Below are 56,981 nucleotides of genomic sequence, written 5' to 3' on the forward strand. Positions count from 1 at the left end.
CACCGGCACCGATTTTCAGTTTGAAGATCCGGTGGCGGCGCAGGTCGAGCATTTTTTCCGCTTCGGCAATGTCCTTGTCGGTATCGCCACTGGCCAAGGTCCAGGCCACCGGCAGCGCGTCGCGAACACGGCCGCCGAGCAATTCGCTGACCGGCAGGCCAAGGCGTTTGCCCTGGGCGTCGAGCAAGGCGGTTTCGATACCTGATTTGGCGAAAGTGTTGCCACGAATGCTGCGTTCCAGGCGCAACATCGCGGCATTCACGTTGGCGCTGTCCTGGCCCAGCAGCAGCGGCGCGAAGTGGCGGTCGATGTTGGTCTTGATGCTGTCAGGGCTTTCGTTGCCGTACGCCAGGCCACCGATGGTGGTGGATTCGCCGATGCCTTCGATGCCGTCGGCGCAGCGCACACGAATGATCACCAGGGTCTGGTTCTGCATGGTGTGCATCGCCAGTTTGTGCGGGCGGATGGTCGGCAGATCGACGATGATCGTCTCGATCGATTCAATGGCTGTTGCAAGCATGGCGATACCCGTCAGGTTCTTAAAGTTCTGGAACCGATTCTGGTACGGCTTTTTTCGCGACGCCAATATAGAATTGGTCTGACTTGATACCTTAAAGGTATGCAACCGATTAGCGTCTGGAGGCCTCATGGAACTGCGTCACCTGCGTTACTTTCAGGTGTTGGCTCAAACCCTCAATTTCACCCGCGCCGCCGAACTGCTGCACATTGCCCAGCCGCCGCTGAGCCGGCAGATCCAGCAGTTGGAGGACGAGCTTGGGGTGTTGTTGCTGGAACGCGGGCGACCATTGAAGCTGACCGACGCCGGGCGGTTTTTCCATGAACACTCCACCGCCCTGCTCGAACAACTGAACAAGGTCTGCGACAACACGCGGCGGATCGGTCTGGGTGAAAAGACCTGGCTGGGTATCGGTTTTGCGCCGTCGACACTCTACGGCGTGCTGCCGGAACTGATTCGCCGCTTGCGCAGTGGCGAGCCGCTGGAGCTTGAACTGGGGCTCTCGGAAATGACCACGCTGCAACAGGTGCAGGCGCTCAAGGCCGGGCGCATTGATATCGGCTTCGGCCGAATCCGCATCGACGACCCGGCGATCATCCAGACCGTCCTCACCGAAGACCGGCTGGTCGCCGCCCTGCCCGCTGGCCATCCGTTGTTGGCCGGGCCGATCAGCCTTCGTCAACTGGCGAAGGAACCTTTCGTGCTGTACCCCGGCAACCCGCGCCCCAGCTACGCCGACCATGTGATCGCACTGTTCGAATCCTATGGCGTGAGCATCCATGTGGCGCAATGGACCAACGAGTTGCAAACCGCCATCGGTTTGGTGGGAGCAGGCATCGGCGTCACGTTGGTGCCGGCTTCGGTGCAATTGCTGCACCGCGACGACATTGGCTTCACCCCGCTGCTGGAAGACAACGCCACCTCACCAATCATCCTCAGCCGGCGGGTGGGCGATGTGTCGCCGGGGTTGAATCACTGCTTGCGAATGATTGACGAACTGCAACCACAGACCTGAATTGCAACGCGAACTGTAGCAGCTGGCGAAGCCTGCGTTCGGCTGCGAAGCAGTCGTGAAATCAGGCACTGCGGTGACTCAGGAAGACCGCGTTAACCGGGTTTACGACTGCTGCGCAGCCGAACGCAGCCTTCGGCAGCTGCTACATGGGTCTTCGTGTCGGGCAAGCTACTGTGGGTTCAGTGGGCATTCTTGTCCCAGAACCAGTTCCAGATGCCCGGCAATTCAACCGCTTCGGAGCTGTCCTTGACGGTGCGTGCCATGGCCGCGCGTTGCAGCTCGGCGGTGTCATCGTAAAACGGCTTTTGTGCGGTTTTCACGCCCGTTGCCTGAGCGCTGTCGAGGAGGATTTGCAGGTATTCCCGGGTATGCCGGGCGGTGTAGCGATTGAGGTCGTGGAAGGTCACCACCACCGGAATCACCCCGTCCACCACCGGCAGTTCGCCCAGGGCGATGCGTTCGCGCACTTCGGACATTGTGCGCAGGAAGTGCGCCCGGCGCCGGGGGCTGGCGTTGAAGCCCCAGATCTTGCCGTCATTGGCGCTCAGGTCGGTGAGCAGCACATGCAGGCCATGTTGCTGGTACGCGGCGAAGGTCCGTTTGTCGTAGTTCCAGAATGGCGGGCGCAGCAGCGTCGTTGGCACGCCGGTGATTGCGGCAATGTCAGCGCTGCCTTTGCTCAATGCCTGTTCCAGCTCTTCCGGGCTCAGGGAGCGGTGATTGGTGTGCGAGTGGGTGGCCGTGTGGAAAGCCAGGATCTGCCCTTCCGCGTGTTCACGGCGCATGACCTCGCGACCGATGTCGCTGTCGCCGGCCCGTGGCGCACCGGTCTGCACGAAGAACACCGCTTTGATGTTCGGTTGCACCGGGTTAGTGGCCAGGCTGTCGAGCACCGTCATCGTCGGGTTCCAGAAACTTGACGCACTGGGACCGTCGTCGAAAGTCAGCAGGAAACGGATCGGTGGCTGCGCGCGCAGACGCTGTTCGGTTTGCGGCGTCATGTCGATGGGAGCAGCGATGCAGCCCACCAGCCCGACGGCAATGGCGACTAAAGATAGAATCTTGAACAGCTGTTTCATGGTGTGCCTTGGGCCAGACTGTTGCGCGCGCACAGATGTGCGGGCGCAGGTTGGATCAGGGTACACAGTGTTTGGTTCCAGCGCTGCCCGCGTTAGGGTTACTCGGTAAAGGACTGCCGGAATGAGCGGTCGATAATCGGCGCAGTGGCCAATTCAGCCCTACACCGACAGTCAACAGACTGTTTTCCCGCGCACATGATCCGCTGCAACCGGTCTGGGATTTTCTCAGTTCCCCGAGACCAGTTTGAGTCCGATGACCCCGGCCAGAATGACCAGCAGGCAGATGATTCTCAGCGGTGTGGTCGCATCGCCCAGCAACGCCATGCCCACAATGGCAGTGCCTGCCGCGCCGATTCCGGTCCAGACCGCGTAGGCCGTTCCGACCGGTAACGTACGAAGCGAAAGTGAAAGCAGAAAGACACTCGACAACCCGGTGGCGGCCGCCAACAGCCCGGGGGTCAAGCGGGTGAAACCTTCAGAGCCCTTCATGAAGAAGGCGAAGGCGATTTCGAGAATGCCAGCGATGCCAAGCAGTGCCCATGCCATAGGTAAAAGTCCTGTTTGATTGGCTCAACGAAACGAGCGCCCGCCAATAGTCAGGCGCTCGTTGAAGGGGTAAGAATCAGGCTTTTTCAGCGGCCGCAGGTTTCGAGCGGAACGTCACGCCGAGGCGATTGAAGGCGTTCATCAAGCTGATCCCGTAGGTGAGGTCCGCGAGTTCCTTGTCGCTGAATTCAGCAGCGGCGGCCGCGTAATCGGCATCGGGAACACCGGTTTCGCCGACGCGGGTGACGGTTTCCGCCCAGGACAGCGCTACGCGTTCGCGGTGAGTGAAGACGTTGCCGGCGTCGTGCCATACCGGCACCAACACCAGCTTATCGACTGCCACACCGAGTTTGAGCAAGTCACGAGAATGCATGTCGATGCAAAAGGCGCAGCCATTGATCTGCGAAACCCGCAGGTACACCAGATCGATCAGTTCTGCGGACAAACCGCAATTCTGCAGATAGACGTACACACCGCCGAAAGCTTTGTAACCTTCCGGTGCAGCGCTGGCGTAGTTAAGACGATTGCTCATGGTGAATCCTTATGTTTGCTGTTTGGAGGACGCTATGGTGCGACTGCTTGGCCTATGTTAGAAGGTCCATGATCTATCTTGAGTTCTAGGCCATGACTAAACCCGTCAGCAGCTTTTCGCCCCTCGATCCCTCCTCCACTGAACCGATCTACCGGCAAATCTACTGGCGGTTTCGCGGTGCGATTACCGACGGAGTGCTCACCCCAGGCGACCGTATTCCAGCGGCACGAGCGCTGGCCAAGGAACTCGGGTTGGCGCGAGGAACCATCGATACCGCGTATTCACTGCTGACCGCCGAGGGCTACATCCAGTCGCGTGGCCAGGCCGGCACGGTCGTGGCGCCGGGGATCAACGCCAGGGCTCCCGCAACGCCCAGCAAACACACCTTCAACCCGGCGAAAAATGCTTCCGTCAGGAACAAGGCACCGGTCCTGCCCTTTCAAATGGCCTTGCCCGCGCTGGACGCCTTTCCGAGAAAGATCTGGGCGCAAATCGGCGCGCGTTGCGTGCGTGCCACGCGGATCCCGGACATGGCCAATCCATCGGTCTATGGCCTGGAATCGTTGCGCACTGCGATCGCCACCTATCTACAGGTCGCACGCGGTATCACCTGTTCACCCGCTCAGGTGTTCATCACCTCGGGATACCGCAACACCCTGGCGCTGATCGCTCACGCCCTGCTCAAACCCGGTGACCGCGTACTCGTCGAAGACCCGGGATACCCGCCCACCCGCGAATTGCTCGAACATCTACAGATTCAGGTGGCCCCCGTTGCCGTGGACCAGGACGGCATGCAAGTTGCGCAAGGTGTGAACAGCGCGCCGAACGCCCGCGCCGCCGTCGTCACGCCGGCCCATCAAAGCCCGCTGAGCGTGTCTCTTTCATTGCCGCGACGCCTGGAACTGCTGGAGTGGGCGAGCCGCGAGCAAGCGTGGATTGTCGAAGACGACTACGACGGCGAGTACCGCTACATCAGCCGTCCGCTGCCCGCGCTCAAGAGCCTGGATCGCGACGGGCGAGTGCTCTACGCCGGCACCTTCAGCAAGGTGCTGTTTCCCGGCATCCGCCTCGCTTACCTGGTGGTGCCCGAGGCGCAGGTCGAGCGCTTCGAACACGTCAGCCAGACTTTTTTGGGCGGTTGCCCGGAACTCACCCAGGCCATCGTCGCCACGTTTCTGACCGAGGGCCATTTCGCTCGCCATATCCAGCGCATGCGCAAACTCTACGGCGAACGCCGGGAGGCAACCGCAAGAGGGCTGAAGAAAGCCTTGGGCGAGCACATCCGCATTGATGCGCAGCCCGGCGGCATGCACCTGATTTTGCGACTGACGGATCAGCAGTCCGACCGCGCACTGGTAGAACGCCTGCGTGAAGCCGGCATTTATGCAGAAGCCCTGTCTGGCTGGAGCATCGGTGCCGAGACGCACTCCGCGCTGATGCTCGGATTCGCCAACATCGACTCGCAAGACACCGCCGAACAACTGGGAAAACGCATCCTGGCGCTGATGTAAAACCGATCATGGCCCATTACAACACCCATTTCTTGGACCTTTTTCACTGATCCAAGAGACCGCATCATGCAGATCCTGTTTACCCAAGCGCTACAAAGGATCCGTCATGAGCAGTGCAATCATGAACACCCACGTACTGCGTCACGCCGAAACCGAGGCTGAAGTGCGGGCGTGTTTTTCGGTCATGGAGCCACTTCGGCCACACCTGCACGACGAGGCGGATTTCACCGCCAGAGTCAGTCGGATGCGTGCAGAAAACTACCACCTGCTGGCGGTTTGGCACGGCCCGAACGCCGTTGCACTGGCGGGCTACCGGTTCCAGGAAAATTTGCTGTATGGGCGTTTTCTCTACGTCGATGACCTGGTTGTCAGCCCGGCGCATCGTCGCGAGCAATGGGGCGCACGCTTGCTCGAAGAGCTGCAGACCATCGCGCGTACCTCGGACTGTCGGCAACTGGTGCTGGACACCGCGTTGTCGAACGCTCACGCGCAGCGCTTCTATTTCCGTCACGGATTACTGACGAGTGCCATGCGTTTCTACAAAGTTCTGGAGGCGAACCCGACATGAAAATCCTGCGCGTGATTTGCAGCCCACGAGGCTCATCCTCCGAGAGTTATCGGCTCTCGCAAACCATCATCAACCACTTGATCATCAGCCATCGCGGCAGCGATTTCATCATTGCCGAGCGCGGTGTTGGCGGACTTGCGCATGTCGACGCCGACTATGCGGCGGCGGTCAGCAAGCGCCGGGACTCATCCAGCGCGGTCGTCACCACTGGCGCCTTGCTTCAGTCCGAGCGATTGATTCGAGAGCTTGAGAGCGCGGATTACGTGGTGATTGCCACCCCGATGCATAACATGACGATCCCTTCAGCGTTGAAAGCCTGGCTCGATCATGTGATTCAAGCAGACCGAACGTTCCGGATTACCCCGCAAGGCAAAATCGCTTTGCTGCGCGATCGTCCGGTTTTCGTCGCGGTGTCCTCGGGTGGGACGTTCTCCACCGACAACGCGTCGCAACCCGACTTCCTGAGGCCCTACTTGAAGGCGGCGCTGGCGACGATCGGATTGTTGAACGTGAAGTTCTTCTCGGTTGAAGGCACCGCGCAAAAACCAGACGCCTTGAGCGCCACGCGAGAAAGGACGGAACGAGAAACGGCGTTGTACTTTTCGAAGCCGTTGCAGGCGACCGTTTAAAACATTCAATCCTCAGCACAATCGACCGGGAAAATCCGATGCCCACGCCCCTTCCACTGCGCAGTATTGCTGTGTTCTCCGGCTCCAACTATGGCTTCAACCCCGCGTATGTCGAAGGCGCCAAGGCGCTGGGCCGGGAAATTGCCAAGCGTGGCTTGCGGCTGGTCTACGGCGGCACCGACAAAGGCTTGATGGGCGTGATGGCCGATACCGTGCTCGCCGAGGGCGGTGAAGTCGTCGGCATCATTACCCGTCTGTTGTTCGACCTCGGGCATCTTCATCCGGGACTGACCCGGCATGAAGTGACGCAAGACATGCGCAGCCGAAAGACCCGCATGAGCGACTGCGCCGATGCGTTCATTGCCCTGCCTGGCGGCCTGGGAACCTTTGAAGAGTTGTTTGAAGTGGCGACATTGACGCAACTGGGCGAACACCACAAAGCCGTCGCCTGCCTGAACATCGGTGAGTTCTTCAACCCGGTTCGCAGCCTGCTCAACCATGCGGTGACGGAAGGCTTCATGAAAACCGAGCACAGCGAGATGCTGATTTTCAACACCGACCCGTGTGCGCTGATCGATGCACTGGAACAGTGGCAGGCGCCGACCGTCACAAAATGGATCGGCCCCGCGGGGGCGTGAACACGTTTTCGGGCCTTGGCGATGCTGCTCCCAAAAATTGTCGCCAGGGCCCTTTTTTATTGCTGAGCTTCATCCACCGGCACCTGCAACCCCACTTTGACGTTGCTCATCGACACCAGCGTCTTGAAGCGCTTGACGTTGTTGTTCTCGAAAAACAACTCACGCGTCAGCTCGGTGTACTGCTCCATGTTGCGCACCGCCAGCACCAACACAAAGTCCCACTCCCCGGCCACGTAGTAACACTGCTGCACCTGCGGGCAGTTGGCGAAGCTGCGCTTCATCGCATCAAGCAAATCCAGACGCTCACTCTCCACTTCCACCTGGGCGACGATGGTCAGCGGATAGCCAAGCTTTTCCTGATCCACCAGCGCCACCGTGCCTTTGATAAAACCCTCACGGGTGAGGCGTTTGAGGCGGCGATTGACCGCGGCAGAAGACAGATTGACCCGTTCGCCCAGCTCGCTTTGGGACAGGCCGGCATCTTGCTGGACGTGCGCGATCAGTTGCAGGTCGAAGGCATCGAGGCTCATGTGAAGGGGCTCGCAATAAAATTGATCTGAACCGCGATATTAAGTAATGAACGTACGGTTTGTGCACCTAATTCAATAAAAAAGCGGGGTTACGTGAGATAAAATTTCACTACGACACCCGAACCCTGGAACCGACGATGCTGATTGCCAACCCCAACGCCAGCCGTACCGCCTATCCCGAAAACCTCAAGGCGATCCTGAACATTCAGGCAGCCGTTGAAAGCCGCGCCTGGCTGGCGCACTGGAACGCGCTCAACCCGTCTGGCACACCGCTGTTCAACCTGCCTGACCTGGCCGCGAACCTGGGGGTCGCCGAACTATTGGTCAAAGATGAGTCGAGCCGTTCGGAATTGGGCAGTTTCAAAGCCCTGGGTGCACCGATCGCACTGGTGCGGCTAATCCTGCGGCGGTTCCCCGAACAACGCTTCGAACCTCAGGGCCTGCTGACGGGGGAGTATCGCGATGCCCTCGCCGACTTCACGGTGATCAGCGCCACCGACGGCAACCATGGCCGTGCGCTCGCTGCGGCGGCGCACAGCATCGGTTGCCCCTGTGTGATCGTGCTGCATGCCAACGTCAGCCGCGAACGGGAACAGGCTATCGCCGCCTATGGCGCGCAGATTGTGCGGGTGCCCGGCAACTACGACGAATCGGTGGAAGAAGCCGCCGCGCTGGCCATCAAGCATCACTGGCAGGTGGTGTCTGATACTTCCTACGAGGGCTACGAAGAGATTCCCCGGGACGTGATGCAAGGCTACGGCACCCTTGCCGCGGAAATCATTGAGCAGCTGGATGGCCGGACCTTCACCCACGTGTTCCTGCAAGGTGGCGTCGGTGGCCTGGCGGCGGGCCTCGCCAGTTATTTCTGGGAGCTGTATGGGCCAGCACGGCCAGCAATGATCGTCGTCGAACCGCAGCAAGCCGATTGCCTGCTGCAAAGCGCCCTCAGCGGCCACGCGGCAAAAACCCAAGGTTCGGTGGACTCGGTGATGGCGGGACTGGCCTGCGGTGAAACCTCGCCACTGGCGTGGAAATTCCTGCACGGCAGCATCGATCACTTCATGACGATTGAGGATCAGGACGCGGTCAACGCCATGCGCGTATTGGCGGCGGGCAGTGAGCGGGACATTCCGCTGATTGCCGGTGAATCGGCGGTGGCCGGGCTCGCAGGATTGATCCAGTTGCTCAAGTCGCCACACCACGCCGCTGAAGTCGGTATCGATGAACACGCTCGGGTTTTGTTGATCAGCACCGAAGGCGCCACCGCCCCTGCGGTGTACAGCGAACTGGTCGGTGAGAGCGCTCAATCCGTGCTGCAACGCCAGCAACGCTGGTCATTCCAGCAGCGAAACCAGACGCGGCTCAATTGAGCTTTCAAGCACCTCAAGCAGCGCCAGCGTCACCGGTAGCTTGAAGCGCCGCCGCCCGGCGCTGCCGGGATTGAGGTAGAGCTGATCACCACGCCATTCAATGCGCGGCTTGTGCGAATGGCCGGTGATCACCAGTTTTATGTCGGCATCGAGCACTTCCGGGACATCGGCGATGTCATGCACCAGCAGAGTCTGCCATCCGTTGAGATCGAACCGTAGAAGGTCGGCGAGAGGTTCTGCCCAAGGGGCGCCGAGGTCGTTGTTCCCGCGTACTACGTGCAGCGGGGCGATAGATTGCAGTTGATCGAGAATGTCGAGGCTGCCGATGTCTCCCGCATGAATGATCCGTTCACACCCCTGCAGAGCCGCACAGGCTTCGGCGCGAAGCAAACCATGGGTATCGGAAATCACGCCAATTTTCATGCAAGGCTCCCGTTCAGGCTATTGATTCGCAACACAGTGTAATGTCCGAGCGGACATTTCCAATACCTCCTTCAGCCATGCACTCAATACTGGTTTTATGGGTCGGGAAGCGACTCAACGGCGGTGGTTCCAGTGCGCTTTTGCATTTGAATGCGACAGATCCTGCTTCAGGGACTCCCACATCAGGCACTCGCAGTGTTAGTTTTGGAATGTTTTCTGATTAAACGATCAGATATTTCTCACAAACCGCCTGCAAAGGAATGCCCCCGACAATGGTTTTTTCACTCAAGCACCTGGCTGCGAGCTCACTGATGCTCGCCAGTCTGTCGTCGTTCACCACCGCTGCACACGCCAACATCACCCCGCAACAGAGCGCGATTATCCTCAAGACGGTCAATGATGCATCGGTCACGGATTTCAGGCAGTTCCTGGGACGCCTGACCAAGAGCGACGTCGCCAAAACCGATGACCTCGGCCCGGCGATCAGTGCCTTCCTCGACAACAAGACGCTTTCCCCTGAGCAACAAAACGAAATCCATCGCCTGCTTGGCCTCTATGCACGGGTGAAATACGGCAGCGCGGCCACCGAAACCTTGCGTGAGCTGGTGGCCATCCCGACCATGCGCGTGGAGGGCGTTGCCCAGCACGAGAATCCTGAATTCATCAAGATCGCCGACAAGATCAAGGGCCTTGCCGAGGCTTTCAACCTGAACTTTCGCAACATCGACAACCGTGTCTATGAAATCTCCCTCGAAGGCACTGGCGATGAAGTCGTGGGCATTCACGCCCATGCCGATGTGGTGCCTGTGACGCCGGAGAACTGGGTGCTGAAGGATGGCACCCGGCTCGATCCGTTCAAGGTCACGCTGGTCGGCGACCGCATGTATGGCCGGGGCACCGAGGATGACAAGAATGGCATCGTGGTAGCGCTCTACGCGATGAAGGTCATTAAAGAAGAGAAGCTGCCGCTGGCCAGAAACTTCAAGCTGCTGGTAGACACCACCGAGGAAACCACGGGCGACGCCATCCCCTACTACTTCGAACGCAACCCGACCCCCAACTACAACCTGGCGCTGGATGGCGGCTACCCGGTGGTGATCGCCGAAAAAGGCTACGGCACGGTCATGGCCAGCTTTGCCAAGCGCAAGGCCGAAGGCAAAGGCGCGCAAATCACCTCGATGACCGGCGGTTTGGCCACTAACCAGATTCCGTCGACATCGGTCGCCACACTGGTGACAGACAAACCCGCCGAACTGGCCGCCAGTCTGCAAAAGGCCGGTGCCGAGTACGCCAAGCGCAATGGCGGCAACTTCGAGATCACCGCCAAGGTCGCCGGCAAGGACGTCAAACTGACGGTCACCGGCGTTTCCGCCCACTCCTCCGAACCCGAGTCCGGCGTCAACCCGGTGGCCAGGATGCTGGACTTCATCAATGGCCTCGGCGGCAAGGTCGCACTCAAGCACAACCAGTTCACGGACGCGGCCCGCTACGCCGCCGACAACTGGGGCCTGGATTATCTGGGTGGCAAATTGGGCGTTGGGTTTTCCGATGAATTCATGGGCCCGCTGACCACTTCCCTGACCTATGTCGGGGTGGATGACAAAGCCTTCAAACTCGCGGTCAACCTGCGCGTGCCGAAGGGCAAGTCCCCGGAAACGCTGAAAGCCGAAATCGCCGGCAAGCTGGAGGCCTGGAGCAAGAAGACTCACATTGCACCGGCCTTCGACTACTCGATCGCCGAACCGATGTACCGCAACCCCGAGGGAGAATGGGTCAAGGCCCTGCTCGCCGTGGCCAGCGAAAACCTCGGCATGCAGCACACATTCGGCACCTCCGCCGGCGCCACGTCGGTGCATGAGTTGCCCAACGGCGTGCAGTTCGGCCTGGCGATGCCGGACGTCAAATACACGGGTCACAACGACAACGAGTTCAAGACCACCGAACAGTTCCTGCTGGACTTGCAGATCGTCACCGAGATGATGGGGCGCATCGGGCAGTTGCCGAAACTCTGACCCACCGTTCGGACCTGTGCTGAGGCGGCTTGCTGCCTCAGCACACATCTTCGTCTCCAGGCCTGGTGCCCTCACGGCAGAAACCGCCCCACTCGCAGGCGATGCTGAATGATCTGGCACACGCTTCCTGCACGCGGTGCAACCTTGAGAAATCGGGGTGACATCTGACAGGTGTTGAAGTTGATCGCTGCTACCATTAATGGACGGCATCGAAGCTGAGGTCTGCGGCTGGCAAAGTCGGCTATCACCTCCCTGGCGTTGATCCATTCATTTCAAGCCTGCCTGCTCACAGGGAGGGTGCGATGCGTATTCTTTTGTTTTACGCAATGTCGGCTGCACTGTTTTTGAGCGGATCCGGGTGCCTGGCGCAAACCGCGGATGCGACCGCCCCGGTGAACGCTGCCGAGACAGCGCCCGTCACGGCTGCGGCCAAGGATGCCGTGTTTACCCAGGAGCAGCTGGATCAAATGCTGGCTCCCATCGCGCTGTATCCCGACCCGCTGCTGGCTCAAGTATTGATGGCTACCACCTACCCCGGGGAAGTCGCCGAGGCAGTCACCTGGTCTAAAGCTCACCCGAACGCCAAGGGCGATGAGGCGGTCAAACAAGTGGCGAGCCAGCCCTGGGACCCGAGCGTGCAGGCACTGGTCGCCTTTCCGCAGGTCTTGGTCACGCTGGGGCAGGATCCCGTCTGGGTACAACGCCTGGGTGATGCCTTCCTGGCACAGCCCGACGATCTCATGGACGGCGTGCAACGCTTGCGCCGCCAGGCACAAGCCGCAGGCAACCTGCAGAGCAACCAGTATCAGAACGTGACGATCCAGAACGTTGCGGCACCGGCACCGGCACCGCCACCGGCACCCGCGCCCACTGCAGCGGCCCCTGCCCCTTCCCCCGCTCCTGCCAGCAGCGCCTCCACCATCATCATTCAGCCCGCCGATCCGCAGGTGGTGTACGTCCCCAGTTATAACCCGACAACCACCTATGGCACCTGGCCCTATCCTGCCTCGCCTCCCGCGTACTACCCACCGCCGCCCGCCTATTACCCCGGTTCGGCATTGCTGGCCGGACTGGCGTTCGGTACAGGTGTGGCGATCGTTGGCTCGTTATGGGGTAACTGTGACTGGGGCAATAACGACATCGACATCGACGTCAATCGCTACAACAACATCAATCGCAACAACCAGATCACCAACAATCAGAACAAGTGGCAGCACAACGCCGTTCACCGCGATGGCGTTCCCTATCGAGACGGCAGGAGCCGCGAACAGTTCGGCCGACAATTGAACGGTGCCAATCAGCGTGAGGCCTATCGGGGCGACAATGCGCAACGCGCCCAGGCGCGTGAAAAAGCCCGTAGTTCAATGGACAAACACGGGATCGAACGACCTGCCACCAGCAACCGTCAAGCCCGCGATCAAGCGCGCAAAGCGCAGTCCGATGCCTCGATCGGCAATCGGATGCAAGCCGGTGCGGACAGACCGAGGGCGTCTGACAGGGCTCAGGGTACGGCCAGAAACACTCGGGAGAGTCAGCAGCCCAGGAGAGAGACCGCTCAGGCGAACCCGCGCGGACAGGACCATTCGCAGGCGCGCCAGGCTGCACAAAATCGACCGTCCGCCAGTGCCGGCAGTGCCCGCAACAACGCCTTCGCCGGTGCACGCTCACCGTCCCAGAGCAACGCACAAGCCATGCGAGGCCGGGCCAGCCAGATATCCGCCCAACGCCCCAGTGCCGCACGATCAGCCGGGCATCAGATCAGTCGGCCGTCCATGCCGGCGCGTTCAAGGGGAGGCCGTCGGTGAAAAACTCTCTTCGAATCAAGGCACTCTTGGGCTTCCTGGCGATAACGGCCGGCGTGGCATGGTCGTGCATGGCCACGGCACAGGAGGAGTTTCCAACACCGGAAAAGGCCGCTGCGGCGTTCGTCGAGGCACTGGGTACGGAACACGCCGATCAGGCACGCCTGACAGAGCTGCTAGGCAAAGACTGGCGCACTTACATTCCGCGCGAAGGCGTGCAGCGCAGTGATGTCGATGCGTTTTTGAAGCAGTACCACGAACAGCACCAGATTGAAAAGCCCAACGCGCGCAAGGCGCTGCTGTCAGTCGGCAGCGACCACTGGACACTGCCGATACCCATGACAAAAAGTGCGAACGGTTGGCGCTTCGACATCAAGGCCGGTAGCGTCGAAATCCGTGCCCGTCGCATCGGCCGCAACGAACTCGCCGCGGTGCAATCGGCGCTGACCTACCACGACGCCCAGATGGACTATGCGTCAGTGGATCGTAACGGCGACGGCGCACTCGAATATGCGCGGAAATTTTTCAGCACTCCCGGCAAACACGACGGCCTCTATTGGGCGCAGGACGATAGCGATCAGATCAGCCCGTTGGGGCCGCTGTTCGGTAAAGCCATCAACGACGAAGACTGGCATGGTTACCACTTCCGCATCCTTGATGGCCAAGGTCCTTCGGCACCGGGCGGCGCCTACAGCTACCTCATCGGCGACAAGATGACCCGAGGCTTTGCACTGATCGCCTGGCCGTCAAAATACGACGACACCGGGGTGATGAGTTTCATGATCAGTCATGAAGGCCAGGTGTTCGAGAAAGACTTGGGACCCGATGGCGAAAAACTGGCGAAGTCGATGAAGCGCTTTGATCCGGATGCCAGTTGGCAGGAAGTGGCTGACGATCAAGCCCCGTCCAAACCCTGATGCACGCGACCCGGCCAGCCTCCGAACGGGGTGCTACTTGCGGCTTGTAACGTACGACTCACGCAGGTCGCTGGCCCAACCATCGAGCACTGCCTTGACGTTATCGGCGGTCATCACCTGCTTGTCGTTGTCCAGCGGCACGCCCGTGCCCTTACGGACCACTTCAGCGACGACAGCCCCGGTCGCACCATCCTGGAATGACACTTCGGTAGCGATTTCACTGTCCTGATCGCGGATGCCGGTGGCAGTGCTCACGCCGGCCGCGACCAACGTGACCGGCAGCCATTCATAAAACCGCAACCCCTGGGTACGGGTGGCGACCCGGGTAATGGCAGGCTTGACAATCAACGTGTTCGGACCGGGCCTGGAAACCACCGGCACCACTTTTGCCAGTTCGTGCCTGAGGGCCGCGTCGTAGTAAGCGGTCACGTTGGAGAGCGTACTTTGTGGAATCCTCTCGGTCGGTTCGGCTCTTGGGTAAAACTGACTCGGCTGCACATAGATTTGCGTATAACGGCCACTGTTCAATGCGGGGCTGACCCAGCTCAACACGGTCTGACCTGAGGGCGCCTGCCGCTCCTTCAGTAGGCTGTAGTCATGCAGAAACCCGGTATACATCTCGGGTTCGACTTTTTTGCTGCTGCATGCCGACAAGCTCAGGGTGGCTGCAAACAACAGCGACAGTGAGCGAAAGCTTCTCATTAAAACGATTCCTTATTTTGCTCGATGGCCTGCGCTGTTCAGGCGGGGCCGTGGATTTTCGGAGTATTTTCCGAGCACTCGATGCGCAACTGGCCATGGGTCATGATCCAGTGGATGAATTCGGCAGTCGCAATAGAGTGGATGTATTCCACCCAATCGGCGCAGTCCGGGCTGTAGCGCTCGAAGTAACGGCGGACAACGATCTGGCTCCGATCGCTGGCCAGCCCCAGGGACGTTTCCTGGAAAATGATCGGCGTATCGAGCCCTGGTGCTGCGGTGCGTTGGGTCAGGATCAGGGGACGTACAGTGTCGCGTCCCTCGACGGTATACCTGCTGCTCATAACCTTCATGGAAGCCCCGTTGAATGGAAGGCTCGCAGGGTGCCCGACGGTTTTTGCCCGAGGATGTCCGATTGATGTCTATCGGGAAGAAATGTTGCTCGATTGAAATAAATGACCCGGACCTCGAAATGGTTTTAGATGCCTTCTTTTTGGCCCATGGATCCTGTCAACGTGAGCAGACTGCTGATCGTCGATGACGATGTGGAAATTCTGTCCTTGCTGAAGAAGTTCTTCGTTCAGCATGGCTATGAGGTGGAGGTGGCCCCTCATGGCGAGGCCATGTGGGCGGCGATAGCGCAAAGTCGACCGGACACCATCATTCTCGACCTGATGCTGCCCGGTGAAGGCGGCTTGAGTCTCTGCCAGAAAGTGCGGGCCCGGATGGGGATCCCGATCATCATGCTGACGGCCATGGCCGAGCTGAGCGACCGCATTGTCGGCCTGGAACTGGGGGCGGACGACTACTTGACCAAACCCTTCGCCCCTCAGGAGTTGCTCGCCCGCGTACGCGCCTTGCAACGTCGCGCAGGCGAACAGAAAAGCCATGGCAGCGAGCAGTCACGCCCGGTCATCGGTTTCGCCGGTTGGCACCTGGACATCACCTGCCGCGAGCTGCGTTCGCCCGAGAACGTGATGATTCCGCTGTCCGGTGGCGAGTTCGACTTGCTGGTGGTCTTCCTCGAACATCCGCAACGCATTCTCACCCGCGAACAACTGATCGACCTGACACACGGCCAGGGCCACGACGCCTTCGATCGCAGCATCGACGTGCAGGTCAGCCGGCTACGGCGCAAGATCGAACCGGACAGCAAGCGCCCCGACCTGATCCGTACCGTACGCAATGGAGGCTATATGTTCACCGCCAAGGTCACCCGTTCGTGATCTGCCGAATCGTACGTCGCGACACCCTCAGGCGCCGGATTGCCCTGACCATCGTCGCCGCGATGCTGGCCTCGCTGACCCTGAATGCCCTGTTCGTTCAGGTCGCGGGCATCTGGGCCCGTCCGCCCATTGAACGAACTGGCCTGCTGGAGCAGATTGCCGCGACCACACGGGTGATCGAGGCTGCCCCGGCTCAGTTGCGCCCACAACTGGCGAGCGCGGCGAGCACCCCTCTGCTCGAAGTGTTGTGGAGCGCGCATCGCGTCAACTTCAATCTGCCCACGGACGGCGCGCAGGTTGAAGCCGGCACGGTGCCGGTGCTGGGGCAATTGTTGGGTGATGACCGAGAGATCGACGTGTTCAACCCCGGCGACTGGCCGAATGACAGTCCTCAGGCGCGTTATGTTGCACTCGTGCATCTTGTCGATGGTAGCTGGTTGTCGTTCACCCCACCGGAACGAAGCTGGGGCTTGGCCGCTAGCACGCGGATCGCGGTGATCATCGCCCTGGGGCTGGTCGCAACCTTGATGGTCGCCTGGATTGCCACGCGCCAACTGGCCAATCCATTGCAGCGTTTCGCCAGCGCTGCGAGGCGCTTCGGCGGTGACCTGAGTGCGCCCCCCATCAAAATCGAAGGCCCCGACGAAATACGTCAGGCCATCATCGCGTTCAACACCATGCAGGCGCAGATTCAGCATTTCATCGGTGAGCGCACGCACATGCTCGCCGCCATCTCCCATGACTTGCGTGCGCCCTTGACACGGATGCGCTTGCGCAGCGAATTCATGGAAGATCTGGATCATCAGCGCAAACTGATTCGCGATGTCGAAGAGATGCAATCGATGATCAACGCCGCCCTGGCTTTTTTCCGCGAAGACACTCACCTGGAGCAGTCCACCGCGTTCGATCTGTCGGAATTGCTGCAAACCATCATCGATGACTATCGTGACCAGGACATCGTCATCGACTTCACCGGCCCGGCGCACCTGGTGTATGACGGCCGGCCACTGAGCATCAAGCGTGTGATCGTCAACCTGCTGGATAACGCCGTGAAGTATGGGCAGCGCCCACGCACCGTGCTGAGTTGTGACGACCATTCGATCTGCATCGAAGTCAGCGACGAAGGGCCGGGTATTCCCGAAGCGTCGCTGCAACGGGTGTTCGATCCGTTCTTTCGCCTCGAGACCTCGCGCAACCGTGACACCGGTGGCGTTGGGCTTGGGCTATCGGCTGCGCGAGCGATCGTTCGCGAACAGGGCGGGGAACTGACCTTGAGCAATCGAAGCGGTGCAGGGTTAGTGGCGCGGGTCGAGTTGCCTTACAACGGTTAAGGTCTGGTCGAAGCCTACGACAAATGAACGCCCGCATGCGCGGTGAGCGCTTCGAGCAAGCGGTTCACGGTGCTCTTTTGCTCTATGCCCTGGCGGGTAATGCAATGGAAGGCCGAACGATAGGCCAACTGCTGCGGCATGATCGATCGCAGCCGGCCGCGTTCGACCCAGCTCGCGGCGTAATGGGTGGGTAGGTAGCCGATGTAGGTGTCCGAAAAAATCAGCAGCGCAATGGCTTCCATGGAAAAGGCACTGACCGCGCTGGCGAACCGGAGCTCGCAGGGGCGTTTGTTCTCGGCGACGTAGCCCCGATCGACATAGTCCGCCGCGCTTAACTCTTCGAACGTCAGGTGCTGATCCGCACGCAGGAAAAACGGGTGACCGCTGCCGCAATACAGATGCTGTTCTTCTTCGAACAGCGCTTGGTAGTGGAGCCCGGACAAACGGTGGTGGAACGCGCCAATGGCGACCTGGATGCGCTCTTCGAGGACCGCCTGTTCAAGCTCATCGGGACGCATGACTTGCAAATCGATATGCACGCCGGGCTGCTCGGCGCGCAACCGGGCAATGGCCGCCGGTACAGGGCTGTGTTCAAGGGTGATCAGGCTGTCGACCGTGCCGATGCGCAGCAACTCCCGATGACGCCCGCTGAGCACGGCTGTGCGCTGGCGGAAATGCCCGATGTTGGAGAACAGCTCCTGTGCCGCTGCGTAGGTTTCTTCGCCTTCTTCGGTCAACTGGAAGCCGCTTTTCCCGCGCTTGCACAACGAGTAACCGAGCCTGACCTCAAGGTCGCGCACGAGCACACTGAGGCGCGACAAACTGGTGTTCAACGGAACCTGTGCGGCGGTAAAACCGCCGGCATCCACGATCGCGCAGAAAATCCGCAGCATGCGCAGGTCCACGTCCGTCAAATTCACCAGCATGCCGCCCGCTCCTCGTTTTTGTCGTTCTCGGCTGCCATCAGCCGTTCATTACGCCACCGCCATTGACGCCCAGTATCTGCCCGGTCATGAAACTGGCCTGGTCCGAGGCGAGGAATGTTACCGCAGCCGCCACTTCTTCCGCCGTTCCCAGCCGCAGCATCGGGTAACGTGCCGCTTCTTCGCGAATATAAGCCTCGCCCAGGCGTTCGACCATCGGCGTCAACGTGCCGCCGGGAGCGACCCCGTTGACCCGTACACCTTGAGCCGCCAACTCTCGCGCCAGAGACTTGGTCAACGCAATGATTGCTCCTTTGGCCGCCGAATAATGGCAGAGATTAGCGCACCCCAGCTGCCCGAGGTCAGAGGCAATGTTGACGATGGCGCCGCTGCCCTGGCGGGTCATCAAGGCCGCCGCCGGCTTGCAGAACAGGAACGCGCCATAAAGATGAACCCGGATCATCCGGTCCCAGGCCTCGAAACTCAGTTCGCTCAGCGGCGCCTCCTGCAAGAACCCGGCGTTGTTGACCAACACGTCCAGGCGCTTCAGCCCGGCAAAGGCGCGCTCTGCCGTCGCCGGGTCCGACACATCGCCCACGGCAAGCCGCACCTCCACGCCCTGCCCCCTCAGTTCATCGGCCAGGGCCAGCAGCGCAGGGCTTTGTTGCAAGTCGTTGAGCACAGCAAGACTGCCGCGCTCGCCGAGCGCAACCGCGACCGCGCGGCCGATGCCTTGGGCCGCACCGGTGACCAGATAGGTTTTCATCAATGACCTCAGCCTTCGCAAAAGTTAGTAAGGATGCTGTTCCAGCCACTGCGCATACATGGCAATGCCTTCATGCAGATCAAACTGCGGGCGATAACCGAGTTGTTCGATGGCCGCCGAAATGTCGAAGCGCGCATTTTCATCCAGCACGTTCAACGTACCGGGGCCGATGCTCAGCTGCGCATCGGGATAGGCCTTGCGCACCCGCGCCGCGACCGCCCGGTAGCTGTCCTGCTCGCCGGCCGTGACATTGAACACCCGTTGCTGCAATCGCTCCTCCTGAACCGTCGCGGCCAGCAGGCACGCGTGGGCCACGTCGACGACGTGCACGTACTGAAAACAGTAATCGCCGCCCTCTTCCTCGTGCCACGGCTGGTTGTCAATCGCGCTTCTGAGCAGGCTCTTGAGGTAGCACTGCATGAACTGGCCAGGCCCATAAATCCAGCCCGGACGCAGGGAAACCACACTGACCTGGTACAGGTCGCTGTAGACCTGGCCGAGTTTTTCGGTGAACACCTTGGTGCAGCCATACGGCGTGGTCGGCTCAAGCGGCGCTCGCTCATCGATCACTTCCAGTTCCCGGTTGGGCCCATAGGCGCATTCGGAACTGAGGTTGACCACCCGAGGGATCCCGCTGAGCCGGGCGCACTCCAATACATGGGTGGTGCCCAGTGCGTTGGTCAGCACCGTCTGCAACGGAATACGCCGTGAGTCGACCGGGTGCGAGATCGCCGCCGTATGAATAATGGCGTCGATCGGACGGCTCCGGCAGCTCTCCAGCAAACTCGACAAGTCAGCAATATCGCCTTGTACATAACGATAAGCCGCATGCTCGAGGGCGCATACCAGGCTGCGGTCGTAGCCCACCACTTCATTGCCCTGAGCCAACAACTGCCGCACCACTTCCTGGCCAAGAAATCCGTTGGCCCCGGTTACCAGTATGTTCATGATCGGTCCTCAATAAGGCTGCAGCGGCAGTGTCAGGTCGCCCGCCTGCCAGCGTGCGTAGACATCGTCAGGCGTGCAGATCCAGACATCGTCATAGCGTTGAATCTGTTGGATCAGCCGTTCAAGCATGGCGATGCGCGACGCTCGGCCGATCAATTGCGGGTGCATGGTCAGGATGAAATGGCTGCCGTAGTGACGCATCCCTTCCAGCTCCGCCGACCACAGTCGAAAGACCTTTTCCGGGTCTTCGATCACGCTGCCCACCGCCGGCTCCGCCGAATAGGCGAACTGCTCCCAATCGTCCAGCAACCAACTAACGGGCAACTCAAGCAGGCTCTGCTCGGCGCTACCGACGCGGTACGGCCGGTCATCGCCCATCAAGCTGCTGTCGCTGTGAAAACCCAGGGCAACCAGCGATTCCACGACATCCGGGGTCAGCTCCCACAGCGGCGCACGGTAGTGGGTCACCGGCCGGTCGATGGTCGCTTCGAGCAACGCCTTGGAGTCTTTGAGAATTTGCAGATTGTGCTCGGGCGTCTGCTCATCGACACGTTCATGGAAGTACCCGTGGCAGCCAATCCCGTGCCCGGCCGCGGCAATGCTGCGTACCACCTCGGGGTCGATTTCGGCGACGCGGGCGGGAATGTAAAACTGCGCCCGAATACCGTAGCGGGCCAGCAATTCCAACAGGCGCGGCACCCCGACACGGCGACCGTAGGCGCCCATCGACAGCAGCGACAACCGGCGCCCGGAAAGACTTGATGGCTCCCAGGCGGTTTCTGCGTCCAGGTCAAAACTCAAGGTCACGGCAAAGCGTTTGTTCTCAGGCCAGGCAGTCATCGATTTGATTCCTTCTACGCGCGGCGCTTGATCGAGTCGGCGAGGATGCACAGCAACTCGAACATCATGGTCGCGCCCACCAGCGCGGTGGCCCCGCCCACGTCGAAGGGCGGCGAAACCTCAACCACGTCGGCACCGACCAAATTCAAGCCTTGCAGGCCGCGGATCAGTTGCTGCGCCTGCAGCGTGGTGATGCCACCAATCTCGGGGGTGCCAGTGCCCGGAGCAAACGCCGGGTCGAGGACGTCGACATCGAAGGTCACGTAGGTCGGTTCGTCGCCGACGATACGGCGTGCCTCGGCGATGGTCGCGGCGACGCCGATGTCGGCGAACTCCTCCATATGGATCACACGGATTCCGCAATCCTTGGCGAAGTCTTCGTCTTCGGCCGAATAGATCGACCCGCGAATACCAATCTGTACCGTGCGTTTAGGATCAAGCAGCCCCTCCTCGATCGCACGACGAAAAGGCGTGCCATGGGTGTAGAGGTTGTCGCCGAAGTAGCGGTCATTGGTGTCGGAATGCGCATCGAAATGCACCATGCCGATCGGCCGGTCCCGAGCGATGGCGCGGAAGATCGGCAGGGTCACCAGATGATCGCCACCGACCGACAACGGCACCGTACCGACCTCATGCACCTGCCGATAAAAACCTTCGATGCGCTTGAGCGAGTCGAGCAGATCAATCGGGTTGACCGGAGCATCGCCCAGGTCGCCGACCCGCACCAGGTCGTAGGGGGCGATATGGCTGACGTGGTGCACCTTGCGCATCATGCTCGACTGGTTGCGCACCTCCCGTGGACCATGTCGGGCGCCGGCGCGGTTGGTGGTGCCGCCGTCCCAGGGCACGCCGAGCAAGGCGATCTGCACGTCGGCCGGGTCGGTGAAAATGGGCAGGCGCATGAAGCTCGGCATGCCGGCAAAACGCGGGATGACGGCGGCATCCAGAGGTTGCGGAAAATCATTGGCCATCAAGATTACTCCTGTCGATTAGCAGATGAATTGACGATAAAGAAGGGATATTCACGCCTTCGCCGGCATCGCGGCGGCGCTTCTGCGGCGACGTTTGCCCGAGAGCACGATCAGCGCGCCACTCACCAGCGACAACGCGCCCAAGTACCAGGCGGTATACAGATCTTCCGGGGAGACCGGGTTGGCGCCGGCGGTGTAACCGATGTAGGCGAGGACAAAAAGCGCCAGCAATGCCGGGATCGAAAGCAGCGTCGCGGTGAGCGCCTTGTGTTGTTTCCAGGTCATGACCATGAACGCCACCAGCGCCGAGATGTAGGACATCACCAACGTGATCGTGACCACGTCGTAGTACCAAACGATCTTGTCCAGCGGTTTCCACCAGAGCAAGGCGATGCCGGCGAGCGACACCAGGCCCAGGGTGAACCACGGCGCCTTGAAGCGGTTGACCGCGCGAAACGCACCCGGAAGATGGCCCTCTTCACTCATCCGATACAGCGTACGCGCCGATGAATTGGACGAAATCTGCAGGCCGGCGCACGCCGAGGTAATCACCACGAACAGCGCCAGCCAGGCCATCGCCGGTGGCAGGTAGACGTTGGCGACGGCGGCGATCGGCCCGCCGTTGCCGTTTTCAACAATGGCCGCCAGCTGTTCCACCGGCACCGCGTATTGCCAGCCGATGGCCGCCAGGCTGTAGATCACGAAGGCCGAGGTCAGCACAATCAACAGCGAACGCTGCACCGTGCGAACCGGCACCCGCGCCTCTTCGATGTAGTTGATGGCCGAATCGAAGTTCGCCAGCATCCACACCCCAAACAGCACGCCCGGGCCAATCGCCGCAAGACCACCTGCGCCTTGCAGCGAATACATCGAGGCAAACGACAAGTGTTCGACCTGGGGCCTGATCAACCCCATGAAACCGAGCCCGGCGACCACGGCTATCTCGAAGACCAGAAAGGTACTGGCGAGCTTCGCCGTCACACCGACGCCGCGCACCGACACCGCAAAGAAGGTCACGATCAGCAACGTGCCGATGATCTTCGCGTTGAGTTCACCCGCGAGCGAAGGAATCAGCGCCTGAATATATTCCGAGCCAATCAACGCACACATCGGCGTGACCGCAATGCAGGCAACGGCATAGGTCCAGCCGAGAATGCAGCCGATACCCGGGGGCAGGAAGCGCAAAAAAAACGAGAAAACCCCCCCCGCCGATGGCGCCTGGCGCGTCAGCGAAACCATGCACACGGCCAGCACCAGCATCGGGAAAAAGAACGCAATCAAGATTGCCAATGGCGCCTGATGGCCGGAAATCGAATAGAGGATCGACATCGACGAGGCGGCCACCCAGGCCGGTGCGTTGAACCCCAACGCGGAAAAGCTGACGTCCTTGGTGTTGAGCTTTCCCTTGTTCAGCGCAGTGTCGAGCTCGCTGATTTCACCGTGACGGTCGTAACCGAAAAGTTCGTAGAGTTTCATGTGTGTTCCCAGGCTCGTTTTTTATTGGCAGGTAGCGAAAACGCTTCTTGTAGGACAGAGCTCTTGAGCAACACCCGATCTGTGCCGGGTGTTATCGCCAAATCAAGATAGGGGCCTGGGGGCGTGGCACCAATTACCAAAGACGAAAGCTGACTTGCGCAAAACCGCATGGATGCGATCGTGACCGCGCCTCGGCTGCCGGAACGGCGTGGCTCGCATGGCTGCGCAGGAAATAGACGTCGCCATGCCGGCTAGAACAGCCGCATGAAAACACTCAAACGTTACGGGCCTGATTGACGATCCAGTCAATGAACAACGTCACCTCGGGCACAGAGCTGCGCTCTTCGTTGCAGATGCAAAAATAATCCATGACCGCCGGCACCTTGAACGAAAAAGGTTGCACCAGCGTGCCGTCGCGCAGGTCGCGCGACGAGTTGATTTCATCACTCAGGGCCACGCCAAAACCGTCCCGGGCCGCCTGCAATGCCATGCCGAAATCCTCCAGGTGCACGTCCGCATCACCCGGGTAAGGTGTGCGCGCCTCAACCAGCCAGCGGCGCCATTGGGAGCCATCGTCCTCATGCAATAGACGGTGGTGCATCAGGTCCGAGGGATGCCTCAGTCCATTGCGACCCTGCAGCATTTGTGGGCAGCAAACCGGAAACATGTGCAAGTTAAGCAAGGGCCGCCACCAGAACCCTTCCCAAGGGGGAGCGCCGTAGAGAATGGCCACGTCCGCCCTCTTCCAATCGACGTTTTGCAGACCATCGGCGGCGAGAATTCTCAGGCGGATCTGCGGGTGTTCTGCCCTGAATGCGAACAGTTTGGGCATCAGCCAGGAAGCACCGAAGATCGGCTCGGTCGATATCGTCAAGACTGCAGGCGCTGGCAAGGATTGTGTGTCGCCACTGGCAAGACGCACGCCTTCGGTGAATTCCAACATTCCTCGGGCTACCGCCTGCTGCAGGGCCAAGCCCCTTTCGGTGAGTACCAGCGACCGTCCTTGCTTGATCAGCAGTTTTGTTCCCAGTGCCTCTGTCAGTGCCCGCAGTTGCTGGCTGACAGCACCCGCCGTGACATGCAGTTCAGCGGCCGCTGCGCCAACATGGCCGAGTCTGGCCACGCATTCAAACACGCGCAGTGCTTTTAGAGGAGGAAGGTTCATGGGCTTACCGTTTAGTTTTTCTGCCGATTTTTTTGGCACTTTATATCAATTTACTATCGATTCTTCGGCGTTCAACAATAAGTGCGTAGGCCTGAATGACAAAAACTTCCCAGGAAAATACGTTCATGGAACAACCCGTGATTGACCAAGCCATCACCCGCGAAAGCCTGTATGGGACTGACGCGGAGAGTACATTCGGCGGTATCACCAGCTTCATGCGTCGCCGTTACACCAAAGACTTGCGCGGCGTTGACCTCGTCGTTTCTGGCGTCCCTTTTGATACCGCCACGAGTAATCGGCCTGGCAGCCGGTTTGGCCCTCGCGCCATTCGCCAAGCGTCGGCCCAGTCTGCGTGGGCGCGTCATTGGCCCTGGAAAGTCGATCCTTTCGATGTGCTTGCGTGTATCGATTTTGGCGATTGCGATTTTGACTACGGCACCCCGCAAGAGACGCCGGCGGACATCCGGGCGCATGCCGAGCATATCCTCGCGGCGGGCGCCGGCATGCTGACACTAGGCGGGGACCACTTTATTACCTACCCACTGTTGCAGGCCCATGCGGCCAAACACGGTCCCTTGTCCCTGATCCACTTTGACGCGCATCACGACACTGAGTCGGACGGCGAAAGCAAGCGTATCGATCACGGTTCGATGTTCTACCACGCGGTGCGTGAAGGGCTGGTTGATCCGTCCCGTTCAACTCAAATCGGACTGCGCATCAGCAACGACCAACCGATGGGTTTTCAAGTCATCAATGCGCGGCAGGTGCACTCACTGTCGCCCGCGGAAATTGCCGCTGCCATCTGCGCGCGCGTTGGCGATCACCCCGTCTACCTGACCTTTGATATCGATTGCCTGGACCCGGCGTTCGCACCGGGGACCGGCACCCCGGTGTGCGGCGGTCTATCGACGCATCAGGCCTTCGAAATCCTGCGTGGGCTGCAAGGCATCAACCTGGTCGGAATGGACGTCGTCGAAGTGGCGCCGCCCTACGATCACGCCGAGATCACGGCACTGGCCGGTGCAGCCATCGCGATGGAAATGGTCTGCCTGTACGCTGCAAATCCACAGCGCTGAGCGTTGCATCTTCCGGCCAAGAACCTTCGCACCACAGCCGCCTCGCCCCCTCAGGGCGAGGCGTACTTGTCGTTCCAGGCCGCCAGACAGGGTTCAGTTATTTGCATCAACCTGGATTGGTCGAAACTGCCCTCGTGTTTTCAAAGAGGCACACTCAATGTTGAGTGCGAAACGAGGACCAGATCCGGGTACGGTCACGCAGGAGTCGTAATGTCATGGGTTCTTCGGCAAACAATGTGTTGCGCACTGCCGCCAACGGATAGATGGCTCGATTCTCGGCAATATCTTTGTCAATCAACGGGATTGCAGTGATGTTCGCATTGGCAAAGAAGAAGGTGTTGGTGAGCGCTGCCAGTGATTGCGCGCGCGTGATGAACTCGATAAAGAGTTTCGCTTCTTCGGGATGCGGGGCGTCGACCGGGATTGCCAGTGTGTCGATCCAGGTCAGCGTTCCTTCTTTAGGAGAGACGTATTCCACCTTGTTCGGTGACTTCGCGCCTTCAGCCATCGCCTCGGCCAGGACCGCATCGCCGCTGTAGGCCAGCGCAACACACAGATCACCATTGGCCAGGTCGCTGGGTTGCATGCCCGAACCAACATACCTGACCGATGGACGCAACTGATCCAGCAGCTCCTGAACCGCCTTCAGGTCTTCCGGGGCCTGACTGTGTGGCGGCTTTCGCAAATAGTTCAAGGCGATACTGATCACTTCCTGAGGCGAGTCCAGGATCGAAATGCCGCAATCCTTCAGTTTGCTCGCGAATTGCGGCTTGAACAGCAGATCAAGACTGTCCAGCGGCGCATCGGCAATACGCTTTTCGATTTCCTTGCGGTTGATCGCCAAGCCTGTAGTCCCCCACGTATAAGGGACGGCGTAAACATTGCCTTTGTCCAGCGTCGCCAACTGTGACAGCAGCACCGGGTCCAATTCACTCAATCGACTCATCTGTTGCAAGCCGCTGGGCTGAAGTGCATTGGCGCGCAGTAATCGATCCAGCATGGCGATGCCCGGGACCACGACATCATAGCCGCTGTGTCCGGTGAGCAATTTCGCTTCTAAAATCTCCGCACTGTCGAAGACGTCGTATTGGACCCTGATGCCCGTTTGCGCTTCAAAATCCTTCAGAGTCTTTATAGCTATATAGTCCGCCCAACCGTACACACGCACGACCCTCTCCGTGGCGAATACAGGCAATGAAAAAACAATAACATAAAAACCAAAACAATCTGTACGGCCCAGCTATTGCGAACTGACCCTTGTAAGTTAGCGAAAACAGCACTTACTAGTTCTTTACCTGAAAACCGAATAACCATCATTTAATTGACCTTTCGTTATTATTTTCGTCTGGCTTCGCGCATCTACGGCAATGACCCATGCAACTTGATTGCGTGACTCATCAACCGACTGGCGCCATGACCCTCCCGATTATTTAGCGGTCCAACCCGGTCAATCAATTCATATAAAATCGCGACCGAGCGCTTAATAAAACTAAACGATGGTGTTAAAGCGGCGATGACCGCTAGCGGCCATCGCTTTCTTGCAGATACTTCAGACCCGCGCAGGTGACACGATGATTTTCACGTTGTGTTCCTTGTTGTTCACCAACTCTTCGAAGCCCCGGCCGACAATCTCTTCCAGTTGAATGCGCCCGGTCACTAGCGGCGTGATATCCAGTCGGCCATCGGCAATAAAGGCGATCACGTCAGCGAATTCACCGTTGTAGGCCAGTGAACCGATGACCTGTTTTTCGGTGGCCACCAGTTCGAAGAAGTTGAACTCGCTGGGCTCCTCGAAGATGCCCACCATGACGCATTTGCCGGCCTTGCGAATGAGGTCGATGGCGAACTTGGCCGTGTGTTTGTTGCCGATGCATTCGAAGCTGACGTCGGCCCCGAGCCCACCCGTCAGGCGCCGCACCTCAGCCAGCGCGTCGCATTCATTGGGGTCGATCACATGGCTCGCCCCCACTTCCAGGGCTTTGGCCTTGCGCGCGCCGGACATTTCCAAAGCGATGACCTGAGCCGCCCCCGCCGCCTTCGCACACATGATGGTGCACAGGCCGATGGTTCCCGCGCCAACCACCACCACATTTTGCCCCAACAAACTGCCGGCCTTTTTCACCGCGTGCATGCCCACCGCCAAAGGCTCGATCAGCGCCCCGGCTTCGGCGGGAAAGTTGGCCGGCAACGTGTACAGCAGGTTGGCCGGCACGTTGACCAGCTCGGCGAACGCGCCGTTGTTCATCAGGCCAGTGAAGGCCAGGTTCTCGCATATGTTGTACAGGCCATGCGTGCAGTAATAACAGGTGCCACAGTGCTGACAGGCATCAGCGGCCACCGGCTCGCCCACGCTGAAACCCTCGACACCGGCCCCGATCTCGACGATCTCGCCACAGAATTCGTGACCGAGAATGCACTGCCCCTTGATCCCGGTCAGCGGGTGCGGCGCGTCCACCGGAATGAACACCGGTCCGGCGACGTACTCATGCAAATCGGACCCGCAGATCCCGCACCATTGCACGCGGATCTGCACCCAGCCTGGCGGTGGCGATATCGGCAGCGGGACGTCTTCGACGCGGATGTCGTTACGGCCATGCCAGACGGCGGCACGCATGCTGCGCGGCGGATTGATTGAAAGGCTCATGGTGGAATCTCCTTGAAAGGGTTGGCCCGGCAAACCACAAGAGGCCGCCGGGAGCGCATCAGTGCTGCTGCACAAAGTCCAGAATCAGCCGATTGACCTGCTCGGCCGCCTCCATCTGCACCATGTGCGCCTGACCCGGCAGGATCTCGACCCGGGCCTTCAGTCCAGCGCTGTGGGCCGCAGGAATGATCGCGTCGTCACTGCCCCAGATCAGCAATACCGGCTGCTGGCCTTCCTGCACCACGTGGCGTAGATCCAGCTGTTGCCGGCCATCGGTAAACAAGCCCGAAACCAGACTTCTCAATGCTGCGTCCACGCCTTCCAAACGCTTGTACTTGAGCATGTCTTCAAGCATCTGCCGGTTCACCAGTTCAGCATTGGAGAACAGCTGCACCAGCTGCGGCTTGAGTGCATTGCGGTTGGCCGCGTCGACAAAACCTTGCAGGTACTCACCGTTGATCTCCGCGCCCAGACCGGCGCTGCCAATCAGGGTCAGGGAGCGCACCCGCTGCGGTGCCAGGCGCGCCGCGTTCAGCGAGACCGCGCCGCCCATGGAATGACCCACCAGGTGCGCCGCAGGTATCTCCAGATGATCGAGCAGTGCCAGCAACACCTCGCTCAGCTCATCCAGGTCTGCGCGCTGCAGTTGCTTGCTCGACTCGCCATGGCCCGGCAGGTCAAGCGCGATCACGCGACGCCCGGCCGCCAAGGCTTCGTGGTTGAACAACCAGTTGTTCAGATCACCGCCAAAGCCGTGGACCAGCACCAACGGCTCCCCGCCTTCACCGCGCTCGAAGTAGCGGATCAGCCGCCCCTCCAGCTCGACTTTTTGCGGCTTCGGCCCGCTGTCTTCCTCGGCGCCCTCGCCAGGCACAAAAGCCGCCTGGAACTGCTCGACCACCGCATCGATCTCCGCCTCGCTGGCGTCGCCCTCGACCACGATGCCCAGCAGGGCACCGACGGCGAGGGTTTCATCCTGACGCGCGATCTGCCGGCGCAGCACCCCGGAAAACGGTGCCTCGACGCTGCTGGAAATCTTGTCGGTTTCCACGTCCAGCACTTCATCGCCCTTGGTGATCGCCTGCCCTTCTTCCTTGAGCCAGACATCGACCCGGCCTTCGGTCATGGACAGGCCCCACTTGGGCATGGTCAGGGTATGGATCTGGCTCATGAACGCTTGCTCCACTCGATCAGCTTGAGCACGGCATTTTCGATCTTCGCCGCGTCAGGGATGTACAGGTCTTCGAGCGCGTCGGAGAACGGCACCGGCGTGTGCGGCGCGGTCACCATCTCGATCGGCGCCTTGAGCGAGGCAAAGGCTTTTTGCGCCACCAGTGCCGAGATGTCGGTGGCCATCGAGCAGCGTGGGTTGGCTTCGTCGATCACCACCAGGCGCCCGGTCTTTTCGACACTTTCAAGGATGCTGTCTTCGTCCAGCGGGCTGGTGGTGCGCAGGTCGATGACCTCGCAGTCGATGCCGCGCCCGGCCAGGCTGCGGGCGGCATCCATCGCGGTGTTGACCGTGCGCCCGTAGGAAACCAGGGTCACGTCCTTGCCCTCACGCAGGAAGTTGGCTTCGCCGAACGGGATGGTATAGAGCTCTTCCGGCACTTCGCCTTGCATGCTGTAGAGCATTTTGTGTTCGCAGAAGATCACCGGATCGTTGTCGCGGATGGCCTGGATCAACAAGCCCTTGGCGTCATAAGGCGACGACGGACAGACCACTTTCAACCCCGGAATATGCGTCCACAGCGACGTGAGCATTTGCGAGTGCTGGGCGGCAGCGCGCAGCCCGGCGCCGACCATGGTGCGGATCACTAGTGGCGTGGAGGCCTTGCCGCCGAACATGTAGCGAAACTTGGCCGCCTGATTGAGGATCTGGTCCAGGCAGCATCCGGCGAAGTCGACGAACATCAGTTCACACACCGGACGCACGCCACACGTGGCTGCGCCGACTGCGGCACCGACATAACCCAACTCCGACAGCGGCGTGTCCAGTACCCGACCGGGGAATTGGTGATAAAGGCCCTTGGTCACGCCCAGCACGCCGCCCCAGGCGTCGTTTTCACCGGGGGCACCGGCACCGCCGGCGACGTCTTCACCCATGATGAACACGCTGGGGTCGCGGCGCATTTCCTGGGCCAGGGCTTCGTTGATTGCCTGCTGATAACTGATTTTTCTCGCCATGATAAAGGTCTCGATTGTTGTTATAGGGGGCGATCAGGGATAGGACACGTAGACGTCGGTGAGCAGGTCGGCCGCGCTCGGCTTGGGGTCGGACTTGGCCTTGCGCACGGCGTTTTCGATCAGCAGGTCCACCTCACTGTCGATCTGGTCCAGTTGGCTGGCATCGACCAGGCCGGTGCGGGTGGTGCGCTCGCGAAACTGCATCAGGCAGTCATTGTTCTCGCGGAAATACTTGACCTCGTCCGGCGCGCGGTAAGTCTGGGCGTCGCCCTCGAAGTGCCCGTAATAGCGCGTCAACTTGACCTCGATCAGCGACGGTCCTTCCCCAGCCCGGGCCCGCTCCACGGCAGCACCGGCCGCTTCGTGAACGGCGAAAAAGTCAAAGCCATCGACCGTGACCCCGGGCATGCCAAAACCGGCCGCACGGTCGGCGATGTGATCGCAGGCCACTGACCAGTTGGATGCCGTGGCCTCGGCGTAACCGTTGTTCTCGGCAATGAATATGCACGGCAGGTTCCACACCGAGGCCATGTTCATCGCTTCGAACACCGCGCCTTCGTTGGAGCCGCCGTCACCGAAGAACACCACGGCAACGCTGTCGGTGCCCTTGAGTTTGGCGGCCAGTGCCGCACCGACCACCAGCGGCGCACCGGCACCGACGATGCCGTTGGCACCGAGCATGCCCTTCTCGAAATCGGCGATGTGCATGGAGCCGCCCTTGCCCTGGCAGACCCCGGTTTTCTTGCCGTAGATCTCGGCCATCATCCCGTACACATCAACGCCCTTGGCGATGCAATGACCATGGCCACGGTGGTTGGACGCGATGCAATCGTCATCGCCCAAGTGGGCCATGACACCGGCGGCCGAGGCCTCTTCACCGGCATACAGGTGGACGAAACCGGGGATCTCGCCGGTGGCGAATTCAACGTGCAGGCGCTCTTCAAAGACGCGGATAGTGCGCATCACCCGGTAGGCATGCAGCAATTGATCAGCGGTCAGCTGTGTCGACATTTTTATTCTCCAGGGTGTCTTGAGGGTCAAGGTTCACGGGGTGTTGCGGGTGTTCACGGCCGATGGCCAGCAGCCGTTGTTGCGCGGCGTAGGCCAGTGCCGCGTTGACATCGATGCTCAGCGGACCGCCGGCATCGAGGGTCACCGTGGGCCGGTCATCGGCGTTGAATTCGATTTCGCGCTCGCCATCCAGGGCCAGGGTGCCGCTGCTCAGGCACAAGCTATGGGGGATGCCGGGCTCCAGACTGCCGGCGGCGAGCACGCCGCAGCCTTGCAACAAGCCGGGCGCCAGCGGCACCAGCAAGGCTTCGGGGGATTGCGGATCGAGGCGCATCCAGGCGCCACCCGGTGCCTGTCGCGACACCGGAAACCACAGGCCGCACAGGGCCGAGATGCCAATGGATTGGGGTTCGGCAAAGGTCACGAACACTTCGGCCAGATCGATCCCACGGCTGATGGCGCGGGCACCGATGAAGGCCAGCGACGACACCGCGACATCCACCAGTGCTACTTCACACAGGTCGCGGCTCGGGACCTTCACCAGCAGACGCTTGTTGCGGCGCAGAGCAATTTCGGGCGGGATGCGTCCGCTGGCGAACAACCCGCCAGCCAGCCCGGCGCTGGTGGCTTCACGCAGTTCCGGGAAGGCGTTGTTGGTGCCGGTGGACAAGGTCAGCAGCGGGATGTCGCCGACCTCCGCCGCCACCGCTTTGTGGGTGCCGTCACCGCCGAGCACGGCGATCAGCGATACGCCGCGCTCAGCCATCCAGCGCGCGGCCTGGCGAGTGTCTGCCACGCTCTGGCGCAAGCGCAGGTCGAGGAACTCCAGGGTTGGCCAGTGGCTGTCGCGCGCCTGGCGGCTATGGCTGTTCTTCAGCACCGCGGCGGCAATGCCGGTCATGTCGGTGGGCATCAGCACCCGCTCGACACCGGTGGCGCCAAACGCCGCCAGCAGCCGTTGAATCACCGACACTTTGTCGGTGCTGGAAAACAGCCCGGCGTTGGCCGTCAGGCGCCGCACGTCCCGGCCGGACGCCGGGTTGGCAATGATGCCAACGGTCAGGGGCAAGCGACTCATGTCGCCACCGCGGGTAGAACATGGAAAGAGCCTCGGCAGGAGGACATGGGGCACCTCTTTTTATTATTGGGTTGCCAGTCGCACTGGTTGCAAGGGCTAGAGCAAGGCCGGTGCCAGGTCCGAAAAAAATCGCCTGAAGCCCTGTTCCAGAGCGGTCGCAGTCGGAGTTTCAGGTGATGCGGGGCACGCCCGGCTGAGACGTTCCATGTCAGCCTGCACGGGTTGGCGGTGAGACCCTGAGACGTTGCGTCTCACCGTCGCGGTGGGTGAACCGACGCTTGTCGACCGGCCATGAACGGCGCTTAATAGCCGCACAACTAAAAGAAGCTGGACCCGGAGGCCTGAATGCTTTCCGCACACTCGAAGGCGCACGTGGATTGCGTCAGCCGTGTTTTGAGAAATGCCGAACACCTGCCGCAGCTACCGGTATCGGACCTGATCCTCGACTCCTGGCGCCGCTCCATGGAGCAACACCACCTGGACCCCGGCTCGCTGCAAGGGCCTCGGATTCTTTCGCAGAATGTGCTGCAGGAATGCCGCGAGCGTTCCGAGCTGTTCCTGCGCATCGCCAGCGAAGAAGTCGCGCGCCTCCACGGTCGCGTGCGTGATGCCGACTACTGCGTGTTGCTCACCGACGCCCAGGGCCAGACCATCGACTACCGTGTGGAAACCTCCATCCGCAATGACTGCCGCAAAGCCGGTCTGTACCTCGGCACCTGCTGGTCGGAAGGTGAGGAAGGCACCTGTGGCGTGGCCGCCGTACTGACCGCAAGAACACCGATCACCGTGCACAAGCGCGATCACTTTCGCGCGGCTTTTATCGGGCTCACCTGCTCGGCCGCGCCAGTCTTCGATCCCCGGGGCGAACTGCTCGGGGTGCTCGACGTGTCCGCCGTGCGCTCCCCGGACGACCGCCGCTCTCAACACCTGATCCGGCAGATGGTGGTGCAGAGTGCGCGGGAAATAGAACAGGCATTTTTCATGAGCAGCGCCCAGGGTTACTGGGTGCTGCGCGCGCACAACAGCCCCGGCTACGTTGACAGCCAGCCCGATTACTTGCTCGCCTGGGACGATGACGGTCGGCTGCAAGCGCTGAACCCCGCAGCGCGGCAATGGTTGCTACAAAGCTTCGGCCAGTTGCCGGAACACATCGGCCAGGTGTTCGATCAGCAGGTGTTGCATCGGGCCAGTGACGAGTCGCTCTGCCTGCTTCACGGCCAAGGCGGCCGCGCGCAATTGCATGGGCGACTGCGTGCGCCACGTCGGATGAAACGCACCCCCGCGCGCCGGGTGCTGACGCCCGCTGAACTCGACCCGCGCCTGGAAGAAAGCCTGCGCCGGGCGGTGCGGGTCAAGGATCGCAATCTGCCGGGGCTGATCCGGGGTGAACCCGGCTCCGGCAAGGAAGTCTTCGCCCGCCAGTTGCACCAGGCCAGTCAGCGCCGTGAGCGGCCGTTCATTGCGGTGAACTGCGCGGCCATCCCGGAAAACCTGATCGAAAGCGAGTTGTTTGGTTACGTGGCCGGCGCTTTCACTGGTGCTTCGAGCAAAGGCATGCAAGGTCTGTTGGAACAGGCCGATGGCGGTACGTTGTTTCTCGATGAAATCGGCGACATGCCCCTGCCCCTGCAAACCCGCTTGCTGCGGGTGCTGGCCGAGGGCGAAGTGGCGCCGCTGGGGGCATCACGGCGCAAAGCAATAGACATTCAAGTCGTCTGTGCGAGCCACCGCGATCTGGACGCTCTGGTGACTTCTGGCACGTTTCGCGAAGACCTGTACTTTCGCCTCAGCGGCGCGCGCTTCCAGTTGCCGCCGCTGCGCGAACGCAGTGACCGGCTCGCATTGATCAACCGGATACTCGAAGAGGAATCGTTGGCCTGCGGGGTATCGATACACCTGGGAGGCGCGGCCCTGGAATGCCTGCTCGGCTACCGCTGGCCGGGCAATGTGCGCGAACTGCGGCACGCACTGCGTTACGCCTGCGCGGTGTGCGAGGGCAACTTGATTGTGTTGAGTGACTTGCCCGAGCAACTGCTCGGCCACGGGCTCAATGATCCGGCTGACGCCATAGAACGCTGCGCCAGCCCGGAACGCCAGGCACTCATCGATGCCCTCGTGCGTCATCGCTGGAAACCCACTGCCGCGGCCAAGGCGTTGGGTATCTCCCGGGCAACCCTGTATCGACGGGTGCACCAGCATGCCATCGACATGCCGGGCAGAGGCCAAACGTAAATGTAGGCGCGAGCCTGCTCGCGATGGACGATAACGATAATGCGTGTTTGCTGGATAAACGCATCGCCCTCAGGTCCATCGCAAGCAAGCTTGCTCCTGCAAAAGCCTCACCCAATATCCGACATCATCAAACTTTCCCCCCCAAGCACCTCTACCACCTTCACGCCAGCCAAAAGCCCCCGGATGATCATGACGCTTTCCCTATCAGATCAAGGAGCTAAACATGCTGGATCAACAGTCCCAGGACATTGTAAACCGCGCGATATCGGTCGCCACCGAGCAAGGTTTCGCAGTCTGCATCAGTGTGGTTGACGATGCCGGGCTGCTTCGAGCCTTCCTGCGCATGGACGACGCCGTCCCCGGTGCCATCGAGGTCGCAATCAAGAAAGCCCGCACCGCTGCGCTGTTTCGCACCGACAGTGCTGAAATCGGTGCCCGTGCTCAGCCTGGCGGTGACATCTACTCCCTGGAAGGCACCAACGGCGGGCTGATCAGCTTCGGCGGCGGCATCGTCCTGCACGACCCCCAAGGCAAAGTCATAGGCGGACTCGGGATCTCGGGCGCAACGGTCGAGGCGGATCAGGACATTGCGCTGCGAGCCGGGCGACCATCAGCCTGACCACAACGAAACTCACACCGTCATCAATTTGAGGATTGACTCATGCAGCCGTCTACAAAAAGAAAACTCGGCCGAGTGAACCTGGATGTCAGCAATTTTGCCTTTGGCACCTCCCCCGTCGGCAACCTGTTTCGCCCCACCGACGAAGCCACCTCCGATGCCATGTTCCAACGGGCATGGGAAGGTGGCGTGCGCCTCTTCGACACCGCGCCGATGTATGGGCACGGGCTGGCCGAACTGCGTACGGGGCACTCGCTGCGCTGGAAGAATCGCGATGAATTCGTCATCTCTTCCAAGGTCGGACGCGTGCTCAAAGCCAAGCCGCGTTCGCAAATCGATTTCAGCCCCTGGAGCAACGCTGCGCCAAACGAAATGACCTTCGACTACAGCTATGACGGCACCATGCGCTCGTTCGAAGACTCGCTTCAACGGTTGGCCCTGGAGCGAATAGACATTTGCTTCATCCACGACATCGACGTCTTCACCCGTGGATCGCAACAACCACAGGTGTTCAAGCAAGCCATGGATGGCGCCTGGAGAGCCCTTTCACAATTGCGCGACGAAGGGGTGGTAAAAGCCATTGGCGTCGGCGTCAATGAATGGCAAGTCTGCCATGAGGCCCTGAAACAGCGGGATTTCGACTGCTTTCTTTTAGCCGGTCGCTACACCCTGCTCGAACAGGATTCACTCGATGAGTTCCTGCCGCTGTGCGAAGAACGAGGGGCCGCCGTGCTGATCGGTGGGGGGTTCAATTCAGGGATATTGGCCACGGGCGCCATCGAAGGCGCTCGCTACAACTATGCCCCTGCGCCGTCCCATATCCTGGAACGGGTCCGGGCAATTGAAGTGATCTGCAAAGAGTATGGCGTGCCTCTTCCGGCCGCCGCCATGCAATTTGTGGTGGCTCACCCGGCTATCCCTTCATTCGTCGCCGGCACACGAACGGTGGAACAGCTGGATAAGAATTTGCAGTGGTTCAGCCATCCTATTCCCGTCGAGTTCTGGCAAGCGCTCAAACAAAAAGGGTTGCTGAGGGAAGACGCTCCGACCCCGCACTGATGCCATGAAAAAAGCCACGACGTACTGTCGTGGCTTTAAGGTAATCGGTGAATGAATCACGCCAGAGCGCTAAAAATTGCTCTGGATTTTCACCCCCGCCACCCAGGCATTGTCGACCTCGCTGACACCCCCCGGATTGCGTACGTATTGAATATTGGGCCGGACGATCAACCACTTCGTCGCGTGGACACCGTAGTACAACTCAGCGTCATACTCGTTGCCTTGCACCGGCTGATAGGCGCGATTGTCATAGTCCGTCTGGTTGTTGGCCTGATTGAGCGCTTTTTGATTATTGCGAAAACGCGAGTTGGTACTGACCCGCGCGACGCCAAAACCGAGGTCGTCCTGGGGACGGGCATCGAACACGCCTTTATAGGTCAAGCCGGCCTGAATGAAGTGCCCGACCTGACTGGTTTCCCGGTCCTGCACCGTGACGTTGGCGAACAGCGACAAACCCCGGGCGGGATCACCGTCATGAGCGGTGACCTGCTGCTGGGCGACCAGCCAGTAACCGTATTTGCTGTCGCGGGACACCAGGTTACTGGTCACGTCACCGGGCACTTCGCGGCTCTCGACGTCAGTGGCGTCGGCGGTGCTGTAATAGGCACCGACCCGGTACTCGCCCGGCAGTGAGTTCACGGTCGGCGTCCAAAGCAACTCGACCGGCAGGATCAAACCTTCACCCCCGCTCATGTTCAATTTGAAGCCATTGCTGTCCTCCAGCAGTGAAGGGTTGTGTTCGTAAGCCCCCACCTGGACGAACACTTGTGGCGCCAATTCGTATTTGACTCGACCGGCCCACTGCGAGATCGGCCAGTTGAACCAGATTCCACTGCCCGCCCAGTTGCCCATTTGCGAGCCGCACAACGCCAGGTTCTGGAAGTCGCAGGGGAAACTGTTGAAGTCTTCGCCCTCGCCGAAACGTCCGAACTTGATATTGAGTTTTTGATCGAGGTACGACTGGCTGATCCACATCTGCGTCAACCGCCACGTCTGCCCTCTTCCCCAGACTTCCTGGGTCGAGGAATACATCGGCGCACGCGGGTCACTGATACGGTCATTGGTGATGTTGCGACCTTCGCGCTCAGTGATGGCCAACTTGAACGTTGCATCGTGCCAACCGAAGATCTTTTGCAAATCCAACTGCGCCCCCAAGGTGAACTGACCGCTCCAGCGTGCTGTTCGATCCTGGTCATAACCACCGTGGGCGTTGTAACCCAGCTCCCCGACATAATCGAGGGTGAAGTTATAACCCTTCTCCAGCAGATCGCTGCGAGCCCCTCCCCAATCGCCGGTCATGCCCACTGCATCAGGGTCGAAAGCCCCGGCCGCCATGGCCTGGCTGGATATCGAGAATGCCGGGGCGGTAGCGATAAAGCTTGTAATCAGGGCGCAGGAAAGCCTCCCGCGCAAATGAGCGTTATACATTTTGTGGCGACCTCTGTTGTTATTAATATGAGTCTTGAGCGCACAACCCTTCGATCGCGGCATGTTTGAAACATGCCGCGTCGATTTACTGACAGAGTCTACAACAGTGTTTAACTAACTTTCCTTCATCGCTTACAACGAAGATTGAAGTTGCGGTAATACCTCGAACAAGTCCGCCACCAGGCCGTAATCGGCCACCTGGAAGATCGGCGCTTCTTCGTCCTTGTTGATCGCAACGATCACTTTGGAGTCTTTCATGCCGGCCAGGTGCTGGATCGCGCCGGAGATACCGACGGCGATGTACAGCTGTGGCGCAACGATCTTGCCGGTCTGACCGACCTGCATGTCGTTGGGGACAAAACCGGCGTCGACTGCAGCGCGGGAAGCGCCGACAGCAGCGCCCAGCTTGTCAGCCAGGGCGTACAGGTGTTTGAAGTTGTCGCCGCTCTGCATGCCGCGGCCGCCGGAAACGACGATCTTGGCAGCGGTCAGTTCCGGACGATCGGACTTGGCCAGTTCTTCGCCAACGAAGCTTGCGATGCCAGCGTCGTGTGCAGCGCCCACCGCTTCAACCGAAGCAGAACCGCCTTCAGCCGCTACCGGGTCGAAACCGGTGGCACGCACGGTGATCACTTTCACTGCGGCGTTCGATTGAACGGTTGCGATCGCGTTACCGGCGTAGATCGGACGCTTGAAGGTGTCAGCGCTTTCGACCGAGATGATCTCGGAGATCTGGTCAACATCCAGCTGCGCGGCAACGCGTGGCAGGATGTTTTTGCCATTGGAGGTAGCGGCAGCCAGGATGTGGCTGTAGCCGTTGCCCAACTCGGCTACCAGAGGAGCGACGTTTTCTGGCAGCTGATGCGCGTAGGCGGCGTTGTCGGCCACCAGCACTTTCGCCACGCCAGCGATTTTCGCAGCCGCTTCAGCCACGGCGCCAACGCCAAGGCCGGCAACCAGAACGTGGATGTCACCACCGATTTTGGCGGCAGCAGCAACGGTGTTCAGTGTGGCCGGGGCCAGCACTTTGTTGTCGTGTTCAGCGATTACCAAGATAGTCATGATTCGGCTCTCCAATTCAAAGCACCTTCGCTTCGTTTTTCAGTTTCTCGACCAGTTCAGCCACCGACGTGACCTTGATACCCGCGCTGCGTGCAGCCGGCGCTTCGACTTTCACGGTTGTGTTGGTGGAGGCGGTGGAAACGCCCAAAGCGTCCGCAGTCACTACGTCGAGAGGCTTCTTCTTGGCTTTCATGATGTTTGGCAGGGACGCATAACGCGGCTCGTTCAAACGCAGGTCGGTGGTGACGATGGCCGGCAGTTTCAGGGAAACCGTCTGCGCGCCGCCGTCGACTTCGCGGGTCACGGCAACGCTGTCGCCACTGATCTCGACTTTGGAGGCGAACGTGCCCTGACCGTAACCGCTCAGTGCAGCGAGCATCTGGCCGGTCTGGTTGTTGTCGCTGTCGATGGCTTGTTTGCCAAGGATCACCAGCTGAGGCTGTTCCTTGTCGACAACCGCTTTCAACAGCTTGGCAACGGCCAGGGACGTCAGGTCTTCAGCGGATTCGACGAGGATGGCGCGGTCGGCACCCAGCGCCAGCGCGGTGCGCAGTTGCTCTTGAGCGGCGGACAGGCCGATCGAGACGACGACGATTTCAGTCGCAACGCCTTTCTCTTTCAGGCGTACGGCTTCTTCCACTGCGATTTCGCAGAACGGGTTCATCGACATCTTCACGTTAGCGAGGTCGACGCCGGAATGGTCCGCCTTGACGCGAACCTTGACGTTGTAGTCGACCACCCGTTTGATTGACACAAGGACTTTCATTGCTTATTTCCACCGTTTTTTGATGTGTTACTTGACGACCGGGAGCTTCGAACGATCGATGGTGAACGCCACGGCGATGATCAGGATCACGCCGAACACGATCTGCTGGGCAAACACGCTGACACCGACGAACGTCATACCGATCCGCACTACGGAAACCAGCAGCGCACCGATCAGTGTTCGCCAGACGCCACCGACGCCACCGGTCAATGCCGTGCCCCCGACCAATACTGCGGCGATTGCCGGCAGCAGGAATTCATTGGCCAGCGTTGGCGAACCGCTGGACAGCCTCCCGGCCATGATGATTCCGGACAACGCCGCCAGACCGGCCGATATGGCGAAGGTCATGATCTTGATCCGGTTGACGTTGATACCCGAGGCCCAGACCGCCGGTTCGCCTGCGCCGATGGCATTGCTAAACCGTCCGAACGGCGTCTTGCGGTGCAGGAAAATGCACAGCATCAGCACCACGAACGCCACGCAGACTTCATTGGGAATGCCGGCGGTGTGGCCGGTGACCCAGCCAAACCAGGCCTCGCGTTCGGCGCCGTCGATGTTGATCGTGCGGTTGTTGGAGGCGAGCATGGTGATGCTGGTCACGACCCCGCCAATCGCCAGGGTGACGATGAACGAGGGGATCCGCAGCCACGTATGCAACAGGCCGCTGAGTGCGCCGGCAGCGATGCCCAGGCCCAGGCCAATTGGAAATGCCCAGAACCCGTAGGCCGGCAACAGCAGCGCGATGATCACGCTGGCCATGGACGCCACGGCCTGGGCAGACAGGTCGATACCGCCGATCAGCAACACAAAGGTGATACCGGTCGCCATCACAAACAGCGTCGAGGTGTCGGCGAGCAGGCCCAGAATAGCGCTGGGATGAATGAAGCCCGGGTCATACCCGGCGATCAGTGCAACCAGGACAATCAAGGCAAACAACGGCGCCTGCGTGCGAAATCCGCTAAGGGAAATTGGCATGTCTGTGCTCTCTCAAACCATGTACTTGATCAGGTCTACCTGCTGCGGCTTGGCGCCGGGCAGGCAGTCGAAGGACTGAGCGACTTCACCGTCACGCATCACCAGAATCCGGTGACTGAGCCCAATCATTTCATCCAGGGTATCGGCGGTGAGAATCACCGAGACGCCCTGGCCAGTGATCTCGCGGATCAGCTGGTAGACGTCCTCCTTCGCGCCCACATCCAGCCCGCGAGTCGGGTGATCGAGGATCAGGATCGTCGAACCCGCATTGCGCCACTTGGCCAACACCACTTTTTGCTGGTTGCCGCCACTGAGGTTGAGCAGCAATGCATCGGGGCCCGGGGTCTTGATGCTCAGGCGCTTGATCCAGTCTTCGGCAATCGAACGCTCCTTGCGCTCGTCGAGCAGACCCAGCGAAGTCACTTGGCCGATGCGCGCCAAGGTCATGTTCTGCGCCACGCTGAGCATCGAAACGATGCCTTCGACCTTGCGTTCGCGGGGGATGTAGCCGATACCGGCACGAATCGCCGCTTGCGGTCCGCCCCCGTCCAATCGACGGCCTTGCACCTGGATTTCGCCGCGACTCTTGGGCATCAAGCCGGCCAATACCCGGCACAATTCTTCACGCCCCGAGCCAATGACCCCGGCAATGCCCAGAATTTCACCGCGATGCAGATCGAAGTCCAGGCTGGCAAAACAGCCGTCCAGCGCCAGCTCGCGGGCTGACATCACCACCTCTGGCAAACATGGCTGCTGGAGCGATTCACGGTAAAACTCGGTGTGCAGCGAACGGCCGACCATCAAGGTGTGCAGGCGGTCCTTGGTGGCCTCGGCGGCGGGCATCTGCGCGACCACCTCACCGTCTTTCATCACATACACGCGGTCACTGAGATCGAGCAATTCGTCCAGCCGATGGGACACAAAGATGAACGACGCACGGGACTTGAGCTGCCGCACCAGGCGAAACAGCGTGTCAATTTCCTTTTGTTCGAGGGCCGAGGTCGGCTCATCCAGAAGGATGACCAAATGACCGTCCGTGCGTTCTTCCAGCGCCAGGGCCTTGGCCAGTTCGATCATCTGTCGCTGACCGAAACTCAACTCGCTGCACAACATGCCCGGATCGATATCCAGATTGACCTTGGCCAGTTGCAAGCGCGCAGCGCGGTGAAGTTTTTTCCAGTTCAGGCAACCCAAGCGCGAAAACTCATCTTCGCGGCCCATGAACAGGTTTTCAGCGACCGAGAGGTTCAGCAGGATCGATTGCTCCTGATAGACCATCGCGATGCCATTCGCCGTTGCGCCACGCGGTCCGTCGAGCAGAATCGGCGAACCGTCGAGTTCCAGATGACCTTCATCGGGTTGGTAGACTCCGGTGAGGATCTTCATCAACGTCGACTTGCCGGCACCGTTTTCGCCGATCAGCCCGACCACTTCGTGCTTGCGCACCTCAAGCGAAATGTTCTTCAGCACCGTGATGCCATTGAACCGTTTACTGACATTATTGAGCGCGAGCATGGGACCTCCTCACTTGACGACGCGTGCTTTCGCACGGTCAAGGGCGATAGCGACAGCGGCGATAATCAGCACGCCCTGCACACCTTGCTGGACGTAAGGCGCGATCCCTATCAGGACCATGCCGTTACTGACCACCACCACGATCAACACGCCCAACAGAGTCCCCAGCGGACTGCCATTGCCACCCGCCAGCGACGCGCCGCCGACAACAATCGCGGTGATCGCAGTGAACAATTGGCCTTGCGCTATCAGTGCATGCCCTTGCCCGAACTGGGCAACCGCGAGGATCGCCGCCAGCCCGTAGAAAGCGCCGGCCAAGGCGAAAATGCTGATACGCGTACGGTTGACGTTCACGCCATTGAGCCGTGCCAGATCTTCACCGCCACCAATGGCCAGCGCATGCCGCCCCAATACCGTGTGCCGGGAAATGAAATGCGCAACACCCAGCGCCAACACCACCATCCACACCGACAACGGCAACCCCATCAAACGGTGCAAGGCAATCGCTCGGACATTCATGTCGAGCACCCGCACGGTGTTGCCTTCCAGTAACGCGGTGGCCAGGCCAATGCCGACAAAGCCGACACCCAGCGTCGCCATGAAAGAGGGAATGCGCAATTTGACTTGCAGCAGCCCATTGATCAGGCCGGTCAAGGCGCCAATCAGGATCGCAATCGGCACGGCCCACAGACCAATGGCATGGCTGTTGAGCGTGTTGCCGATCAACAAGGCGAAACACACCGCCGCGACCGCGACCACGCCTTCTACGGAAAGATCGATGCTTCCCATCTGGATAACGAACATTCCACCCAGCGCCATCAGCAGCGGAATCGAAGACGTGGTGGCGATTCGCGACAGGTTCATCGGGTCAAAGAAACTGGGATTGACCGAACCAATGAGCAGACCGATGAGCAGCAGGACAATAAGCGATGAAAACCGTCGCAGGCGGGCCATGACGATAACTCCGGAAACAGGCATTGAAAAAAGCGTTCATGCACCACCGCACCTCTGGAATGAGGGGCGTTGGAAACAGGAAAGACCGTGACTGAGCGATTACGAGTTGTAGCGAATGGGCCCGGCGATTCGTCCCCAGAAATCGGTGACATCGACGGCCGGCGTCGCGTTGAAGTGGGTCGCGTAGAACGCCTCGACGTTGTCCTTCGTGATCAACTGCGGGCGCACGTAGAATTCGCGATGCTCGTGAGGCTCTTTGGCCGGATCGAGTCGGCCGGTCCTGGCCGCATGCGCCAGTGCCAGCCCCATGCTGCCGAGCCAGTACGGATCGAGGTTGGACGTCGCGATGTATTCACCGCTACGAATGGCTTCTACTGCCTGCTCGATCGCGTCGATGCCGACCACCGGAATCGAGCCCGCCAGCCCCTCGCCGCGCAACGCTTCAAGTGCGCCCATGCCCATGTCGTCGTTGGCGCACCAGATGCCTTTGATCTCACTGCCAAAACGCGTCAGCCACGACTGTACGATCGGGAACGCTTTGTTGGCGCTCCAGTCGGCCGCCTGGAAATCCAGCAGCTTGATGTCCGGGAATTTTTTCAAGGCGCTGTCCAGACCTTTGCGCCGCCCGATCGAGGCAACGTTACTGAAGATCCCGCCCAGCGCGACAATACCGCCCTTGCCACCCATGGCCTCGAACAGCGCCGTGGCGACCGCTTCACCCACGGCTTCGCCATCCTCGGCAATGTGCGCCACCCAATACGGGCTGTAATCCCACGGGTGCATGTCATCCGGTTTGTTCCAGATGGTGGTGACGTAGACGCCGGCCTTGACGCATTGCTCGATGATCACACGGGCGTCGGCCGAATCGTTCGGTTCGATGTTGAGGATCAGGTTGCCGTCAGTCTTGGCGATCAACGCGCGGAGGTCGGCGATGCCCTTCTGACTGTTGCCTTCGGTCACCAGCGGCGAGTACGGCAGCTTCTGACTGGTGGCGTAGGCCTCACCACCGCGATTGAAAATCGCATGGTAAGGATTGGTCAGCGAGCGGAAGGAATTGGAGAACGTCAGCGTCGTCTGCGCCCACAGCATGGTGGGAAACAAGCTTCCCACGGCACCTGCTCCAGCCAGGCTGGCAGCGCCTATCAACAGCTTGCGACGGCTCATTTCGAGGAGCCGGGCTGGATCATTTTCATTGTTGTTATTCATGTGACCTCCGGTTGCGCATCACCTGGGTGATTGGCGCTTTATTGTATTTTTTGTAACCAACTAGTTATTTATAAAACTATTGCAGCGGGGATGCAATCCTTAGCGATTGGGGCGGCAGAAAAATCTACAAAGGGTCGAAAAGGGTGAAGTTCCTAAGCATCAAAAAACTGTCGATGCCCAGGAACCTGAGCCTTATACGGCTTGATCGAGGGAGTGGCGGCCGGTCCTGGCCTGCACCTCCGAAGGTGCCAGCGTGCGCCCCAACAGCAGGTCCGCGCCTTTCTCGGCGATCATGATCGACGGTGCGTTGGTGTTGGCGCTGATCAGTCGTGGCATCACTGAAGAGTCGATGACGCGCAGTCGCTGCACACCCCGCACGCGCAATTGCGGATCGACCACCGCCAGTTCGTCGATGCCCATTTTGCAGGTGCCCACCGGGTGATATCCGGTGCGCCCGCAGCGTCGCGCATAGTCTTCATAATCGGCTTGGGTGCGCACACTGCTGCCGGGGAAATGCTCGGATTTGAGGTAACGACTCAGCGAATGCTGCCCCATGATTTCCCGACTCAGCTTGATGCCTTCAACCGAAACATGCAGGTCATAGGGGTCGCTGATGTAGTTGGGAGCAATCGACGGCGGTTGCAACGGATCGGCACTGCGCAATCTGACGCTGCCGCGACTGCGCGGACGCAGGAAGTAGGAGTTAAGCGTGCAGCCGGAACCTGATGGAACAGGCGGAATACCGGCTTCAACCCCCGCTCCCGGCAAGAAGTGAAATTGCAGGTCCGGGGTACTGGAGCGCGAGTCGCCGTACCAGAAAGCGCCCGCCTCAGCGATGTTCGAGGTCACCGGACCTTTATTGAACAGCTTATATTCCAGCCCGGCCATCAGCATCATGTGCGGCTTGGCGTACTTGTCCAGGCTTTGCGAGCCCTTGAGTTCATAGACGATGTCGATGTCGAAATGGTCTTGCAGGTTTTGCCCTACACCCGGCAAATCCTGCTTGACGGCAATGCCCAGATTGGCCAGTTCCTGAGCCGGGCCGATACCGGACAGCATCAGAATCTTCGGTGAGCCGATGGCGCCCGCCGCCACCACGACTTCGCGCTCGGCCGCAGCGAATTTCACCTCCCGCGAACCGCTGCCCTGGACGTACTCCACGCCAGTAGCCTGACCGTTTTCGATGCGAATCCGCGTGACCAGGCATTCAGTCTGGATGGTCAGATTGGGACGATTGCGAACTTTGCTCAAATAGCCTTGTGCCGCGCTGCAACGGCGTCCGCCGCGCTGTGTCACTTGATAGGCGCCGCAGCCTTCTTGTTTGGCGCCATTGAAGTCGGCGTTATGCGGAATGCCCGCCTCTTGGGCAGAACGGATGAACGCCTTCGTCACCTCGTTGACCGTGATCAGATCGGAAACGCCCAAGGGTCCGTCGGTGCCGTGGTACTCATTGGAAAACCGTTCGTTGTCCTCGGCCTTGCGAAAGTAAGGCAATACATCGCGATAAGACCAGCCGCGACAGCCCTCCTCCTGCTCCCAATCGTCATAGTCCTTGGCATTGCCTCGGGTGTAGCCCATCGCGTTGACCGACCCGCCGCCGCCGAGCCCCCGCCCTGGCGGAAAGACAATCGAGCGATTCTGGACCTCACCCTGCGCCGCCGTTTCATAGCCCCAGGTCAGCGGCCCGCCGGTCATCTTGAAAAAGCCGACTGGCATATGAATGTAAGGATTGGTATCGGCAGGCCCGGCTTCGAGCAGCAGCACCCGGACATCGGCCGACTCGCTCAGGCGCGCGGCCAGCACACAACCGGCAGAACCACCGCCGATAACGACGAAATCGTACATTTACTTGTCTCCTGTCTTATTTTTATACCGACGCAGATCAGGCCTGAACCCAGCGGGGCCGCTCGCCCAGCTGCACATGGACAGATTTGAGTTCCGTGTATTCCTCAACCCCGTAGCGCCCGGTTTCGCGGCCGATACCCGACTGTTTGAAACCGCCGGAAGGCAACTCCGGACCGCCGGCAATGGTGGTGTTGACCCACACCCGGCCAGCCTTGATTTGCCGCATCGCTTGCAAGGCGGTTTCCAGGTCACGGCTCCAGATACTCGCGGCCAGGCCGAACGGGGTGTCGTTGGCCAGGCGCATGGCTTCATCGAAATCGTCAAACGCGGTAATGGTCAACACCGGGCCAAAAATCTCTTCGCGGGCGATGAGCATGTCCGCAGTTACCTGACTGAACACCGTCGGTTGCAGGTAAAACCCTTGCGCAGCATCGATCCGGCTACCGCCCTGAATCAGCACGGCGCCCTCTTTCCGGCCCTGTTCGATATAACCTAGGATTCGCTCCAGATGCCGTTGCTCGGTAATCGAGCCGACCTGCGTCGACTCTAAAAGCGGGTCGCCAATGCGGACTTTTTCGATCAGCGCCAATATTTTTCGGGTCAATAGCTCTTCGACTGAACGATGCACCACCAGGCGACTGCCACTGACACAGCACTGCCCGGCGTTGAAGCAAATCCCGAAGACAATCGCATCGGCCGCCGCATCCAGGTCGGCGTCGGCAAAGACGACCTGCGGGTTTTTGCCGCCCAGCTCCAGGCCAATTTTCTTCATGTTGCCCGCCGCCGCGGCCATGGTCAGGCGACCGACTTCAGTGGAGCCGGTGAACGACACCATATCGATGTCGGCATGCTCGGAAATCGCCTGGCCAACCACCGAACCGGGCCCGGTCAGCACATTGACCACGCCGTCGGGCAAACCGGCCTGCTTCAGCAGCCCGGCCAGCATCAACGTGGTGCCGGACGTCAACTCGCTGGGTTTTACCACCACGGTGCAACCCGAGGCGAGAATAAACGGCAGCCGTTCGGCGAGGATGAAGAACGGAAAATTCCACGGTGTAATCAGGCCCACCACACCCACCGGCTCACGCGTCACCAGACCGAGCAGGGTATCGCCCAGGTTGTTGAATGAGTCACCGTGCAGCGCCCGGGCCTGGCCTGCGGCATATTCCCAGATACCCGCCGCCCCCAGCACTTCACCACGGGATTGATTGATCGGCTTGCCGGTTTCGAGGGTTTCGCACAGGGCCAGTTCTTCGCTGTTCTGGCGAATCAATGCCGCCGTTTTCAGCAGCACCTGGGCGCGAAATTCCCCTGCGGATTTGGCCCATGGCCCGTGATCGAACGCCCGGCGAGCCGCCGCCACCGCCTGATCGACATCGGCCACGCCTCCCGATGGATACACGCTCACCGGCACATTGTGCGCCGGGCTCAAGCGCGTCACCTGCTTGAGCGCCGAGCCCTGGGTCCATTGCCCGTCGATGAACATGTCGAAGTTCCGAGGCTGCGCAGGCAGTTGATGGGTCCGGGTGTTGCCATTGTTGTTGTTCACAAAAAACATCCTCTGTACGGCACTTGATTCAGGCAGCTGATGCTCGAAAACCCGCAGCATCGTGCCACCCGCCAAAGATATATAACCAACCAGTTGTTTACATACAAGCACCCGGCTAAGCTTTATTTGTCATCTGCATGCCGCATGGCTAAGCTCATCGCCCTTATAGCCGAGGCCATCCACGTCAGCGTTATGAGAACTGTACCTATGCTCTGGAGAGCGCTTTAAATGCCCAAAAAACCCACCGAAGAGGCAGTCCGTCCGACTCGCGATTCCGATGCCACGCGCCTGAGAATTCTCAACGCGGCAAAAATCGAATTCGCCAAATTGGGACTTGGCGGAGCGCGCATTGACAGCATCGCGCTGCGAGCCCAATCCAATAAGCGGATGATTTACGAATACTTCGGCAACAAGGAAGGCTTGTTCGAGGCAGTGCTTGAGTCGGCGTACCAGGACATTCGCCAAGCCGAACGCAAGCTCAAACTGGAAGAACTGGAACCGGTCGAAGCGATCAGCAAACTGGTGAGTTTCACCTGGAAGTACTACCTGAAAAACCCTCATTTCCTGACCCTGGTCAACAGTGAAAACCTGCACAAGGCCGCACACCTGAAACGCTCTCGGGAAAAAATGCATGACATGCATGCGCCGATGGTCTCGATGGTTGCCGAGATCCTTGCTCGCGGTGTCGCCCAAGGCGTGTTCCGCGAAGGCATTGACCCGATCCAGTTGAATATCACCATTGCCGCGATCAATTACTACTACCTCAACAACCGCTTCACCGGCGAGATCATCTACGGCTTCGACCTGATGTCTGCCGAAGCGCTGCAAACCCGTATCGACTTCAATATCCAGACGATCCTCGGCATGCTGCGCGCGAACTGAAGCGGCCGGAGCCGACCGCCCCTTTTCGCTTGAGCGCAAGCCAAAAGGGGCCGACATCACACCAGCCCTGCCACTTTCACATCACGCACGATAGGTGCGAACGCCATGCGATCGAGCACATCACGCTGGATGTCGACACCTCGCGCCACCTCGATCAACTCGATGCCTTCGGCCAACAGCCGGAACACCGCCCGCTCCGTGACATACAGCACCTCCTGCCCGGCAAGCACGGCTTGCGGACCGCTGAAGGTGATGTGACGGACTTTTTCCACCAGCTTGGGAACCTCGCCAAGCCGATTCAGTTGCAGCGCATCATCGACCTTCGCCACGTCCAGCCCTTTGGCCTCAAACGCCCCGCAAAACACCACTTTACGCGCCCCCTGGGTGATGTCGATAAAGCCACCGGGGCCGACGAGCGTGCCACCCAGGTTCGAAACGTTGACGTTGCCCTGGCTGTCCATTTCGCCCATGCCGAGAAACGCCAGGTCGACCCCGCCACCGCTGTAGAAATCAAATTGATCGAGGGAAGTGACAATCGCTTGCGGAAAACGCGCCGCGCCAAACATCGCGCCGCCCATCATCCGACCGTTGTGGATACCCTGTTCGATGCTGCCCCAATAGCTGTCTTGCAGACCACGCTCAGCGAGCAGTGAAGGAATGCCGCCGGGAATGCCGAAACCGAAATTCAACGACATGCCGGGCATGAATTCGTCAGCGGCGCGTTGCGCAATAATTCGCCGAATGTCGTCGGGCAGGCTTTTTTCGTCCTCTGCCGATTGCGCCAGGCATTCGCCACTGATGGCCGGGTCGTAATCGGCCGCCACACATTGACGCTGCTGCGGCACGACGACCACCTCATCCACCAGCACGCCGGGAATCCGCACCAGCCGCGCCGGCACAAAAGCGCTGTCGCTCAGTTCGCGCACCTGCACGTAGACCTTGCCGCCACTGTTGTGGGCAGCCAGCGCCAGCGCATACGCATCCAGATCTGCCGCCTCGTGGCGCAAGGTGATGTTGCCGCTCGGGTCTGCCAGGCTGCCGCGAATAATCGCCACATCGACCTTGAACGGCTTGTAGCGCAAGTAGGTTTTGCCATCGATGTCTAGGCGCTCGACGATCGATTCGGTCGCTCGATCATTGCATTTCCCACCGGCAACCAAGGGATCGGCGAATGTCCCCAGGCCGATGTGCGTGATCAAGCCCGGACGCCCCGCACCGATTTCACGCATCAGGCTCATGATGACCCCGGCAGGCAAGCTATAGGCTTCGATGGCATTGTTGCGCGCCAATGCCTGCATCTTCGCGGCCCAACTCCAATGCCCGCCGATGACTTTGGTCACCAACCCTTCGTGAGCGAGTCGCTCCAGACCGCTGCCCTGTCCATCACCAATTCCCAACGCGTGCACCACGGTCAGTCCGCAAGGATGGCCGGTACGCAGAAACGACTCTTCAATTGCCGCGAGCAGTGCGTCAGGTTCCAGCAGCGTTCCTGAACCACAGACTGCAATCGTGGCCCCGTCGCTAATTCTGCTGGCCACTTCCGACGCTGATGAACAGCTTCTTTTCATTGTTATTTCCTCATCAATACGTTTGTCGCAATCGAATCCGAGATTTTTCAGAGAGCGCTTGACGCTTACCGAAAGGACGCATTAAATAAATAACCGGTTGGTTACTTAAATCCACTTTAATCCAGCTGAAAAAAGAACACAACCCAAGCGATGAAGGTCTTTCCCATCGCGCAACAGAAAGGAAAAAAACAATGCAGCTTTCTGAAACCCACGTGCAGATCCGTGATTTGGCCCGCCGCTTTGCCGACCAGGCGATCCGCCCGATCGCCGAAAAACTCGATCACGACGAAAGTTTCCCTGCCGCGCTGTATCGCCAAATGGGTGAACTGGGCCTGTTCGGCATCACCGTTCCTGAAGCGTTTGGTGGGGCTGGCCTGGACACCAGCGCCTATGCGCTGGTGATGGAAGAGTTGTCGCGCGGCTATGCCTCGATCGCCGATCAATGCGGCCTGCTGGAACTGATTGGCACCTTGCTGTCGGTTCACGGCAGCGCCGAGCAACGCGAGCGTTTCCTGCCTTCGCTGCTGAGCGCACAGAAACATCCGGCGTATTGCATCACCGAGGCCGAAGCCGGCTCCGATGTGTCAGGCATTCGCACCACGGCGGTCCGCACCGAAACCGGTTGGCTGCTCAACGGCTCAAAACTATGGATTCACAACGCTCCGGTGGCCGACCTGGCGTTCGTCCTGGCGCGCACCGACCCGGCGGCGGGCAAGCGTGGCATGAGCATTTTCATCGTCGATTGCCATTTGCCGGGTGTGTCCAAAGGTCCCAAGGAACACAAGATGGGCCAGCGCGCGTCGCAGGTCGGCGGGTTGAACTTCGATAACGTCGAACTGCCGTCCGATGCCCTGCTCGGCCAGGAAGGTCGTGGTTTTCACATCATGATGAGTGCCCTGGACAAAGGTCGCATCGGCATCGCTTCGCTCGCGGTCGGCATTGCCCAGGCCGGACTTGAGGCAGCGCTGGAGTACGTGCCGCAACGCAAACAATTTGGCAAACCCATCGCTGAAAACCAGGGGTTGCAGTGGATTCTGGCGGACATGGCCAAAGACATTCGCGCCGCACGCCTGTTGGTGCTCGATGCAGCGGATCGCCTCGACCGCGCTGACAACGCCACGATTGCCTGCTCGATGGCCAAGTGTTTTGCCGCCGACATTGCCGTGGCGCATACCGCGAATGCCGTGCAGCTATTCGGCGGCAGCGGGTTTATCCGTGGCTTCGAAGTCGAGCGTCTGTACCGCGACGCCAAGATCACCCAGATTTATGAAGGCACCAACCAGATCCAGCGCACGATCATCGCCCGCGAACTGTTCAACCACGGAGCACGCACATGATCTCGCGTCCGACCGCGCTGATTACCGGCGCACGCGGCGGGATCGGCCGCGCCATTGCGGTGGGCCTGGCCCACGCAGGTTTCGATCTGGCGGTGGTGGATTTGCACGTCGATGACGCGTTGCTGGACACCGTGCGCCAGGCCACCGATGCCGGGGCAAACGCTGTTGCCCTGGCCGGTGATATCTCGGCCATCGAGCAGCATGAAACGCTGCTGAAGACTGCTCAGGCAGCACTCGGTCCGCTCACGTGCCTGGTCAACAATGCCGGTGTTTCCGTGCTGTCACGCGGCGACTTGCTGGACGTCAGCCCGCAAAGCTTTGACCGATGCCACCAGGTCAACACTCGCGGCACGTTCTTCCTGACTCAGGCGTTCGCTCGACGCCTGAAGCAAAACACCACCTGCGAACAGCACCGCTGCATCATCACCATCACCTCCTCCAACGTGCACGCAGTCTCGACCTTGCGCGGCGAATACGGGATTTCCAAGGCGGGCTTGTCGATGGCCTCGCGGTTGTTCGCGGTGCGCCTGGCCGATGAAGGCATTGGGGTCTACGAGGTCCAACCGGGACTGATCGCCACTGAAATGACCGCGCCTTCGAAGGCCCGTTACGACGCTGAAATCGAACGCGGCCTGACTGCCATCAAGCGCTGGGGTCAGCCCGAGGACGTCGCCCGTGTCGTGACCACGATGGCCACCGGTGGGTTGCCCTACACCGTCGGCCAGGCAGTGCCGGTCGACGGTGGCCTGCTGATTCCCAAGTTCTAATCTGCGAAGAGATAAGCACATGCCTTTAACTATCGACTTGTTGACCGCTGACGCGGACCGTCCGCTGCAGCCCTACACCTTGACCGGCGAGCCACTGTTGCCGCCGACCAGGCCATTACCGAATAACCGAATCGCCTTGTCGGCCGCGCACGTCGTCGCCGATCCGTTCAGCGCCAACCAACCCGGCAGCAAAGCCGCCATCGATTGGGAAAAGACCCTCGAGTATCGGCGTTATCTGTTGCAACAGGGCTTGGGCATCGCCGAGGCCATGGACACTGCCCAGCGTGGCATGGGCCTCGACTGGCCGACCGCGCTGGAGCTGATCAAGCGCACGCTCGAAGACACCCGCGACATCAAGCACGCGGTGATTTTTTCGGGTTGTGGTACTGACCAGTTGGCAGCGAATGACGCCAACAGTCTTGATGACGTGCTGAAAGCGTATGACCAACAGCACAGCGCCATCGACAAGCTCGACGGCCGCATCATCCTCATGGCCAGCCGCGCCCTGGCCCGTGTCGCCAAGGGTCCGCAGGACTATCAGCGGGTCTATCGCAAAGTATTGTCAGATGCGCGGCAACCGGTGATTTTGCATTGGCTGGGAGACATGTTCGACCCGGCATTGACCGGTTACTGGGGCAGCCAAAAATATGAGGAAGCCCTGGAAACCTGCCTTGAGATCATTCACGAGAATGCCGCCAAGGTCGACGGGATCAAGATCTCGTTGCTCGACAAAGAAAAGGAAATCCTCCTGCGGCGGCGGTTGCCGGCGTCGGTGAAGATGTACACCGGCGACGACTTCAACTACCCGGAACTGATCGCCGGTGACGAACAGGGTTTTTCCCACGCCTTGCTGGGGATCTTCGATGCCATCGCGCCGGCTGCCGCTCATGCACTGGCGGCATTGGCTGACGGCGATATGGCCCGCTACCACGCGTTGCTCAACCCCACCGTGCCGTTGGCCCGGCTGATTTTCAGCAGCCCGACCCAGTACTACAAAACCGGCGTGGTGTTCCTGGCCTACCTCAATGGCCATCAGGATCACTTCGTCATGCTCGGCGGCCAGCAAGCGATGCGTCCCCTGCCCTACTTCTGCGAGATCTTCCGCCTCGCGGACAGGGCCGGACTGCTCAGCGATCCGGTACGGGCCGTGGCCAGGATGAAAACCTTCCTCGGGCTCTATGGCGCAGGCGCTTAGCGACGTTGCGGAGCGCCGCACCGGCTGCGCTCCGCGATTCAACCCTCAGCCATCGTGGAGAATCGAATGTCATTCAGCACACTGGAAAACCGCCTCGACCGCTGCTCGATCAACACCGCCCCCCTCGGTCATCGCCTGCCGATCGAACAACCCCTGGAGCTGATCGCCCGCGCGGGATTCGGCTACGTCGCTCCTTGGCGCAAGGACATGCAAGGCCGCACGCTCAGCCAGGTTCGCCGGCACTTGCACGACAGCGGCCTCAAGGTGAATGCCTACTGCCGCTCGACCTTCATCCCGTCTGCCACACGACAGGCCTTCGACACCGCCATCGCCGACAACCGCAAGGCCATCGAGGAAGCGGCTGAACTGCAAGCGCAGTGTTTCATCCTGGTGGTCGGCGGCCTGCCCGGTGACTCCCGTGATCTACCGGCCGCGCGCGCTCAGGTTGCCGAAGGATTGGCCATGTTGCTTGAGCACGCCAAACAGCATGACGTCGCGCTGGCGCTGGAACCCCTGCACCCGATGTATGCGGCGGACCGCTCGTGTTTGTCGACGCTGGAGCAGGCACTGGATCTGTGCGAGGCGCTGGAGCCTGGGAGCTACCGGCAGCTGGGCGTCGCCGTCGACGTTTATCACTGTTGGTGGGACCCCAGGCTGCACGAGCAGATACACCGCGCCGGCGCGCAAAACCGAATACTCGGCCTGCACCTGTCCGACTGGTTGGTGCCGACCCGGGACTTGTTGCTGGATCGCGGCATGATGGGCGATGGCGTGATTGATCTGCGTGGCATTCGCCAGCAGGTTGAAACGGCGGGTTATGACGGCGCCGTCGAAGTCGAAATCTTCTCCCGTGACAACTGGTGGAAACGCGACGAAACCGAGGTGCTGCAGCGCTGCGCCGAACGCTTGCAACGCTGCTGCTAAGTGCCGCGCCCACACAAGAACAATAAAAAGACAGAGGTTTTCATGTCACATCACTATCGCTGGCAAATCTGTGCACTGCTGTTTTTCGCCACCACCATCAACTACCTCGACCGGCAGGTGCTCGGCCTGCTCAAGCCGCTGCTGGAGCAACAATTTCACTGGAGCGAGACGGACTACAGCTATCTGGTGATCATCTTTCAAGCCAGTTACGCGGGTGGCTTGCTGGTGTTCGGCAAGCTGATTGACCGCCTGGGCACCAAGCTCGGCTACGGCTTGTGCATCATGGTCTGGAGCCTTGCAGCCATCGGCCACGCCGCTGCTCAGTCGACCCTGAGTTTCATGTACATGCGAGCGCTGTTGGGGCTGGGTGAATCCGGAAACTTCCCGGCGGCCATCAAAGCCGTCTCTGAGTGGTTCCCGAAAAAAGAACGCGCCCTGGCCGTTGGCATTCTCACGTCCGGGACCAGTGTCGGGGCGATTCTGGCGCCGGCCTGTGTGCCTTGGCTGGCGGCAACCTATGGCTGGGAATCAGCGTTTGTCATTACCGGCCTGACCGGATTCGTCTGGCTGATTTTCTGGAAGATTTTTTACCAGGCCCCCGCCGCACACCCACGGATCAGCGCCAGCGAACTGGCCTACATCAACGAAGACGCTCACGTTGAACCGGTCAACAAGGTCAAATGGGCCGACCTGCTGAAGCTGCGCTCGACCTGGATATTCGTCACCGGCAAGTTCCTCACCGATCCGATCTGGTGGTTCATGTTGTTCTGGTTGCCGTCCTATTTCTCCAGTCGCTTCGAACTCGACCTCAAGCACCTCGGCCTGCCGTTGATGATTGTCTACTGCGCGACCTCCATCGGTAGCGTCGGTGGTGGCTGGCTGTCGTCGCGAATGATCAGCGCGGGCTGGTCGACCCAAAAAGCCCGCAACAGCGCCATGTTGATCATGGCGGTATTGGTTTTGCCGATCGGGTTTTCCAGCTACATCGACAACATGTGGGTCATGGTCGGTCTGCTGAGCCTGGCCGCGGCGGCTCACCAGGGCTGGTCGGCCAATCTGTTCACCACCGTTGCCGACAATTTCCCGCGCTCGCAAGTCGCCTCGGTCATGGGCATCGGCGGCACGGCAGGTTCAATCGGCGGGATGATCTTTCCGTTGATCGTCGGCCTCGTGCTGGAACACTACAAGGCGCTGGAAAATCTCACGCTCGGCTACAACCTGATTTTCATGGTTTGCGCGAGTTCTTACCTGACTGCGTGGATAATCATGCGATTGATGGCCAGTCGCGGCGCCTCGCTGTTTCAACAACCCTTGAAATCCTGACGCCCGACACGTTGCCGAACCACGAGGCGGAACGTTCCCACATGATCAACGAGAACAAAGGCATTCAGTCCGTCGAACGCGCGATGGTGATCCTTGAAACCATCGCCGCCGCCGGCGGCGAGATCCGCTTGGTCGATCTTGCGGCGCAATCGGGCCTGCACAAAAGCACCTTGCACGGGTTGCTCAATACCCTGGCCGCCATGGGCTACATATCCCGTCGCGGCACTCACTACGCATTGGGTTTGCGCCTGCGCGAAATCGCTCAACCATTGAATGACGCCGATGCGCTGCTGCGTGAAGCCTTTGCCCCGGCACTGCGCATGCTGGCCGAACGCACGGGCGAAACCTGTTTTCTCGCGGTGCCCTGCGGCACCCGCGAGTATTTCTACATGGATGCCCTGGAAGGCAGCGGCAGCCTGCGCGTTGCGAGCCCGCGCGGACGCCGTGCCGGGCTGACCACTTCGGCCATCGGCAAAGTATTCCTGGCCTTTGACGAAGACCTGCGCCGCAGCCTGCGCCGAGCCAACTTGCTGCCCGCTGAACTGGAAAACGAACTGGCGGCTATCGTCACCCAAGGCTATGCGCTGGACCTGGAAGAAGCCGAACCGGGGCTCAACTGCGTCGCCCTGCCCTTGCGCTTGCAAGGCCGAGTGGTCGCCGCGCTCGGTGTGGCCGCGCCCGCCTCGCGCCTGCCCAAGACCGAATTGAGCAAGCTGGCGACCCACGCCATGCGGGAAATGTTCGACATGCTCAAACTTTAGTGACCAGCGGCCCGGGTCTATTCCCTTGAAAAACAATCGTCGGGATCATCGCGGTCCTGTCGTTTGATTCAATGGAGTCCCGAATGTTTGAGCAACTGTCCCGACCAGGGTCGATCTACTCGCTGGAGGCCACCAACGGTGGGCTGACCGGCTTTGGTGGCATGGTGTTGATCGCCCTGCACGCGGCGGGCCGCCCATGAGCCGCAGCACGCAACGTATCCATCCGGGTGTGCTGGCGCTGGCAGTGACCGCGTTTGCCATTGGCATGGCCGAGTTCATTGTGGTGGGTATTTTGCCGGCCATCGCCACTGACCTTGACGTACCACTGGCACGTGCGGGCAGTCTGGTCGGGCTGTACGCGTTGGCACTGGCGCTCGGTACGCCGCTGACTGTCCTGGCGCTGGCACGCCTGCCGCGCAAACCGGTGCTGCTGACGCTGATCGCGGTGTTTCTGGGCGGCAACCTGCTGGCGGCGCTGTCCACTGATTACCCATCGTTACTGGCAGGACGCATTCTGACGGCGCTGGCGCATGGCAGTTTCTTCGCCATCGGTGCCACCGTCGCCGCCAACCTGGCGCCAAAAG

General features: G+C 60.2%; 54 protein-coding genes (2 of these 54 only partly in view). 23 read left to right on the forward strand and 31 right to left on the reverse strand.

What is annotated here, in order from left to right:
* Positions 1-520: the 5' end (the start) of a muconate cycloisomerase family protein gene (locus tag AEQ67_RS04675; protein WP_059402720.1), read on the reverse strand. It extends 629 nt beyond the left edge of the window; 520 of the gene's 1,149 nt are visible here — the first part of the coding sequence; it begins with the start codon at positions 518-520; the stop codon falls past the left edge of the window.
* Positions 521-647: 127 nt separating this feature from the next.
* Here AEQ67_RS04675 and AEQ67_RS04680 point away from each other — a divergent pair, with 127 nt between their 5' ends.
* On the forward strand, positions 648-1,532 hold the full coding sequence (locus AEQ67_RS04680; protein WP_059402721.1) for a LysR family transcriptional regulator: 885 nt from the start codon (positions 648-650) through the stop codon (positions 1,530-1,532).
* A 179-nt stretch (positions 1,533-1,711) separates the two neighbouring features.
* On the opposite strand, the gene AEQ67_RS04685 is transcribed toward AEQ67_RS04680, so the two are convergent.
* From AEQ67_RS04685 to AEQ67_RS04695, 3 genes are all read right to left on the reverse strand, one after another.
* Positions 1,712-2,611 carry a polysaccharide deacetylase family protein gene (locus tag AEQ67_RS04685; protein ID WP_059402722.1) on the reverse strand — a complete coding sequence of 300 codons (900 nt, stop codon included), beginning with the start codon at positions 2,609-2,611 and terminating at the stop codon, positions 1,712-1,714.
* 225 nt (positions 2,612-2,836) lie between these two features.
* Complete coding sequence (locus AEQ67_RS04690; RefSeq protein ID WP_059402723.1) at positions 2,837-3,157, reverse strand: DMT family transporter; 321 nt, start codon at positions 3,155-3,157, stop codon at positions 2,837-2,839.
* Between the two features lie 76 nt (positions 3,158-3,233).
* Positions 3,234-3,689 (reverse strand): carboxymuconolactone decarboxylase family protein, encoded by a 456-nt coding sequence (locus AEQ67_RS04695; RefSeq protein WP_059402724.1) that lies wholly within the window; start codon positions 3,687-3,689, stop codon positions 3,234-3,236.
* Between the two features lie 92 nt (positions 3,690-3,781).
* Between AEQ67_RS04695 and pdxR the strand changes: the two genes are divergently transcribed.
* The 4 genes from pdxR to AEQ67_RS04715 all read left to right on the forward strand — a co-directional run bounded on the left by pdxR (position 3,782) and on the right by AEQ67_RS04715 (position 7,035).
* Complete coding sequence (pdxR, locus tag AEQ67_RS04700) at positions 3,782-5,200, forward strand: MocR-like pyridoxine biosynthesis transcription factor PdxR (protein WP_059402725.1); 1,419 nt, start codon at positions 3,782-3,784, stop codon at positions 5,198-5,200.
* 106 nt (positions 5,201-5,306) lie between these two features.
* A complete protein-coding gene (locus AEQ67_RS04705) occupies positions 5,307-5,768 on the forward strand; it encodes a GNAT family N-acetyltransferase (RefSeq protein WP_236710272.1) in 462 nt (153 codons plus the stop codon).
* On the forward strand, positions 5,765-6,397 hold the full coding sequence (locus AEQ67_RS04710) for an FMN-dependent NADH-azoreductase (RefSeq protein WP_059402726.1): 633 nt from the start codon (positions 5,765-5,767) through the stop codon (positions 6,395-6,397). The genes AEQ67_RS04705 and AEQ67_RS04710 overlap by 4 nt, the downstream gene beginning before the upstream one ends.
* Before the next feature lie 38 nt (positions 6,398-6,435).
* Entirely contained in the window at positions 6,436-7,035 is a 600-nt protein-coding gene (locus tag AEQ67_RS04715; RefSeq protein ID WP_059402727.1) for a TIGR00730 family Rossman fold protein, read from the forward strand.
* Between the two features lie 56 nt (positions 7,036-7,091).
* Here AEQ67_RS04715 and AEQ67_RS04720 read toward each other — a convergent pair whose 3' ends face one another.
* On the reverse strand, positions 7,092-7,565 hold the full coding sequence (locus AEQ67_RS04720) for an Lrp/AsnC family transcriptional regulator (RefSeq protein ID WP_059402728.1): 474 nt from the start codon (positions 7,563-7,565) through the stop codon (positions 7,092-7,094).
* Between the two features lie 137 nt (positions 7,566-7,702).
* Between AEQ67_RS04720 and AEQ67_RS04725 the strand changes: the two genes are divergently transcribed.
* Positions 7,703-8,935 carry a diaminopropionate ammonia-lyase gene (locus AEQ67_RS04725; protein WP_059402729.1) on the forward strand — a complete coding sequence of 411 codons (1,233 nt, stop codon included), beginning with the start codon at positions 7,703-7,705 and terminating at the stop codon, positions 8,933-8,935.
* On the opposite strand, the gene AEQ67_RS04730 is transcribed toward AEQ67_RS04725, so the two are convergent.
* The gene (locus tag AEQ67_RS04730) at positions 8,900-9,358 is read right to left on the reverse strand and encodes a metallophosphoesterase family protein (protein ID WP_059402730.1); all 459 of its coding nucleotides are present in this window, start codon (positions 9,356-9,358) and stop codon (positions 8,900-8,902) included. The genes AEQ67_RS04725 and AEQ67_RS04730 overlap by 36 nt on opposite strands.
* A gap of 272 nt (positions 9,359-9,630) precedes the next feature.
* Between AEQ67_RS04730 and AEQ67_RS04735 the strand changes: the two genes are divergently transcribed.
* The 3 genes from AEQ67_RS04735 (at position 9,631) to AEQ67_RS04745 (ending at position 14,089) form a co-directional block, all read left to right on the forward strand.
* Positions 9,631-11,370, forward strand: a complete 1,740-nt coding sequence (locus AEQ67_RS04735) for a dipeptidase (RefSeq protein WP_059402731.1) — start codon at positions 9,631-9,633, stop codon at positions 11,368-11,370.
* 302 nt (positions 11,371-11,672) lie between these two features.
* Positions 11,673-13,175, forward strand: coding sequence for a DUF3300 domain-containing protein (locus AEQ67_RS04740; RefSeq protein ID WP_059402732.1), 1,503 nt, complete (start codon positions 11,673-11,675; stop codon positions 13,173-13,175).
* A gap of 68 nt (positions 13,176-13,243) precedes the next feature.
* Complete coding sequence (locus AEQ67_RS04745; protein WP_082377778.1) at positions 13,244-14,089, forward strand: DUF2950 domain-containing protein; 846 nt, start codon at positions 13,244-13,246, stop codon at positions 14,087-14,089.
* A gap of 33 nt (positions 14,090-14,122) precedes the next feature.
* Here AEQ67_RS04745 and AEQ67_RS04750 read toward each other — a convergent pair whose 3' ends face one another.
* Positions 14,123-14,791 (reverse strand): DUF3313 domain-containing protein, encoded by a 669-nt coding sequence (locus AEQ67_RS04750; protein WP_059402733.1) that lies wholly within the window; start codon positions 14,789-14,791, stop codon positions 14,123-14,125.
* Between the two features lie 38 nt (positions 14,792-14,829).
* Positions 14,830-15,132 carry a hypothetical protein gene (locus AEQ67_RS04755; RefSeq protein ID WP_442965625.1) on the reverse strand — a complete coding sequence of 101 codons (303 nt, stop codon included), beginning with the start codon at positions 15,130-15,132 and terminating at the stop codon, positions 14,830-14,832.
* 156 nt (positions 15,133-15,288) lie between these two features.
* On the opposite strand from AEQ67_RS04755, the gene AEQ67_RS04760 reads away from it, so the two are divergent.
* The gene (locus AEQ67_RS04760) at positions 15,289-16,014 is read left to right on the forward strand and encodes a response regulator (protein WP_059402735.1); all 726 of its coding nucleotides are present in this window, start codon (positions 15,289-15,291) and stop codon (positions 16,012-16,014) included.
* Positions 16,011-17,345, forward strand: coding sequence for an ATP-binding protein (locus AEQ67_RS04765; protein WP_059402736.1), 1,335 nt, complete (start codon positions 16,011-16,013; stop codon positions 17,343-17,345). The genes AEQ67_RS04760 and AEQ67_RS04765 overlap by 4 nt, the downstream gene beginning before the upstream one ends.
* 14 nt (positions 17,346-17,359) lie before the next feature.
* Here the strand turns inward: AEQ67_RS04765 and AEQ67_RS04770 are convergent, their stop codons facing one another.
* The 7 genes from AEQ67_RS04770 to AEQ67_RS04800 all read right to left on the reverse strand — a co-directional run bounded on the left by AEQ67_RS04770 (position 17,360) and on the right by AEQ67_RS04800 (position 24,434).
* Entirely contained in the window at positions 17,360-18,271 is a 912-nt protein-coding gene (locus AEQ67_RS04770) for a LysR family transcriptional regulator (RefSeq protein WP_059402737.1), read from the reverse strand.
* A 37-nt stretch (positions 18,272-18,308) separates the two neighbouring features.
* On the reverse strand, positions 18,309-19,034 hold the full coding sequence (locus AEQ67_RS04775) for an SDR family NAD(P)-dependent oxidoreductase (protein WP_059402738.1): 726 nt from the start codon (positions 19,032-19,034) through the stop codon (positions 18,309-18,311).
* Between the two features lie 24 nt (positions 19,035-19,058).
* Positions 19,059-19,982, reverse strand: coding sequence for an NAD-dependent epimerase/dehydratase family protein (locus AEQ67_RS04780; protein ID WP_059402739.1), 924 nt, complete (start codon positions 19,980-19,982; stop codon positions 19,059-19,061).
* 9 nt (positions 19,983-19,991) lie between these two features.
* Positions 19,992-20,822 carry a polysaccharide deacetylase family protein gene (locus AEQ67_RS04785; protein WP_059402740.1) on the reverse strand — a complete coding sequence of 277 codons (831 nt, stop codon included), beginning with the start codon at positions 20,820-20,822 and terminating at the stop codon, positions 19,992-19,994.
* A 14-nt stretch (positions 20,823-20,836) separates the two neighbouring features.
* The gene (gene speB, locus AEQ67_RS04790) at positions 20,837-21,793 is read right to left on the reverse strand and encodes an agmatinase (protein WP_059402741.1); all 957 of its coding nucleotides are present in this window, start codon (positions 21,791-21,793) and stop codon (positions 20,837-20,839) included.
* 51 nt (positions 21,794-21,844) lie between these two features.
* Positions 21,845-23,269: an APC family permease gene (locus AEQ67_RS04795; protein WP_059402742.1), complete on the reverse strand. Its 1,425-nt coding sequence runs from the start codon at positions 23,267-23,269 to the stop codon at positions 21,845-21,847.
* Positions 23,270-23,543: 274 nt separating this feature from the next.
* Positions 23,544-24,434 (reverse strand): LysR substrate-binding domain-containing protein, encoded by an 891-nt coding sequence (locus AEQ67_RS04800; RefSeq protein ID WP_059402743.1) that lies wholly within the window; start codon positions 24,432-24,434, stop codon positions 23,544-23,546.
* A 125-nt stretch (positions 24,435-24,559) separates the two neighbouring features.
* On the opposite strand from AEQ67_RS04800, the gene speB (AEQ67_RS04805) reads away from it, so the two are divergent.
* Positions 24,560-25,510, forward strand: coding sequence for an agmatinase (speB, locus tag AEQ67_RS04805; RefSeq protein ID WP_059402744.1), 951 nt, complete (start codon positions 24,560-24,562; stop codon positions 25,508-25,510).
* A gap of 154 nt (positions 25,511-25,664) precedes the next feature.
* On the opposite strand, the gene AEQ67_RS04810 is transcribed toward speB (AEQ67_RS04805), so the two are convergent.
* The 6 genes from AEQ67_RS04810 to AEQ67_RS04835 form a co-directional block, all read right to left on the reverse strand.
* On the reverse strand, positions 25,665-26,678 hold the full coding sequence (locus tag AEQ67_RS04810; RefSeq protein ID WP_236710273.1) for an extracellular solute-binding protein: 1,014 nt from the start codon (positions 26,676-26,678) through the stop codon (positions 25,665-25,667).
* 381 nt (positions 26,679-27,059) lie between these two features.
* Positions 27,060-28,124: a 2,3-butanediol dehydrogenase gene (locus tag AEQ67_RS04815; RefSeq protein WP_236710279.1), complete on the reverse strand. Its 1,065-nt coding sequence runs from the start codon at positions 28,122-28,124 to the stop codon at positions 27,060-27,062.
* Between the two features lie 88 nt (positions 28,125-28,212).
* The gene (locus AEQ67_RS04820; RefSeq protein WP_059402747.1) at positions 28,213-29,325 is read right to left on the reverse strand and encodes an acetoin dehydrogenase dihydrolipoyllysine-residue acetyltransferase subunit; all 1,113 of its coding nucleotides are present in this window, start codon (positions 29,323-29,325) and stop codon (positions 28,213-28,215) included.
* Positions 29,322-30,341 (reverse strand): alpha-ketoacid dehydrogenase subunit beta, encoded by a 1,020-nt coding sequence (locus AEQ67_RS04825; protein ID WP_059402748.1) that lies wholly within the window; start codon positions 30,339-30,341, stop codon positions 29,322-29,324. Before AEQ67_RS04825 ends, AEQ67_RS04820 begins: the two co-directional genes overlap by 4 nt.
* Before the next feature lie 33 nt (positions 30,342-30,374).
* On the reverse strand, positions 30,375-31,352 hold the full coding sequence (locus AEQ67_RS04830; RefSeq protein ID WP_059402749.1) for a thiamine pyrophosphate-dependent dehydrogenase E1 component subunit alpha: 978 nt from the start codon (positions 31,350-31,352) through the stop codon (positions 30,375-30,377).
* Positions 31,330-32,430: an ATP-NAD kinase family protein gene (locus tag AEQ67_RS04835; protein WP_059402750.1), complete on the reverse strand. Its 1,101-nt coding sequence runs from the start codon at positions 32,428-32,430 to the stop codon at positions 31,330-31,332. The genes AEQ67_RS04830 and AEQ67_RS04835 overlap by 23 nt, the downstream gene beginning before the upstream one ends.
* Positions 32,431-32,775: 345 nt before the next feature.
* Here AEQ67_RS04835 and AEQ67_RS04840 point away from each other — a divergent pair, with 345 nt between their 5' ends.
* From AEQ67_RS04840 to AEQ67_RS04850, 3 genes are all read left to right on the forward strand, one after another.
* On the forward strand, positions 32,776-34,662 hold the full coding sequence (locus AEQ67_RS04840; protein WP_059402751.1) for a sigma-54-dependent Fis family transcriptional regulator: 1,887 nt from the start codon (positions 32,776-32,778) through the stop codon (positions 34,660-34,662).
* Between the two features lie 223 nt (positions 34,663-34,885).
* Complete coding sequence (locus tag AEQ67_RS04845; RefSeq protein ID WP_059402752.1) at positions 34,886-35,281, forward strand: GlcG/HbpS family heme-binding protein; 396 nt, start codon at positions 34,886-34,888, stop codon at positions 35,279-35,281.
* A 42-nt stretch (positions 35,282-35,323) separates the two neighbouring features.
* A complete protein-coding gene (locus AEQ67_RS04850) occupies positions 35,324-36,340 on the forward strand; it encodes an aldo/keto reductase (RefSeq protein ID WP_059402753.1) in 1,017 nt (338 codons plus the stop codon).
* A 69-nt stretch (positions 36,341-36,409) separates the two neighbouring features.
* Here the strand turns inward: AEQ67_RS04850 and AEQ67_RS04855 are convergent, their stop codons facing one another.
* From AEQ67_RS04855 to AEQ67_RS04895, 9 genes are all read right to left on the reverse strand, one after another.
* Positions 36,410-37,768, reverse strand: a complete 1,359-nt coding sequence (locus AEQ67_RS04855; RefSeq protein ID WP_082377780.1) for a carbohydrate porin — start codon at positions 37,766-37,768, stop codon at positions 36,410-36,412.
* Between the two features lie 132 nt (positions 37,769-37,900).
* The gene (locus AEQ67_RS04860) at positions 37,901-38,830 is read right to left on the reverse strand and encodes an electron transfer flavoprotein subunit alpha/FixB family protein (protein WP_059402754.1); all 930 of its coding nucleotides are present in this window, start codon (positions 38,828-38,830) and stop codon (positions 37,901-37,903) included.
* A 16-nt stretch (positions 38,831-38,846) separates the two neighbouring features.
* Positions 38,847-39,596 carry an electron transfer flavoprotein subunit beta/FixA family protein gene (locus AEQ67_RS04865; RefSeq protein ID WP_059402755.1) on the reverse strand — a complete coding sequence of 250 codons (750 nt, stop codon included), beginning with the start codon at positions 39,594-39,596 and terminating at the stop codon, positions 38,847-38,849.
* A 27-nt stretch (positions 39,597-39,623) separates the two neighbouring features.
* Positions 39,624-40,571: an ABC transporter permease gene (locus tag AEQ67_RS04870; RefSeq protein ID WP_059402756.1), complete on the reverse strand. Its 948-nt coding sequence runs from the start codon at positions 40,569-40,571 to the stop codon at positions 39,624-39,626.
* A 12-nt stretch (positions 40,572-40,583) separates the two neighbouring features.
* Positions 40,584-42,086 carry a sugar ABC transporter ATP-binding protein gene (locus AEQ67_RS04875; protein ID WP_059402757.1) on the reverse strand — a complete coding sequence of 501 codons (1,503 nt, stop codon included), beginning with the start codon at positions 42,084-42,086 and terminating at the stop codon, positions 40,584-40,586.
* A gap of 9 nt (positions 42,087-42,095) precedes the next feature.
* Complete coding sequence (locus tag AEQ67_RS04880) at positions 42,096-43,040, reverse strand: ABC transporter permease (protein ID WP_059402758.1); 945 nt, start codon at positions 43,038-43,040, stop codon at positions 42,096-42,098.
* 99 nt (positions 43,041-43,139) lie between these two features.
* Complete coding sequence (locus AEQ67_RS04885) at positions 43,140-44,246, reverse strand: sugar ABC transporter substrate-binding protein (RefSeq protein WP_059402759.1); 1,107 nt, start codon at positions 44,244-44,246, stop codon at positions 43,140-43,142.
* Between the two features lie 192 nt (positions 44,247-44,438).
* Positions 44,439-46,091 carry a GMC family oxidoreductase gene (locus tag AEQ67_RS04890; RefSeq protein ID WP_059402760.1) on the reverse strand — a complete coding sequence of 551 codons (1,653 nt, stop codon included), beginning with the start codon at positions 46,089-46,091 and terminating at the stop codon, positions 44,439-44,441.
* Between the two features lie 37 nt (positions 46,092-46,128).
* Positions 46,129-47,640 carry an aldehyde dehydrogenase family protein gene (locus tag AEQ67_RS04895; protein ID WP_236710274.1) on the reverse strand — a complete coding sequence of 504 codons (1,512 nt, stop codon included), beginning with the start codon at positions 47,638-47,640 and terminating at the stop codon, positions 46,129-46,131.
* A 228-nt stretch (positions 47,641-47,868) separates the two neighbouring features.
* Here AEQ67_RS04895 and AEQ67_RS04905 point away from each other — a divergent pair, with 228 nt between their 5' ends.
* Positions 47,869-48,522: a TetR/AcrR family transcriptional regulator gene (locus AEQ67_RS04905; protein ID WP_059402763.1), complete on the forward strand. Its 654-nt coding sequence runs from the start codon at positions 47,869-47,871 to the stop codon at positions 48,520-48,522.
* A gap of 56 nt (positions 48,523-48,578) precedes the next feature.
* Here AEQ67_RS04905 and AEQ67_RS04910 read toward each other — a convergent pair whose 3' ends face one another.
* Positions 48,579-50,090, reverse strand: coding sequence for a CoA-transferase (locus AEQ67_RS04910; RefSeq protein WP_059402764.1), 1,512 nt, complete (start codon positions 50,088-50,090; stop codon positions 48,579-48,581).
* Positions 50,091-50,281: 191 nt separating this feature from the next.
* Here AEQ67_RS04910 and AEQ67_RS04915 point away from each other — a divergent pair, with 191 nt between their 5' ends.
* The 7 genes from AEQ67_RS04915 to AEQ67_RS04945 all read left to right on the forward strand — a co-directional run.
* A complete protein-coding gene (locus tag AEQ67_RS04915) occupies positions 50,282-51,427 on the forward strand; it encodes an acyl-CoA dehydrogenase family protein (protein WP_059402765.1) in 1,146 nt (381 codons plus the stop codon).
* The gene (locus AEQ67_RS04920; protein ID WP_059402766.1) at positions 51,424-52,194 is read left to right on the forward strand and encodes a 3-ketoacyl-ACP reductase; all 771 of its coding nucleotides are present in this window, start codon (positions 51,424-51,426) and stop codon (positions 52,192-52,194) included. The genes AEQ67_RS04915 and AEQ67_RS04920 overlap by 4 nt, the downstream gene beginning before the upstream one ends.
* A gap of 19 nt (positions 52,195-52,213) precedes the next feature.
* Positions 52,214-53,389, forward strand: a complete 1,176-nt coding sequence (locus AEQ67_RS04925; protein WP_059402767.1) for a dihydrodipicolinate synthase family protein — start codon at positions 52,214-52,216, stop codon at positions 53,387-53,389.
* Positions 53,390-53,455: 66 nt separating this feature from the next.
* The gene (locus AEQ67_RS04930; protein ID WP_059402768.1) at positions 53,456-54,313 is read left to right on the forward strand and encodes a sugar phosphate isomerase/epimerase family protein; all 858 of its coding nucleotides are present in this window, start codon (positions 53,456-53,458) and stop codon (positions 54,311-54,313) included.
* Between the two features lie 42 nt (positions 54,314-54,355).
* Positions 54,356-55,636, forward strand: coding sequence for an MFS transporter (locus AEQ67_RS04935; RefSeq protein WP_059402769.1), 1,281 nt, complete (start codon positions 54,356-54,358; stop codon positions 55,634-55,636).
* A gap of 41 nt (positions 55,637-55,677) precedes the next feature.
* On the forward strand, positions 55,678-56,397 hold the full coding sequence (locus tag AEQ67_RS04940) for an IclR family transcriptional regulator (protein WP_059402770.1): 720 nt from the start codon (positions 55,678-55,680) through the stop codon (positions 56,395-56,397).
* A 196-nt stretch (positions 56,398-56,593) separates the two neighbouring features.
* A protein-coding gene (locus AEQ67_RS04945; RefSeq protein ID WP_059402771.1) for an MFS transporter crosses the window boundary here: on the forward strand, positions 56,594-56,981 show its 5' portion. Its footprint extends 824 nt past the window's final position; the window shows 388 of its 1,212 coding nt (coding positions 1-388); it begins with the start codon at positions 56,594-56,596; the stop codon falls past the right edge of the window.

The sequence above is a fragment of the Pseudomonas sp. RIT-PI-q genome (assembly GCF_001297125.1).
In the GTDB taxonomy this organism is placed as follows: Bacteria; Pseudomonadota; Gammaproteobacteria; order Pseudomonadales; family Pseudomonadaceae; genus Aquipseudomonas.

Bases quoted from the DNA above. Each gene is read 5' to 3' on its own strand.
- AEQ67_RS04680 (WP_059402721.1), top strand. From the start codon at position 648: ATGGAACTGCGTCACCTGCGTTACTTTCAGGTGTTGGCTCAAACCCTC.
- AEQ67_RS04685 (WP_059402722.1), bottom strand. From the start codon at position 2,611: ATGAAACAGCTGTTCAAGATTCTATCTTTAGTCGCCATTGCCGTCGGG.
- AEQ67_RS04690 (WP_059402723.1), bottom strand. From the start codon at position 3,157: ATGGCATGGGCACTGCTTGGCATCGCTGGCATTCTCGAAATCGCCTTC.
- AEQ67_RS04695 (WP_059402724.1), bottom strand. From the start codon at position 3,689: ATGAGCAATCGTCTTAACTACGCCAGCGCTGCACCGGAAGGTTACAAA.
- pdxR (WP_059402725.1), top strand. From the start codon at position 3,782: ATGACTAAACCCGTCAGCAGCTTTTCGCCCCTCGATCCCTCCTCCACT.
- AEQ67_RS04705 (WP_236710272.1), top strand. From the start codon at position 5,307: ATGAGCAGTGCAATCATGAACACCCACGTACTGCGTCACGCCGAAACC.
- AEQ67_RS04710 (WP_059402726.1), top strand. From the start codon at position 5,765: ATGAAAATCCTGCGCGTGATTTGCAGCCCACGAGGCTCATCCTCCGAG.
- AEQ67_RS04715 (WP_059402727.1), top strand. From the start codon at position 6,436: ATGCCCACGCCCCTTCCACTGCGCAGTATTGCTGTGTTCTCCGGCTCC.
- AEQ67_RS04720 (WP_059402728.1), bottom strand. From the start codon at position 7,565: ATGAGCCTCGATGCCTTCGACCTGCAACTGATCGCGCACGTCCAGCAA.
- AEQ67_RS04725 (WP_059402729.1), top strand. From the start codon at position 7,703: ATGCTGATTGCCAACCCCAACGCCAGCCGTACCGCCTATCCCGAAAAC.
- AEQ67_RS04730 (WP_059402730.1), bottom strand. From the start codon at position 9,358: ATGAAAATTGGCGTGATTTCCGATACCCATGGTTTGCTTCGCGCCGAA.
- AEQ67_RS04735 (WP_059402731.1), top strand. From the start codon at position 9,631: ATGGTTTTTTCACTCAAGCACCTGGCTGCGAGCTCACTGATGCTCGCC.
- AEQ67_RS04740 (WP_059402732.1), top strand. From the start codon at position 11,673: ATGCGTATTCTTTTGTTTTACGCAATGTCGGCTGCACTGTTTTTGAGC.
- AEQ67_RS04745 (WP_082377778.1), top strand. From the start codon at position 13,244: ATGGCCACGGCACAGGAGGAGTTTCCAACACCGGAAAAGGCCGCTGCG.
- AEQ67_RS04750 (WP_059402733.1), bottom strand. From the start codon at position 14,791: ATGAGAAGCTTTCGCTCACTGTCGCTGTTGTTTGCAGCCACCCTGAGC.
- AEQ67_RS04755 (WP_442965625.1), bottom strand. From the start codon at position 15,132: ATGAGCAGCAGGTATACCGTCGAGGGACGCGACACTGTACGTCCCCTG.
- AEQ67_RS04760 (WP_059402735.1), top strand. From the start codon at position 15,289: ATGGATCCTGTCAACGTGAGCAGACTGCTGATCGTCGATGACGATGTG.
- AEQ67_RS04770 (WP_059402737.1), bottom strand. From the start codon at position 18,271: ATGCTGGTGAATTTGACGGACGTGGACCTGCGCATGCTGCGGATTTTC.
- AEQ67_RS04775 (WP_059402738.1), bottom strand. From the start codon at position 19,034: ATGAAAACCTATCTGGTCACCGGTGCGGCCCAAGGCATCGGCCGCGCG.
- AEQ67_RS04780 (WP_059402739.1), bottom strand. From the start codon at position 19,982: ATGAACATACTGGTAACCGGGGCCAACGGATTTCTTGGCCAGGAAGTG.
- AEQ67_RS04785 (WP_059402740.1), bottom strand. From the start codon at position 20,822: ATGACTGCCTGGCCTGAGAACAAACGCTTTGCCGTGACCTTGAGTTTT.
- speB (WP_059402741.1), bottom strand. From the start codon at position 21,793: ATGGCCAATGATTTTCCGCAACCTCTGGATGCCGCCGTCATCCCGCGT.
- AEQ67_RS04795 (WP_059402742.1), bottom strand. From the start codon at position 23,269: ATGAAACTCTACGAACTTTTCGGTTACGACCGTCACGGTGAAATCAGC.
- AEQ67_RS04800 (WP_059402743.1), bottom strand. From the start codon at position 24,434: ATGAACCTTCCTCCTCTAAAAGCACTGCGCGTGTTTGAATGCGTGGCC.
- speB (WP_059402744.1), top strand. From the start codon at position 24,560: ATGGAACAACCCGTGATTGACCAAGCCATCACCCGCGAAAGCCTGTAT.
- AEQ67_RS04815 (WP_236710279.1), bottom strand. From the start codon at position 28,124: ATGCGTGCCGCCGTCTGGCATGGCCGTAACGACATCCGCGTCGAAGAC.
- AEQ67_RS04820 (WP_059402747.1), bottom strand. From the start codon at position 29,325: ATGAGCCAGATCCATACCCTGACCATGCCCAAGTGGGGCCTGTCCATG.
- AEQ67_RS04825 (WP_059402748.1), bottom strand. From the start codon at position 30,341: ATGGCGAGAAAAATCAGTTATCAGCAGGCAATCAACGAAGCCCTGGCC.
- AEQ67_RS04830 (WP_059402749.1), bottom strand. From the start codon at position 31,352: ATGTCGACACAGCTGACCGCTGATCAATTGCTGCATGCCTACCGGGTG.
- AEQ67_RS04835 (WP_059402750.1), bottom strand. From the start codon at position 32,430: ATGAGTCGCTTGCCCCTGACCGTTGGCATCATTGCCAACCCGGCGTCC.
- AEQ67_RS04840 (WP_059402751.1), top strand. From the start codon at position 32,776: ATGCTTTCCGCACACTCGAAGGCGCACGTGGATTGCGTCAGCCGTGTT.
- AEQ67_RS04845 (WP_059402752.1), top strand. From the start codon at position 34,886: ATGCTGGATCAACAGTCCCAGGACATTGTAAACCGCGCGATATCGGTC.
- AEQ67_RS04850 (WP_059402753.1), top strand. From the start codon at position 35,324: ATGCAGCCGTCTACAAAAAGAAAACTCGGCCGAGTGAACCTGGATGTC.
- AEQ67_RS04855 (WP_082377780.1), bottom strand. From the start codon at position 37,768: ATGTATAACGCTCATTTGCGCGGGAGGCTTTCCTGCGCCCTGATTACA.
- AEQ67_RS04860 (WP_059402754.1), bottom strand. From the start codon at position 38,830: ATGACTATCTTGGTAATCGCTGAACACGACAACAAAGTGCTGGCCCCG.
- AEQ67_RS04865 (WP_059402755.1), bottom strand. From the start codon at position 39,596: ATGAAAGTCCTTGTGTCAATCAAACGGGTGGTCGACTACAACGTCAAG.
- AEQ67_RS04870 (WP_059402756.1), bottom strand. From the start codon at position 40,571: ATGCCAATTTCCCTTAGCGGATTTCGCACGCAGGCGCCGTTGTTTGCC.
- AEQ67_RS04875 (WP_059402757.1), bottom strand. From the start codon at position 42,086: ATGCTCGCGCTCAATAATGTCAGTAAACGGTTCAATGGCATCACGGTG.
- AEQ67_RS04880 (WP_059402758.1), bottom strand. From the start codon at position 43,040: ATGGCCCGCCTGCGACGGTTTTCATCGCTTATTGTCCTGCTGCTCATC.
- AEQ67_RS04885 (WP_059402759.1), bottom strand. From the start codon at position 44,246: ATGAATAACAACAATGAAAATGATCCAGCCCGGCTCCTCGAAATGAGC.
- AEQ67_RS04890 (WP_059402760.1), bottom strand. From the start codon at position 46,091: ATGTACGATTTCGTCGTTATCGGCGGTGGTTCTGCCGGTTGTGTGCTG.
- AEQ67_RS04905 (WP_059402763.1), top strand. From the start codon at position 47,869: ATGCCCAAAAAACCCACCGAAGAGGCAGTCCGTCCGACTCGCGATTCC.
- AEQ67_RS04910 (WP_059402764.1), bottom strand. From the start codon at position 50,090: ATGAAAAGAAGCTGTTCATCAGCGTCGGAAGTGGCCAGCAGAATTAGC.
- AEQ67_RS04915 (WP_059402765.1), top strand. From the start codon at position 50,282: ATGCAGCTTTCTGAAACCCACGTGCAGATCCGTGATTTGGCCCGCCGC.
- AEQ67_RS04920 (WP_059402766.1), top strand. From the start codon at position 51,424: ATGATCTCGCGTCCGACCGCGCTGATTACCGGCGCACGCGGCGGGATC.
- AEQ67_RS04925 (WP_059402767.1), top strand. From the start codon at position 52,214: ATGCCTTTAACTATCGACTTGTTGACCGCTGACGCGGACCGTCCGCTG.
- AEQ67_RS04930 (WP_059402768.1), top strand. From the start codon at position 53,456: ATGTCATTCAGCACACTGGAAAACCGCCTCGACCGCTGCTCGATCAAC.
- AEQ67_RS04935 (WP_059402769.1), top strand. From the start codon at position 54,356: ATGTCACATCACTATCGCTGGCAAATCTGTGCACTGCTGTTTTTCGCC.
- AEQ67_RS04940 (WP_059402770.1), top strand. From the start codon at position 55,678: ATGATCAACGAGAACAAAGGCATTCAGTCCGTCGAACGCGCGATGGTG.